Source organism: Thiomicrorhabdus sp. Kp2 (genome assembly GCF_000478585.1).
GTDB lineage: Bacteria > Pseudomonadota > Gammaproteobacteria > Thiomicrospirales > Thiomicrospiraceae > Thiomicrorhabdus.
In genome coordinates this window covers 2594152-2651822 of record NZ_ARWI01000001.1, presented here as the reverse complement: position 1 = coordinate 2651822, position 57671 = coordinate 2594152, and the positions used below count along the sequence as shown (strand labels likewise).

Annotated in this window: 59 protein-coding genes (2 of these 59 only partly in view); 38 read left to right on the top strand and 21 right to left on the bottom strand. The window is 39.0% G+C overall.

All coding sequences use genetic code 11. The features are described from left to right. Both A379_RS12090 and A379_RS12085 read right to left on the bottom strand, forming a co-directional pair. Positions 1-359: the 5' end (the start) of an aminopeptidase P N-terminal domain-containing protein gene (locus A379_RS12090; protein ID WP_040728349.1), read on the bottom strand. Its footprint begins 958 nt before the window's first position; only the first 359 of its 1317 coding nucleotides appear in the window; it begins with the start codon at positions 357-359; the stop codon falls past the left edge of the window. A gap of 25 nt (positions 360-384) precedes the next feature. Further along, a complete protein-coding gene (locus tag A379_RS12085) occupies positions 385-972 on the bottom strand; it encodes a UPF0149 family protein (protein ID WP_040728347.1) in 588 nt (195 codons plus the stop codon). A gap of 150 nt (positions 973-1122) precedes the next feature. Between A379_RS12085 and A379_RS12080 the strand changes: the two genes are divergently transcribed. Both A379_RS12080 and A379_RS12075 read left to right on the top strand, forming a co-directional pair. Next, complete coding sequence (locus tag A379_RS12080; protein ID WP_040728346.1) at positions 1123-1407, top strand: cell division protein ZapA; 285 nt, start codon at positions 1123-1125, stop codon at positions 1405-1407. 347 nt (positions 1408-1754) lie between these two features. Next, positions 1755-2360, top strand: coding sequence for a 5-formyltetrahydrofolate cyclo-ligase (locus A379_RS12075; RefSeq protein WP_040728344.1), 606 nt, complete (start codon positions 1755-1757; stop codon positions 2358-2360). A 108-nt stretch (positions 2361-2468) separates the two neighbouring features. On the opposite strand, the gene A379_RS12070 is transcribed toward A379_RS12075, so the two are convergent. Both A379_RS12070 and tsaE read right to left on the bottom strand, forming a co-directional pair. Next, a complete protein-coding gene (locus A379_RS12070; RefSeq protein ID WP_040728342.1) occupies positions 2469-4079 on the bottom strand; it encodes an N-acetylmuramoyl-L-alanine amidase in 1611 nt (536 codons plus the stop codon). A 125-nt stretch (positions 4080-4204) separates the two neighbouring features. Beyond that, entirely contained in the window at positions 4205-4693 is a 489-nt protein-coding gene (tsaE, locus tag A379_RS12065; protein WP_051145209.1) for a tRNA (adenosine(37)-N6)-threonylcarbamoyltransferase complex ATPase subunit type 1 TsaE, read from the bottom strand. Positions 4694-4826: 133 nt separating this feature from the next. Between tsaE and queG the strand changes: the two genes are divergently transcribed. Further along, positions 4827-6032, top strand: a complete 1206-nt coding sequence (gene queG / locus A379_RS12060; RefSeq protein WP_051145208.1) for a tRNA epoxyqueuosine(34) reductase QueG — start codon at positions 4827-4829, stop codon at positions 6030-6032. Between the two features lie 95 nt (positions 6033-6127). Here the strand turns inward: queG and A379_RS12055 are convergent, their stop codons facing one another. Next, positions 6128-7492 carry an anti-phage deoxyguanosine triphosphatase gene (locus A379_RS12055; RefSeq protein ID WP_051145207.1) on the bottom strand — a complete coding sequence of 455 codons (1365 nt, stop codon included), beginning with the start codon at positions 7490-7492 and terminating at the stop codon, positions 6128-6130. A 252-nt stretch (positions 7493-7744) separates the two neighbouring features. Here A379_RS12055 and A379_RS12050 point away from each other — a divergent pair, with 252 nt between their 5' ends. The 14 genes from A379_RS12050 to A379_RS11985 all read left to right on the top strand — a co-directional run bounded on the left by A379_RS12050 (position 7745) and on the right by A379_RS11985 (position 24821). Next, positions 7745-7951, top strand: coding sequence for a hypothetical protein (locus A379_RS12050; RefSeq protein WP_040728340.1), 207 nt, complete (start codon positions 7745-7747; stop codon positions 7949-7951). A gap of 67 nt (positions 7952-8018) precedes the next feature. Beyond that, positions 8019-11000 (top strand): YdbH domain-containing protein, encoded by a 2982-nt coding sequence (locus tag A379_RS12045; RefSeq protein ID WP_040728339.1) that lies wholly within the window; start codon positions 8019-8021, stop codon positions 10998-11000. Positions 11001-11106: 106 nt separating this feature from the next. Further along, entirely contained in the window at positions 11107-11346 is a 240-nt protein-coding gene (locus tag A379_RS12040) for a YnbE family lipoprotein (RefSeq protein WP_081696422.1), read from the top strand. 9 nt (positions 11347-11355) lie between these two features. Next, positions 11356-11709: a YdbL family protein gene (locus A379_RS12035; protein WP_040728335.1), complete on the top strand. Its 354-nt coding sequence runs from the start codon at positions 11356-11358 to the stop codon at positions 11707-11709. A 205-nt stretch (positions 11710-11914) separates the two neighbouring features. Further along, the gene (locus A379_RS12885; protein WP_051145206.1) at positions 11915-14251 is read left to right on the top strand and encodes an AsmA family protein; all 2337 of its coding nucleotides are present in this window, start codon (positions 11915-11917) and stop codon (positions 14249-14251) included. Between the two features lie 18 nt (positions 14252-14269). Next, the gene (locus A379_RS12025; RefSeq protein ID WP_157832377.1) at positions 14270-16606 is read left to right on the top strand and encodes a S8 family serine peptidase; all 2337 of its coding nucleotides are present in this window, start codon (positions 14270-14272) and stop codon (positions 16604-16606) included. A gap of 67 nt (positions 16607-16673) precedes the next feature. Then, on the top strand, positions 16674-17894 hold the full coding sequence (locus tag A379_RS12020; protein WP_040728333.1) for an APC family permease: 1221 nt from the start codon (positions 16674-16676) through the stop codon (positions 17892-17894). Between the two features lie 65 nt (positions 17895-17959). Further along, entirely contained in the window at positions 17960-18736 is a 777-nt protein-coding gene (locus tag A379_RS12015; RefSeq protein WP_040728332.1) for an SDR family NAD(P)-dependent oxidoreductase, read from the top strand. A 109-nt stretch (positions 18737-18845) separates the two neighbouring features. Next, a complete protein-coding gene (locus A379_RS12010; RefSeq protein ID WP_232744850.1) occupies positions 18846-19346 on the top strand; it encodes a DUF2062 domain-containing protein in 501 nt (166 codons plus the stop codon). A gap of 15 nt (positions 19347-19361) precedes the next feature. Then, positions 19362-19913: a DUF924 family protein gene (locus A379_RS12005; RefSeq protein ID WP_040728329.1), complete on the top strand. Its 552-nt coding sequence runs from the start codon at positions 19362-19364 to the stop codon at positions 19911-19913. A gap of 236 nt (positions 19914-20149) precedes the next feature. Then, positions 20150-21865, top strand: a complete 1716-nt coding sequence (locus A379_RS12000) for a proline--tRNA ligase (RefSeq protein ID WP_040728327.1) — start codon at positions 20150-20152, stop codon at positions 21863-21865. 156 nt (positions 21866-22021) lie between these two features. Beyond that, entirely contained in the window at positions 22022-22675 is a 654-nt protein-coding gene (locus tag A379_RS11995) for a phosphoribosyltransferase (protein ID WP_040728326.1), read from the top strand. Between the two features lie 270 nt (positions 22676-22945). Further along, positions 22946-24481 carry a sensor domain-containing diguanylate cyclase gene (locus A379_RS11990; RefSeq protein ID WP_040728325.1) on the top strand — a complete coding sequence of 512 codons (1536 nt, stop codon included), beginning with the start codon at positions 22946-22948 and terminating at the stop codon, positions 24479-24481. Between the two features lie 100 nt (positions 24482-24581). After that, entirely contained in the window at positions 24582-24821 is a 240-nt protein-coding gene (locus tag A379_RS11985) for a hypothetical protein (protein ID WP_040728321.1), read from the top strand. 58 nt (positions 24822-24879) lie between these two features. On the opposite strand, the gene A379_RS11980 is transcribed toward A379_RS11985, so the two are convergent. From A379_RS11980 to A379_RS11970, 3 genes are all read right to left on the bottom strand, one after another. After that, positions 24880-25206, bottom strand: a complete 327-nt coding sequence (locus A379_RS11980) for a hypothetical protein (RefSeq protein ID WP_040728318.1) — start codon at positions 25204-25206, stop codon at positions 24880-24882. Positions 25207-25407: 201 nt separating this feature from the next. Continuing rightward, positions 25408-25632, bottom strand: a complete 225-nt coding sequence (locus A379_RS11975) for a hypothetical protein (RefSeq protein ID WP_040728317.1) — start codon at positions 25630-25632, stop codon at positions 25408-25410. Positions 25633-25694: 62 nt separating this feature from the next. Further along, positions 25695-26534 carry a DUF2189 domain-containing protein gene (locus A379_RS11970; protein WP_040728315.1) on the bottom strand — a complete coding sequence of 280 codons (840 nt, stop codon included), beginning with the start codon at positions 26532-26534 and terminating at the stop codon, positions 25695-25697. Positions 26535-26872: 338 nt separating this feature from the next. Between A379_RS11970 and ylqF the strand changes: the two genes are divergently transcribed. Together ylqF and A379_RS11960 are read left to right on the top strand one after the other, a co-directional pair. Next, the gene (gene ylqF / locus A379_RS11965; protein WP_040728314.1) at positions 26873-27817 is read left to right on the top strand and encodes a ribosome biogenesis GTPase YlqF; all 945 of its coding nucleotides are present in this window, start codon (positions 26873-26875) and stop codon (positions 27815-27817) included. A 17-nt stretch (positions 27818-27834) separates the two neighbouring features. Continuing rightward, a complete protein-coding gene (locus A379_RS11960) occupies positions 27835-28686 on the top strand; it encodes a 23S rRNA (adenine(2030)-N(6))-methyltransferase RlmJ (protein ID WP_040728313.1) in 852 nt (283 codons plus the stop codon). Between the two features lie 44 nt (positions 28687-28730). Here the strand turns inward: A379_RS11960 and A379_RS11955 are convergent, their stop codons facing one another. From A379_RS11955 to A379_RS11920, 8 genes are all read right to left on the bottom strand, one after another. After that, positions 28731-29555 (bottom strand): PilZ domain-containing protein, encoded by an 825-nt coding sequence (locus A379_RS11955; RefSeq protein ID WP_040728312.1) that lies wholly within the window; start codon positions 29553-29555, stop codon positions 28731-28733. Between the two features lie 82 nt (positions 29556-29637). After that, positions 29638-29898, bottom strand: a complete 261-nt coding sequence (locus A379_RS11950; protein ID WP_040728311.1) for a hypothetical protein — start codon at positions 29896-29898, stop codon at positions 29638-29640. A 51-nt stretch (positions 29899-29949) separates the two neighbouring features. Continuing rightward, the gene (locus A379_RS11945; protein ID WP_232744849.1) at positions 29950-30462 is read right to left on the bottom strand and encodes an efflux RND transporter periplasmic adaptor subunit; all 513 of its coding nucleotides are present in this window, start codon (positions 30460-30462) and stop codon (positions 29950-29952) included. A 54-nt stretch (positions 30463-30516) separates the two neighbouring features. Next, the gene (locus A379_RS11940; RefSeq protein ID WP_157832376.1) at positions 30517-31896 is read right to left on the bottom strand and encodes a TolC family protein; all 1380 of its coding nucleotides are present in this window, start codon (positions 31894-31896) and stop codon (positions 30517-30519) included. Positions 31897-32038: 142 nt separating this feature from the next. Beyond that, the gene (locus A379_RS11935) at positions 32039-32590 is read right to left on the bottom strand and encodes a thioredoxin fold domain-containing protein (protein ID WP_051145204.1); all 552 of its coding nucleotides are present in this window, start codon (positions 32588-32590) and stop codon (positions 32039-32041) included. A 66-nt stretch (positions 32591-32656) separates the two neighbouring features. Continuing rightward, positions 32657-33190, bottom strand: coding sequence for a TlpA disulfide reductase family protein (locus A379_RS11930; protein WP_051145203.1), 534 nt, complete (start codon positions 33188-33190; stop codon positions 32657-32659). Positions 33191-33222: 32 nt separating this feature from the next. Beyond that, complete coding sequence (gene hda, locus A379_RS11925; protein WP_040728309.1) at positions 33223-33930, bottom strand: DnaA regulatory inactivator Hda; 708 nt, start codon at positions 33928-33930, stop codon at positions 33223-33225. 11 nt (positions 33931-33941) lie between these two features. Continuing rightward, the gene (locus A379_RS11920) at positions 33942-35096 is read right to left on the bottom strand and encodes a DUF2066 domain-containing protein (RefSeq protein ID WP_040728308.1); all 1155 of its coding nucleotides are present in this window, start codon (positions 35094-35096) and stop codon (positions 33942-33944) included. A 199-nt stretch (positions 35097-35295) separates the two neighbouring features. On the opposite strand from A379_RS11920, the gene purM reads away from it, so the two are divergent. The 6 genes from purM (at position 35296) to A379_RS11890 (ending at position 40183) form a co-directional block, all read left to right on the top strand. Then, entirely contained in the window at positions 35296-36345 is a 1050-nt protein-coding gene (purM, locus tag A379_RS11915) for a phosphoribosylformylglycinamidine cyclo-ligase (protein WP_040728306.1), read from the top strand. A 198-nt stretch (positions 36346-36543) separates the two neighbouring features. After that, entirely contained in the window at positions 36544-37212 is a 669-nt protein-coding gene (gene purN / locus A379_RS11910) for a phosphoribosylglycinamide formyltransferase (protein ID WP_051145202.1), read from the top strand. A 49-nt stretch (positions 37213-37261) separates the two neighbouring features. Next, positions 37262-38029: a DUF3108 domain-containing protein gene (locus A379_RS11905; RefSeq protein WP_040728305.1), complete on the top strand. Its 768-nt coding sequence runs from the start codon at positions 37262-37264 to the stop codon at positions 38027-38029. Between the two features lie 10 nt (positions 38030-38039). Further along, positions 38040-38663 (top strand): dCTP deaminase, encoded by a 624-nt coding sequence (dcd, locus tag A379_RS11900; protein ID WP_040728304.1) that lies wholly within the window; start codon positions 38040-38042, stop codon positions 38661-38663. 177 nt (positions 38664-38840) lie between these two features. Further along, positions 38841-39248, top strand: coding sequence for a hypothetical protein (locus A379_RS11895; RefSeq protein ID WP_040728303.1), 408 nt, complete (start codon positions 38841-38843; stop codon positions 39246-39248). Positions 39249-39442: 194 nt separating this feature from the next. Further along, on the top strand, positions 39443-40183 hold the full coding sequence (locus tag A379_RS11890) for a DUF4395 domain-containing protein (RefSeq protein WP_040728302.1): 741 nt from the start codon (positions 39443-39445) through the stop codon (positions 40181-40183). Positions 40184-40310: 127 nt separating this feature from the next. Here the strand turns inward: A379_RS11890 and arfB are convergent, their stop codons facing one another. Continuing rightward, on the bottom strand, positions 40311-40724 hold the full coding sequence (gene arfB, locus A379_RS11885; protein WP_040728301.1) for an alternative ribosome rescue aminoacyl-tRNA hydrolase ArfB: 414 nt from the start codon (positions 40722-40724) through the stop codon (positions 40311-40313). A gap of 140 nt (positions 40725-40864) precedes the next feature. Beyond that, positions 40865-42394 (bottom strand): threonine ammonia-lyase, biosynthetic, encoded by a 1530-nt coding sequence (gene ilvA, locus A379_RS11880; RefSeq protein ID WP_040728300.1) that lies wholly within the window; start codon positions 42392-42394, stop codon positions 40865-40867. Positions 42395-42824: 430 nt separating this feature from the next. Here ilvA and A379_RS11875 point away from each other — a divergent pair, with 430 nt between their 5' ends. From A379_RS11875 to A379_RS11830, 10 genes are all read left to right on the top strand, one after another. Then, positions 42825-44894, top strand: a complete 2070-nt coding sequence (locus A379_RS11875; protein ID WP_051145201.1) for a TonB-dependent receptor domain-containing protein — start codon at positions 42825-42827, stop codon at positions 44892-44894. A gap of 86 nt (positions 44895-44980) precedes the next feature. Continuing rightward, entirely contained in the window at positions 44981-45580 is a 600-nt protein-coding gene (locus A379_RS11870; protein ID WP_040728299.1) for an SCO family protein, read from the top strand. 55 nt (positions 45581-45635) lie between these two features. Further along, on the top strand, positions 45636-46187 hold the full coding sequence (locus A379_RS11865) for a copper chaperone PCu(A)C (RefSeq protein ID WP_040728297.1): 552 nt from the start codon (positions 45636-45638) through the stop codon (positions 46185-46187). Between the two features lie 78 nt (positions 46188-46265). After that, entirely contained in the window at positions 46266-46763 is a 498-nt protein-coding gene (locus A379_RS11860; protein WP_106381703.1) for a hypothetical protein, read from the top strand. A gap of 198 nt (positions 46764-46961) precedes the next feature. Further along, positions 46962-47627: a ribose-5-phosphate isomerase RpiA gene (gene rpiA, locus A379_RS11855; RefSeq protein WP_040728296.1), complete on the top strand. Its 666-nt coding sequence runs from the start codon at positions 46962-46964 to the stop codon at positions 47625-47627. Positions 47628-47799: 172 nt separating this feature from the next. Further along, positions 47800-48303, top strand: coding sequence for a peroxiredoxin (locus A379_RS11850; protein ID WP_040728295.1), 504 nt, complete (start codon positions 47800-47802; stop codon positions 48301-48303). A 79-nt stretch (positions 48304-48382) separates the two neighbouring features. Next, on the top strand, positions 48383-49015 hold the full coding sequence (gene thiE, locus A379_RS11845; RefSeq protein WP_040728294.1) for a thiamine phosphate synthase: 633 nt from the start codon (positions 48383-48385) through the stop codon (positions 49013-49015). A gap of 131 nt (positions 49016-49146) precedes the next feature. Then, complete coding sequence (hemL, locus tag A379_RS11840) at positions 49147-50427, top strand: glutamate-1-semialdehyde 2,1-aminomutase (protein WP_040728291.1); 1281 nt, start codon at positions 49147-49149, stop codon at positions 50425-50427. Between the two features lie 93 nt (positions 50428-50520). Then, on the top strand, positions 50521-51048 hold the full coding sequence (locus tag A379_RS11835; RefSeq protein ID WP_040728290.1) for an elongation factor P hydroxylase: 528 nt from the start codon (positions 50521-50523) through the stop codon (positions 51046-51048). A gap of 12 nt (positions 51049-51060) precedes the next feature. After that, complete coding sequence (locus tag A379_RS11830) at positions 51061-51381, top strand: hypothetical protein (protein WP_040728289.1); 321 nt, start codon at positions 51061-51063, stop codon at positions 51379-51381. 38 nt (positions 51382-51419) lie between these two features. Here A379_RS11830 and A379_RS11825 read toward each other — a convergent pair whose 3' ends face one another. After that, complete coding sequence (locus tag A379_RS11825) at positions 51420-52304, bottom strand: PhnD/SsuA/transferrin family substrate-binding protein (protein ID WP_051145200.1); 885 nt, start codon at positions 52302-52304, stop codon at positions 51420-51422. 283 nt (positions 52305-52587) lie between these two features. On the opposite strand from A379_RS11825, the gene A379_RS11820 reads away from it, so the two are divergent. The 3 genes from A379_RS11820 (at position 52588) to A379_RS11810 (ending at position 56566) form a co-directional block, all read left to right on the top strand. Then, the gene (locus A379_RS11820; protein ID WP_040728288.1) at positions 52588-53667 is read left to right on the top strand and encodes a porin; all 1080 of its coding nucleotides are present in this window, start codon (positions 52588-52590) and stop codon (positions 53665-53667) included. Between the two features lie 135 nt (positions 53668-53802). Further along, positions 53803-55206 carry a sensor histidine kinase gene (locus A379_RS11815; RefSeq protein WP_040728287.1) on the top strand — a complete coding sequence of 468 codons (1404 nt, stop codon included), beginning with the start codon at positions 53803-53805 and terminating at the stop codon, positions 55204-55206. Then, positions 55199-56566: a sigma-54 dependent transcriptional regulator gene (locus tag A379_RS11810; RefSeq protein WP_040728286.1), complete on the top strand. Its 1368-nt coding sequence runs from the start codon at positions 55199-55201 to the stop codon at positions 56564-56566. The genes A379_RS11815 and A379_RS11810 overlap by 8 nt, the downstream gene beginning before the upstream one ends. Positions 56567-56681: 115 nt before the next feature. Here A379_RS11810 and A379_RS11805 read toward each other — a convergent pair whose 3' ends face one another. Both A379_RS11805 and A379_RS11800 read right to left on the bottom strand, forming a co-directional pair. Next, positions 56682-57608 (bottom strand): IS3 family transposase, encoded by a 927-nt coding sequence (locus tag A379_RS11805; protein ID WP_106381680.1) that lies wholly within the window; start codon positions 57606-57608, stop codon positions 56682-56684. Beyond that, positions 57518-57671, bottom strand: the end of a protein-coding gene (locus A379_RS11800) for a helix-turn-helix domain-containing protein (protein ID WP_040725716.1). It continues 359 nt past the right edge of the window; 154 of the gene's 513 nt are visible here — the last part of the coding sequence; the start codon falls outside the window, past its right edge; its stop codon occupies positions 57518-57520. Before A379_RS11800 ends, A379_RS11805 begins: the two co-directional genes overlap by 91 nt.

Here is a 57671-nt window from a genome sequence, read left to right as displayed (position 1 = left end):
TTTTCTAATAAAACAACCGCTTGCTCTTCTAATTCATCAATCGACCAGGCCTGGTCAGTTAACAAAGCATTACACGCGGCATCTACTCCCAAACGTCTTCCTTGCCAAGTTTCTTGCTCTGGATCTTTAGGGCGTAAAAAGAGCACACTTTGTGTTGCCTCTTGCTTAACCAGAAACAACACAGAATCAGGCTCAGTAAACCCCGTTAAGTAGAAAAAATCGCTTTCGGCTCTAAAAGGAAATTCGACATCACGATTGCGTATTTGTTCTTCTCCAGAAGCAATAATAGCCACGCTATTATTTGGCATTTTTTCTAAAAGACGTTCTCGATTCTGTTGATAAAAATGATTTTGATCCATAAACTCCATGTCCTGATTTGCTAATTTAATGCAGAGTATCTGTTTCAGGCGTTGCGTCCATAATTGGAGGTGCCTGTGTTGGATTTAACTCTTCATTAATCGTTAAAATACCAACACGCACAAACTCAACTAATTCCATAAAGTCTGACTCTTCAGCATCCGTTAGTTGCTCTGAATCACTCAAACTGCCAATATCTATACGAGAAATTTGACCAAAGTCTTCAATCAACTCGCGTACTTCCTTTGGAATCTCATTTTCTGATTCATTCAATGCGCCAATCAATCCTAACCCGTAAAGAATACCTTCACACAACTGCCCCAACATGGCAGCTCTAAACACGAGAGATTCTGTATCTTCAGGAATACATAAGTTCAGTTCAAAACCTGAACCATTCATGCCTTTATTGGTCTCTTGGAAAACATCGTCCAACACCTTTAAAAAAGACTCTTTTACCGACTTAATCTGCGCCTCTTCAATGAGCTTTTTAATCCATACAGCCTCTTGTATATCACTATCTCCGCACAACAGGCCTATAAGCATACCTTGAATAAATGCTGGTGACTCGAGTTCGGGAAAAGGTGCAATCACCTCATTGACTTGTTCAAAATCCATTACAACTATCTCTTGTTAAACTTGAATGATTGGGGAATAATATCAAATTAAAGTGGTTACCGTTTAATCAAATACTGAAAGCAAATGGATTTTAAAGCGCCCTTTTACCATCAAAAGAACCCCTTCTAAACTAAAGACCAGGAGTGTCCAGTGCTAACATTAACCTTAATGAATCATACTTTTGAAATTCCATGCGAAGCCCACGAGCGTGAAAAGTTAATTGAAGCCGCCACCCTACTTGAAGATAAACTTGACCAACTGCCTGGTTTAAAAGGCGAAAGTAAGGTGCTAATGGTGGCGCTTAACCTCTGTTTTGACTATTTGCAACTAAAAGAAGATACCACTCAGTACAGTTTAAGATTGGAAGATCAACTTGATACGGTTATTAACCAAGTTGCCAGCGAGTCGAAGCAAGAAACACCAACCAACGTATAACTCAGCTAACCTTATGTGGTGGCTACCGTAAGAAATGCTAAGTAAGCTCGCTTAGCATTGATTATTTTTGCCCTTTTAAATAAAAAAAACTAATCAAAAATCACTCACTCCTCAAGCATTCAGCTCATTCTATTTGATATAATACTTTCACGGCATATGGTTACCAAACATAAACCCCGTTCCGATAATTACAATATTGGGGTCAGATGCTAAAAATGGTGTGCATCTCGTTAGCTTGCTAACCCGAGAAGCCTAAATTTTTTGAGGAGACTGCCACCTGGACTTTACGGTCTAGGGATTTTAGTTTGGTGGCTATGTGCTTTTTTCTTTTTTGAGACCCCATTTTTATGAGACCTCTTGATTCAACAAGCCTACGTAAACACCTCAGAAATAATCGAAAAAACTTAACGGTACTTGAGCAAACAGAACACTCTGAACTCGCATTCCAACACGTAAAACACCTTCTTGAATCCAATTCCTATTTTAGAACCCCAAAAAAGATTGCCCTTTTCTTATCGCAAGATGGCGAACTATCCACTCAAAAAACAATTCAACACCTTTGGGAAAATACCAACCACCAGGTTTATCTCCCTGTATTGGAAACCCGGGATGAATGGCATATGGCCTTTGTTCAATACACAAATCACAGTGAAATGATAGCCAACCAATTTGGTATCCAAGAGCCATCAGCCCCACTAAATAAACACTTATCTGGCGAAGCGATGAATTGGGTGTTTATGCCATTAGTTGGCTTTGATAAACAAGGCAACCGTTTAGGAATGGGGGGGGGTTATTACGATCGAACATTTGAGTTTAAACTGCATCAAAAACAATCCTCGACCAAACTCATTGGTTGGGCGCATGAATGCCAAAGGGTTGAAACCCTTCCCGCTGAACCATGGGATGTTCCACTAGATGGAATTTTGACAGAAAAGGGCTTTAAACTATTTTAGAAATAGGCTGTATCCCCTAGCCATCGCTCTTTATTTACCTACAAAAAAGCGCCTTTCGGCGCTACTTTCAAGTCAAACTCATCACTCAATCTTATCAAGCAATCAAACCTAAATACCTGCGAGTAATTTCTCTGATACTGGGATTTTAAGTTTCTTGCCTACATATAATGAATTCGCATTTTTAATACCATTCAATTTTTTCAATGTTTTTGTGCTGACTTCATAGTTTGCTGCAATTTGTGAGAGCGTATCTCCCTTTTGTACTTTGTATTGAACGTAAAGTGTTTCACCCCAACTTGGTTTTTTACCATACTGATCAACATACTTATTTAACCCATCGGCAATGGCATTTGCCATTTTCAATTGAAACTTTTTACTCATTAAATTTCTAGCTTCATGCGGATTCGAAATAAAAGCTGTTTCAATCAGTAACGAAGGCATATCAATTGACTTTAATACTGCAAAACCCGCTGATTGAACCGAATGCTTGTGCATTTTCACAGTTTTTTGCATCTCTTTTAAAACCGTTACCGCTAATTTTCTACTGGCTTTAATGTTTGCATCTCTAGACAAGTCACTTAATGCAAATGCCACATCGTCATCTAAGCCATTTAAGCTAACGTCCTGTAACGAGGCGTTTTCACTTCTTGCCAATAGTTTTGCCATCGTGCTACTCGCACCACGTTCAGACAAAATATAAACCGAGCCGCCTCTAACAGAGTGGTCGTGAAAAGCGTCAGCATGAATTGAGATAAATAAATCGGCGTTTTTTTGTTTAGCAATTTGTACACGTTTAGAAAGCGGAATAAAAACATCTTTATCTCGTGTTAATACCGCATGCATCCCAGGTTGGCGGTCAATAATTTTCTTTAACTCTTTTGCCATAGTTAAGGTAGCATCTTTTTCATAGATACGGTTATGACCGATTGCTCCAGTGTCTTTTCCACCGTGTCCAGCGTCAATGGCAACCACAAACTCATGTGATTTGGCAAAAACAGCACTCTCTTTATTCAATAAGCTCTCAGTTTTTTTATTAACGCTCGGTTTCGTTGCTTTAATCATTTTTTGATTATTATCAACACTTGCCATTTTGACTAACGGAGCCGTTATTTTGGGAGGTGTATTAACTTCTTTTTTAATTGATGTACTACTGGCTGAATGTGCAGTTAATACCGCTTGCTGAGTGACTTTAGTCTTGGTGTTATCCAATGCTTCAGACTTTGATTTGCTTAAAACTGTATTTTTTGATAATGCGGGTTTAACGTTGTTTTTTGTTGCTTTAGCTAAGGACTTATTGGTTTTTGTAATAATTTTTTTGTCCGTTAAATCGACAACTAAACGTGCTTTTTTTGAGTTTTCATCTAATAAAAACGCTTTATATTCGGGCGTTTTATGTAAATCTAAAACCACTCGAACACGTTTACTGTTTTTAGATACACGAATTTTAAAAAGGCGACTATCAGTGATATGTTTGTTTTTGAAAGACAAGTAATTCGCCGTATTATAAAAATCAACAACAAGGCGAGATGGGTTGGTGAGCTCCGACACTTTATAGGTTTGAGTATCTTTTAAGTCAAACACTACACGTGTTTTATCTGATGTCTGCCCAATACGCATTGAAGATAATACTCCACCTGCCACAGCGTTTTGCATCCATAAAAAAAGAAATGCACCCAAAACCAATGAGATTGTTTTTTTGGTCAATTCTAGCGATTTCATGTTCTTAGCCCAACCTTTTTACTTTTTTACTTTCGCAGACTCTCTTCAAAAGCCCCTTACCTAGAGGGGTATAACAAAAACCATGCCATAAAATATGTCAATTTTTTGTTATCTCAAAACCAAGATTAGTTCTCGTTTTGTGACATCAATTGCTCTACAAGTAAGTTGCCTTTTTCTGAAATGCCCTCAAGAACAACTTTTCGACCTTCATCTGCATAAAAAAACTCAAATTTAACGTCTGCCTTGGGCAAAATAGGGGCGCCTTTTTGAGGCCATTCAACTAATGCAACGTAATTTTTCTTAAGCAAATCTCTTATGGCTAAATACTCTAACTCTTCTGGATCGCAAAGTCTATATAAATCAAGGTGATGTATCGTATTTGTAGAAAAATTGTAACTTTCAACAATAGTATAGGTTGGGCTTTTAACTTTTTGACCTGGTAAAAAATACTGCACAAAGGCTCGTGAAAAAAAAGACTTTCCAGTACCTAAATCACCATGTAAATAGAAAATCATACCATCGTCAAAGGCTTTATCTTGTTCAACCAAACTGGCCACTATCCTAGCAAACTCAATACTTTCAGACTCATCGAGCAAGTTTACTTCTGTCATCATTAGCAATATTTACCTATTTTAAAAATTAAAGATTAAGGAGATAGACTCGTATTCGTAAACGCACTATTAAGCAGATATTTATGTCTCAGTTGTGGTGCAATTACAACATTGTTAATTTGATACACTATTGTCCATGAAAGAAGCCATAATCCGCCCCAACTTGCCAAATAACAGACCCGAATATCTCGCCACCCAAATAAAAGATTGGGGCAAAGAACTTGGGTTTGCGGATATTGGTATTTCTGATATCCAGCTATCGGCTTACGAAGCCAACTATTTTAACTGGATAGGTGAAAACTTTCATGGCGAAATGGATTATATGGAGCGTCACGGCACAAAAAGAACACGCCCAAATGAGTTAGAACCAGGCACAATAAGTATTATCAGTGTTCGAATGAACTACTTTGACTCGAACTCTAATCACGCCACTCAACAACTTCACTCCAGTGAAAGCGCCTATATCTCTCGGTATGCGTTGGGTAAAGATTATCATAAACTAATGCGTAAACGACTACAGGTCCTCGCCAATAAAATTACTGAGGTCACTGAACATTTTAGTTACCGTGCCTTTTCTGACAGCGCCCCCGTCTTGGAACGCCCTATTGCTGAAAAAGCGGGGTTAGGATTTATTGGTAAAAACAGCCTTATTATTCACCCAAGGGCTGGCTCATGGTTTTTTCTTGGTGAGATTTACACCAATTTAAACCTCCCTGCTGACAAACCTTTTACTAAGCAAGGTTGTGGGCCTTGCACCGCCTGTATTCAAGAGTGCCCAACACAAGCGATTGTTGATAATGCCGTGGTCGATGCTCGTCGCTGCATCTCCTATTTAACCATTGAATTCAAAGGTTCAATCCCTATTGAATTACGCTCTCTTATGGGCAATCGAATTTACGGTTGCGATGATTGCCAACTGGTTTGCCCGTGGAATAAATTCACTGAAGCCACTGCAGAAGAGGCTTTTAAAGCGAACCATGAACTAGATTCTGCCACACTTCTTGAGTTATGGTCTTGGAGTGAGGCACTGTTTTTAAAACGTTTTGAGGGCTCGCCAATACGCCGAATAGGTTATGAGCAATGGAATCGTAATCTAGCGGTTTCAATAGGCAATATAAAAGGTGACACTCTAACGGTCGATAAGGCGAGTAAAGCCTTACAGCAAAAATTTGGCAAAATCAGCGCCCTGGTTGATGAACACATAGAGTGGGCACAGAATGAATTAATGAATCAAACCTCTAGTTTAGAAGTTACCAGGCCTGGTAACTTTGAAAACAGACTTAAAAAAGAATCCATTAAACCTTTTGTCGCTAAAAAGTACTATTTACCTAAGTTCAAATAAAAACACCTAATTCAAAGCAAACATTAAAAACCGTTATACAAAATAGTTATGCAAAATAGCATTAAGCTACCAGGCCTGGTAACGCTATACTAAAACTATAATCGGTCAAAAATAGAACCTTGTGTCGGTGTAAACAACTTAGCATAAAGCCTAGACGCATAAGTGTTTGTCATACCAGCAATATAGTCCGATATGATTCGTTGTTGTGCTTGCTCATTTTCTGCCCTTTTATATTTTTCATAAGCATTTGATGGCAATAAAGCACTGGGATTGGCTCTTAATGATTTAAACAGTTCTAGAACAATCAACTGCCCTTTGTATTCCATCTGCTTTACTTCAGGAATGGTAATCACATTTTTAAAGACAAACGTTTTTAACAGTTCTAAAACAGCCGTTTCTCCCTCTTTTAATCGCGCTTGATATCGCAATAATGGGTGTTCAAAATCTGGATTCTCATCCATATAAATCGATTCAACCATAATACCCACCATCTTGCTCACTGCATGCTTACGCCCTTTTGACGAGTTACTAAAAAGCAAATCGGTCATTTTACTATCCCACAAAGCGTACTCTTTAAATACTGGGTTTTCCATCACCTCAGCTTGCCATAAGTCACGGGCGACCATTTTCATAGCCACCGCATCTTCTAGGTCGTGTATGCCATAGGCAATATCATCTGCCAATTCCATAATGGTTGTATCTAAGGCTTTATATTGGGTTTGACGGTGACAACCTTTACAGTCTGCCAACTGGGTAAAACGTAACCTGTCTTCGGTAGAAAAAGGAGCTAAGACCCAATCGAACAACGCTTTCTCTTCTAAATACAAACTTTTAGGCGGAGACCAACGATTCATTTGTAGGGTTCTAAAGTCGTCCACTTGTGGTTCACGTAGCTGTGCTTGATAGGTTGTATTGGCGGAAATCACATCATTATAGATAGCAGGATATTTCATTACCCCCAATGCCGTTCTGCGAGACAAATCCAAACCATTGTGTGCGGTATACTCACCCAACTGAGCCAAAATCCTTAACGTTTGTGCATTACCCTCAAAGCCACCGTAATGACGCATCATATAATTTAAAGCCACCTCTCCTCCATGCCCATAAGGAGGGTGACCAAGATCATGCGCTAAACAGATTGCTTCAATCAAATAAAACGAAGGTAACCACTCCATATAATCTGCATCTTTACCATGATCGTTCATACCTACGGTAATAAGCTGTTCGACTAGGCCAGAACCAATCTGTGCCACTTCCATCGAATGCGTCAAACGCGTTCGATAAAAGTCAGACTCACTTAACCCAAATATCTGGGTTTTAGCTTGTAAACGTCTAAAGGAGGCTGAGTGAATGACCCTAGCTCGATCACGTTGATAAACGATACGGGCAGGTCTGGATGGCAATGATTGCAAACAATCTGAATAGCGTTGAGTCCACTGCTGAGTTTCGATTGAATCCATAGCGATTTTTATTCCTTCTTAAATGAATGACTGCTCATTCAAAACGCACAAAACGATCTATTAATGATGCTTATCATACTGAATAAAAACCTGTTTTCCTATTGATATAGAAATGATTACACTGTCTATCTAACAACGTGTAATCAAAAATAGACGTTTTTTACTTTTATGGTTATGCTGATGTCTTAAATGATATTGTATTTTAAAGGCTTTAATCTACAACCATATCCTAATTCAACTTATGGAGATCTTATGAACATTTCATCTCTTATCCACCCTAAAAGCAGCCTAATAACAGGCGTTTGTATAGTTCTTGTGGCTATATCGATAACGGCTTGCAGCAAAACTGAAGAGGAACTTTGTATCGATAAACAAAGCCATCTTTGGGACAATAAAACCAATGATAAGAGTGCCAATAAAGCCTATTGGGATGCCGTTGCAAAATGCAAAAAAGACTAAACAGGTCCATAATGATTTTCTTGGGGCAATTTGCTTCCAGTGAGTTCTATTGAATGTGTCATACCCAATGATTAAATATCAGACTATTTCAAAGTTTATGGCGATAAGCGCCCTCTTGCCAATTGTGTTTTTTGCGATTCTAATCTCAGTCGCACTGTACTTGATCAATCAACAACTCACTGAGCAAAAAATCAGCGATTACTCGTGGCAGTTTGATACCATTCAGGATGGATCCTTGCGCTTTAATCACGTTGACTTTATCTTTAATAACCAACTCGATATTCACCTAGAAAACATTCATTTTTCTGAAGCCGATTCCTCAGTCAAAAAAGAGCGGTTCCCCTTTTTTTCTGCAAACAAAGTCAGTATTGGTTTGGTTAAGATTGTTATTTTAAATAAGCCACAAAACCCAATTAAAAACGACAGTAACCCTACTTTACAGGCAACGCTTAAAGCGTTAACAACGCAACTACAAACAATTCAAAACAGACCTGAATGGCTAGCCTTTTTACCTCAAAAGGTTGAGATTGCCTCCTTTATGATTCAAGCACCCTGCTCAGACAAACCATGCTCTGTTAAAGGTTCTGCAGGTTTACAGCTACTCAACACCCAAACAGACATTCAGGCAGAAGGTCATTTCAAGCTCCATGATAAAGAGATTGTTAGCCCACATATACAAAGTCAGTTTTTAGTCAAGATACCTAGCCACACCAAAGAGCTAAAAGCTCCCGCCTCAAATACCCTAGTAGAATATTCGCTTGAAAGCGAGATCAAAACGGATACTAGCACAACCAGTCTGATGCAATTTTCACAAACAGGAAAGATAACGAATCAACAAGAATTATCCGTATCCAGTCATTTTGCAGGTTTACTGCCTAGCAATAAACAAAATACGCCAGATGAAGTCTGGCAAAACCTTCAAAACATTTATCAAAATTGGAGCGGTCATTCATTAGGGCTTGATTCTATTCGTGATTATTTACCTCTAAACACCTCTAATAAAGATGAGTCTCAAGCCGTTAAACTACCCTCCAATTTAGACTTTGAAATTGTACTCAACGCCGTCATTCAATTGAATTCACTTGAGAATATTAACGACAAAACAACCGTAACTGAATTATTGAAAACCATTGAATTTTCGGGCGATAGCAAAGCCCAGTTTAACGCGCCTTTTCCAATCCCTTCTCTTGGTTCAATTCAAGGCACAATCAATGCGGCACTCGCACTTAAAAAGGGGGAAGTTCAATCCTATCATTTAGCAGCCAATGGCCATTTTCAAAGAAGCCTAGTCATTTCATTACTTGATCATCAAAAAACAGAACAGTTTAAAGATTTTACATTTTCAGCAAGCACTACCCAAAAACAACAAACAGACATTAATAAGCTAAAAAAACTCCCCTTTACACTCTCAATAAAATCAAACCCTCCCACTACGCTGCAAGCTGAAGGGATGATTCAATTGGGTGAAATACCAAACTTAAATATAAATAAAGGAAGCCTGATTTTTTCAAAGCTCAACCTTGCACTGACGCATGAACAGTTACTCAAAGCGCAAACTGGAGAGCTTCTTTTTACTGGTGAACTAAAAAGCTCTGCAATCCATTTAGATATACCGAAACTTAATGTGATTGGCAACTACCAAGACAAGAACCAAAATTTGGCGTTAGATAACACCCAAATCGGTATAAAAAACCTCTCGCTAAAAAGCGAAGGACTTCATGTTTTTTTGGATAAACTTGAAGCATCGGCACAATCAATTCACCTTAAAACCGACTTGGGTTATTCGTCTAAAGATAACCAAAAAATATTCGTTAAAAAGATGGATGCGATCTTAACCAAGTCAAAGCTTGAGCCCAAAACAGCTTCAAACAAAGCTCATTCAAAGCAATTCACCTCACAATATATTGTAAAAACAGCTTTACTTGAACAACAAAATATTCAGCCTCTCTCTTGGACTTTACGAGGTAAAATCAAATCTGAGCTTCTACCAACATTGAGTTCAATCAATCAACTCAATCTACAAGGTAGCGTTTCAAACCAAGCAGGCCTGGTTGTTTTTCATAATGCCTTTTATAAACCCACTCACTTATATGCCGACTGGGAACTCCCCAATATCTATTTTTTAGCAGGCAATCCTTTGCAAAAGACTTTTAAAGATTGGCCTAAACTGCTTACTTTAGGCAGTGGTCAGCTAAAAGCCAAAGGCAATAGTCAACTAAACCTATCGGCTCAGAATAATAAAACAAGCTTGCTCAACACACTAAATACAAAAGCCGAAATTACTCTGCAAGGCATAAGCGGTATTTACAATGAAACCACGCTAAATCAGATAGATAGCCATTTAAACTTGAGTCTAAAACGAGGCGTTTTAAACAGTGAGATTAATAAATTAAATTTAGTACAAGTGAATCATGGTCTGATTTTTGGCCCTGTCGTGTTCTCTGGAAACTATCAAACCTCAATAGATTCTTTATTAAAAGGCAAACTCAAATTAACCCAATTTAATGCTCAGCTCTTTAATGGCCAGGCCTGGTTAGACAGTCAAACCTTTGATTTAAGTCAACGCATTAATAGTCAGCTCCATCTTTCTCACATTGACCTTAAAGCATTATTAGAACAATACCCATCTGCAGAGATTCAAGGCAGTGGGATTATTGACGGCAATCTTCCCTTTAGTATTGATTTGATTAAACCGCCGTTTTTTACGCTTGATAAAGGCATAATCCAAGCAGATTCTTCAGGAGGCAAAATACAGTACCATGCCGCTTCAGGTCTGAAGCAAACTCACCAGAGTATGAAATTGGTATTCAGTGTACTCGAAGACTTTCACTACTCGGTTCTAGACAGCAATGTCAGCTATGGCGCGGACAAAAAACTACACCTTAAATTGCATTTAAAAGGCCAAAACCCTAGCGTTGAAAATGGTAGGCAAGTGAATTTTAATATTCAACTAGAAGAAGACTTACCCGCTTTAATTACAACGATGCAATTAAGTAATCAAGTGAGTGAAACCATCAAAAAACGTATTCAAGAAAAGCTACAACAATAAAATGCGGCATAAAGTGAACCCACTATAAATATCACTCACAAGGCACTAGTTCATAACGATTAATCTGCTAAACTAATTTAAGTTCATTACATAGACGGAATTCACGATGCACTCACCCACAAAACAATCACTTTTATCTCCCTATACCCAAAAGGGATTAATTGTCGTATTCCTTATAGAAGTATTTGCGATTACCTCAATAACAGCCTGTACGCCTTCAGTGCAGGTTGCGTTACCCAATGAACCCATTAACATAAATTTAAATGTCAAGATACAACATGAAATTCTGATTAAAATTGATAAACAACTCGACAATATGTTCAGCAGTTCTAGCGGCTTATTTTAGGAGAAGAATATGACTTTTTATAAATCCATCCAAATATTACTGCTGAGTTTTCTCTTAGCGCTTTCTAGCAATGTATGGTCAATGAACTTGTCAACCGCCATGAATCAACTCGGTTCAGCCAAGTCTCAAGGCCTGGTTGGTGAACAAACCAATGGTTATTTAGGTGTAGTTAAAAACCAAAACAATGCGCAAGATATTGTGCAGTTAATTAACAATGCTCGTAAAGAGCAATATCAAAAGCTGGCTCAAAACCACAAGGTTCCTTTAAGTGAAATTGAACTGTTAGCTGGTAAAAAAGCAATCGAAAAAACGCCCTCTGGCTTATTCATTCAAATAAATGGGCAATGGATAAAAAAACCCTAACCCAAAACATAGAAGCCTTGATGAAATTTAATCGAGGCTTCTATTCCAATTTATTTCACCTCCAACAACAAACAATCATTTCATTAAGTTTTAATACATTTGTACTGAGTTTTCTTAAAATCCATGAACTAAAGATTGATTCACCTATCTCATCTGTTAAGATTTGTATTATTAAATACTCGTAAAAATACGATGGAGTCACAACATGAAAGCGTTTGGTTTAATTCTTAAAATTTTGGCTGGTTTTATAGCTGTAATTATCATTGCTGTAGCCGTAATAGTGGCAACGGTTGATCCAAATGACTACCATGATGAAATCACCACCTTAGTTAAAAAAGAGACTGGACGCGACTTCAAAGTCGAAAGCATGAGTCTTTCACTGTTTCCACACTTAGGAATTAACTTAGAATCCGCCTCTTTAAGTAATGCCGAAGGTTTTAGCCAGACACCTTTCGTTAGCATCGAAAAAGTACAATTAGGCGCCGCAATCCTTCCGTTACTGAGCCAAAATTTAGAAGTCGACACTTTAACCCTGCATGGCCTTAAATTAAACCTAGAAAAAAATGCAGACGGCAAAACCAACTGGGATGATCTCACAAAGCCAAAAGAAGATAAATCAGAAGAAATCGACGCTGAAATTTCTGGCCATCCTATGGATAAATTGGCATCGCTTAACTTTGGTGGTATTGATATTCAAGATGGTTCAATGACTTGGAATGACGAACAAAATCAACAAAAAGTAACCTTAGAAAATCTTAATTTCAGTAGTGGTGCCATCACCTTTGGTGAATTTTTCAGTATCGCGCTTTCTGGCGACAGTAAAGTCAGCAACCCAGAGATTGCTAGCAAACTGGCGATAAACCTAGAAGCTAAACTAGAAAAAGACGGTCAATACGCTATTCGTAACTTGGTGGTGAGTAACACCACCTCTGGGAAAGGAATCCCTGTTGAAAAAGCCACAACCAAAGTTCAACTACCGAGTTTTTCGCTCGAAAACAATATGCTCTCTTTAACCTCTCTTGCTATTGATTATGATGTTATTGGCGGTAAAGAGTTCCCATTACAAACCATAAAAGGCCAATTAAACCTATCTGATTTAACAGGGAATATTGAAAACCAGTCCTTTAAAGCAAAACAAATTTCATTAGATTCAGATGTCACGGGTGAAGCGATTCCCAATGGGAGTGCAAGCATTACACTAAATACCTCCGCAGATATTGATTTAAAAGCACAAACGGCCAAGTTACCAAAATTTTCATTAAAGCTATTAGACTTAACAGCCAATGGCGATGTGAGTGCTACACAAATCACTAGTGATGCTATCGTCAACGCTAATCTAAATATTGCTGAGACAAACTTACGTAATCTACTACAGCAATTAAAAGTAACATTGCCAGAGATGAGCGACAGTAAAACTCTAACCAAGTTTGCCGCTTCTTTAGGTGTGCAGTTTGCATCTAAGACACAAGCACTTAAAGTCAATAAACTTAAACTTAATTTAGATGATAGCGAACTGACAGGTAACGCTTCTGTTAGCCAATTTGACGCCCCCAATATCGCTTACGATTTAGCGTTAAATAAAATCAATGTCAGTCGTTATTTACCGCCTAAAAAAGAGCAACCTGAAACAACACCAGAAACACAAGGTGAAGCCGATGCCAAAATGGAGCTACCTGTTGAGTTACTTCGCAAATTAACCATTAACGGCACCATTAAAGTTGGCAGTGCAACCTATGACAAACTGAACCCAAAAAATATTGTGATGGCCACCAAAGCGGCTAAAGGCAATTTAACGGTTAACCCGTTAAAAGCCGATATTTTCAAAACGCAAGCCGTGGTTATAGCAGGCCTGGATGTAAGAGGGAAAACACCTAAATACAGCGTAAAAACCAATACCAAAAACCTACCAATTGGTGAAGTGCTTATGGCTTTTGCTGATACCGATAAATTGAGTGGTACAGGCACACTGAATGCAGATGTAACCACGTCAGGTGAAAGAGTCTCCGAGTTTAAAAAGAACCTTAATGGTAAAGCAAACGTCAACTTAGTAGATGGCGCAATCAAAGGCTTTAACCTTGCTCAGTCTATTCGAGATGCGCAAGCTAAAATCAGTGGTAAGCCAAGCAAAACACAAGATAAAGAAGCTAAAACAGACTTTAGCTCTCTTGTGGCTGATGTCACCATCAAAGATGGCATAGTCAATACCAACACGCTCTCAGCCCAAGCGCCTTTTATGCGTGTTAATGGCTCTGGTACGGTTGATTTAGGTAAAGACCAACTTAACTACCTGGTTAAAACCAAAATTGTTGCCTCTGATAAAGGTCAAGGCGGTGAAGACTTGAAAGACCTTAACGGTTTAACCATTCCTGTTAAATTAAAAGGCGATTTAACCAGTCCAAGTGTCTCTTTAGACTTAGCCTCTTTACTTGAAGAAAAAGCCAAAGCTGAAATTGAAAAGAAAAAGGACGAAGTCGTAAAAGATGTTCAGAAAAAAGTCGAAGATAAACTAAAAGACTCTCTACTTAAAGGCTTTAAGTTCTAAATGAAGGCGTTTTTAGAAATGGCCAGAAACCCAATGAGCCTTTCCTTAAATAAAGAATGCATTACATGCCTATCCAAACAGAAACTATCTAAAACATTGATTGCTCTTTTTATCACCACAAGCCTAACCGCTTGCGGTGGAGGCGGAGGCGGTGGAACTACTACAACCCCAGTTATTCCAGTAAATAATTCACTAATACCCGTAACTTACCCCCCTTTTCCTGTCTCAACAATATCTGGAACCAAAGAGCAGCAAACAGTGATTAATGCACAGGCTGCTTGGGACTTAGGTTATAAAGGCCAAGGCATAACCATTGGTGTTGTTGATTCGGGCGTTAATCCTAATCATATTGAGTTTTATGATGATAATGGAAACACTAGAATCAACTGGAGTGATGGCAAAAGTATAGAATACATTCTTTCATCAGACTCTATTGTTTATACAAATGATTATCGCGACATTGATTCCCCCGACTATCACGGAACACATGTTTCATCCATTGCTTTAGGTCGTGAATACGGAGTCGCTCCTGAAGCAACGCTGTTACCAGTAAATGTCTTTCTAGACAATTCTACCGCCTATAATATTGCCATTCATGAAGGCGCCAACTACATTGCTTCCAAAGCTCCTATTGTCAATGCCTCTATTAGTGGAATGGTTAATTTAACCACCACAGGTGGTGCCAATAGTGAACTAAACGCTTATTTAAATACGCTTCAAAGTTACGATGTAGCATTAGTCAATGCGGCTGGTAATGGTGGAATTGATGGTATAGGTGATCCAGTAGGCGCAGAACATTTTATTAATTATTCCACAGCGCAAAACTTAGCGATTCAAGCGGGTATCGAAAACCAAGTTTTATCTGCTATTGCTTTAAACGATTCTGGAAGTATAGCTAGCTTTTCAAACTACCCTGGAAGCTGTAGTGATGTAACAGGTTCACCTGACATCGCTTGTGACAGCACAGTGATGTCAGCGATACAAAATACGTTTATTTCAGTTCCTGGAGTGAGCATTGAAGCAGCTTATGGCGGTGATACAACAAGCACGGTTGAATATAGTGGAACGTCAATGGCCACCCCAGTTGTCAGCGGCAGTTTGGCAGTATTATTATCGGGCTGGAATCAACTTACTATTCAACAAGCTGTCGATATTTTAAAAACTTCGGCAAATAATACTGGCGTCTATAGCGACCCAGCCACTTATGGCGTCGGCCTGTTAGACTTACAAGCCGCTATGACGCCACTAGGCACGTTAAAATCAAGTTCATCAACCACCACGTCTTATAATTTAGGAGAGTCTAGCGTCACTATTCCCTCTTCATTAAGTGGTTTATCGAGCTTATCGGCACTTAAATCTGTGGCCTATTTTGATGATTATAATCGTGATTTTTTAGTGGATATCACTCCCGCTATTCAAATCGAAAAAACGCCTATTTCCTGGAATCGGTTTTGGGCTAACTCTCAACCTGGGCTCAATACAGAAACTAACTTTGCCAATCTGACAATCTCCGCTAACTTTGATTACCATAAGGCCAATAGCCTAAAAAACTTTGCTCTCTATAATGATAAAAGCTCCATTTTGTACGCCCAAAACAGTTCTTCAAACTTCATACAAAGCCAGTTTGCGCCTTTAACGAAACACTTTTATGCGAATAACCAACAAGATTTTGGAAATACATTCGCCTTTACACAAGCGTTAACAGCGAATCTTTCGATATTCAGTTCTTTGCAAGAAAAAGAAACGCCTACACGAGTTGGAATTAATGAAACCAAGTCGCTGGCCAAATTACAAAGTGTTGGATTAAATTATCAAGTCACACCTCATATCGCCCTAAACCTTACATCTCAATTACGAGATGAACAGGACTCATTATTGGGTATGCAAGGAAGTGGTGCCTTCTCATTTGGTGAGAGTAATCTTAGCCAAATCAATACTTTTGCTTTGCAATACAGTCATAATGGCATGCATATTTTTGGGCAAATCCAAAATGGACAATTGCTTGAATCCAACCTCTCCAATGGCAGTTATATCAATGTCAAAAATGCCGAATTAGGTCAATTAAAACTCGGTATTATGAGAGCAGTCGGAAACAATAGCTCTTGGGGTTTACAGACCTACAACTACAATACCTTATTACATTCAGACATCAACCTAACCTTGCCAACTGGCATGTCTGCTGATGGTACCGTTGAAAGCCAAACAGTGAGTTTTAAGCAAAAACGCAACTTAAACCCAGACACTATTGAACTGTTTGTTCATCTAAAAACTTCTAAACAGTCTCAACTACAACTCAATGCCATTAATAATCCAGATGACTCAGGTGTAGGCATTAGCCTTTATCAAACCTTTTAAAATGAATTAAAGAATGAGCGTAACCCCATTCACTCTGCTAACAAACAACATTTGATTTAGGCTGTAAATGGACAATAACACCACTTTAAAACGCACTTTAAGTTTACCTCAAATGGTTCTCTACGGATTGGGAACAACGGTCGGTGCTGGCATTTATGCTTTAATCGGAGAATTGGCGGGCATCTCTGGTTACCTAGCGCCAACCTCTTTTCTTTTTGCTGCAATTCTTGCTGGGCTAACCGCTCTCTCTTTTGCTGAACTTTCATGTCGTTATCCTCGTGCTGCGGGCGCGGCGCTCTATACACAGCAAGGCTTTCACTCTCATCATCTCACTTTGATTATTGGCCTTTTAGTCATTTTGGCAGGCCTGGTCTCTTCTGCAGCGTTAATTAATGCGTTCTCAGGCTATTTGAACCAACTTATTGCTATAAACAACAGTTCATCTATTATTTTGGTTACCTTGCTGTTAACGTCTATTGCGGTTTATGGTATTGCTCAATCAGTTTTTCTCGCTTCGTTAATCACGCTTATTGAAGTGGGCGGATTAATCTGGATTATTTTCATTAGCCAAGGAGCGATAGCGCAGCTTCCAGAGATTGGCGCACTACTCATACCAGAGTTTAATTTAACCAGTCTAAGTATTATTTTTACAGGAACTCTGATGGCTTTTTATGCCTTTATTGGCTTTGAAGACATGGTTGATGTGGCTGAAGAAGTTCAGGATGTAAAACGTAATTTACCCTTAGCTATCCTGATTACATTAGGCATTACGACTATTCTCTATATGCTGATAATGACCTTGGCAGTACTCTCCATTCCTCCACAAGAACTGGCACAAAGCTCAGCGCCTTTAGCCACCTTATTTACCTTGCATACAGGCAAATCTGCTGAAATCATCTCTTTGATTAGTATCTTAGCGATAATCAATGGTTCACTGATTCAAATCATTATGGCTTCCAGAGTCATTTATGGATTAAGTTACCGACACCAGCTCCCCGCTTTATTGAGCTATATCCACCCTAAAACCCAAACCCCAATAATTGCCACGCTTTTAGCTGGATTAACCGTTATGACTCTTGCTTTAATTGGGCACTTATCTACACTGGCCGAAATCACCTCCTTTCTAATGCTCATCGTCTTTTCAATTGTCAACCTAGCCCTATGGCGTATCAAACAAACAGAACCGATTATAGAAGGCTGTATTAGCCTACCTCGTTATGTAGCATTACTTGCTTTTATAAGCAGCACAAGCTTTGTGATTATTTCAATTTATTCACGTCTGGCATAAAGCCCTTGCGACTAGGTTAAACAGGTCTAAAATAGGTTTATTAAAATTCATTGTTGAGAAATTGCATGACTAATAACCTGAACGAACAAACAGCCCTAATTACTGGCGCCTCTAGCGGGATAGGTAAAGCTACCGCTGAAATCCTTGCTAAACAAGGCATTAAACTGATTTTATTAGCAAGAAGAGAAGCGCTTTTAAAGGAGCTTCAAGCAGACTTATCTCCACTCACCAAATGCCATATTGTCGCTTGCGATATCAATAACCATGGCAAACTGTTACAAGCTTTAGCCGACTTACCCAATGAATTTAAACAGATTGATATTCTTATCAATAATGCAGGATTAGCCTTAGGTTTAAATCCCGCACATGAGACCGACTGGATTGATTGGCAAACCATGATTAACACCAACTGTTTATCTTTAGCGTTTTTAACACGCCAAATCTTACCAGGCCTGGTAAAACGTAATCATGGTCATATTATTAATATCGGTTCTATTGCAGGAAGCTATGCCTATAAGGGCGCTAATGTCTATGGCGCAACCAAGGCCTTTGTGGAACAGTTCTCAAGTAATTTACGTTCTGACTTATTGGGCACAGCCATTCGAGTCACCAACGTAGAACCAGGTATGCTCAATGAAAGTGAATTTTCTTTAGTGCGCTTTAAAGGTAATCAAGAGCAAGCCAATGACGTTTATTCTGGTTTAGAGCCGTTACGCTCTGAAGATATCGCTGAAACGATTCGCTGGATTCTTGCACAACCCGCCCATATCAATATCAACAATATTGAAATCATGCCCATTCATCAAGCACTCGCAGGCCCGACAACCGTAAAAAATCTTTAAAGACTGCAAAAAACCTGAACAACTATCCTAACTAAGTTAATGATTTAACACTCTAAACATAAGTATGTTCTGATATACTCACAAAATGATTAGATACCTTAAACTCAAAATGCATCAAATTGGTAGAGCAACCAAACGCTCTACCTTTTTGAATAAGTATTTTCCAAAATTCAAAGACCGCATCTACTGGGCTGGTGATAGAACCTCCTTTGCACGTGCGGGTTTTATTGGTTCTTTTTGCATGATGCTGCCTGTGCCTTTTCAAATGGTATTAGGTTCGGTTTTTGCCTATTACTTTAGAGCCAATATTCCGCTTGCAACCGCCTTAGCCTGGATTACTAACCCGCTCACCATGTGGCCTATTTGGTATGGCGGTTATGTCTTTGGCACATGGATTTTAGGCACTCCAGACCTGTTTCAAGCCTCTGCACATATCACCATCGGCTCTCAACTTTGGTTTGATGAAGTCTTCCCGCTAATATGGAAACCGTTTTACATTGGCAATATGATTTTAGGCACTGTGATTGGCGCTTTAATGTATACCGCTATTGCGCATTTTCATTGGTCAAGCGTGGTCGCTGTTTTTAAACGTATTACTTTGCAACGTTAAGAGAACGGATCTAGCATGAATAGTAGTTCCCACCAAGAATTACTTGATTTTTGGTTTGCCGATGAGATGCAACCGCACTGGTTCAACTCAACCCCGCAAATAGATGAAGAAATTCGTAAACAGTACGAACCACTTTGGAACAAAGCGAGAGAAGGCCGTCTCAACAATTGGCAAAACGCACCTGATAGCGCTTTAGCCCTAATCATTTTATTAGACCAACTCCCGTTAAATATGTTTCGCGGTCAGGCTAAAGCGTTTAAAACAGAAGCCCAATCTATACAAGTAGCAAAGCATGCCATTAGTCGAGGCTTTGATAAAAAGATTCCTAAATCACAACTCATGTTTATGTATATGCCATTAATGCACAGTGAAAACTTGGCTGACCAAGAACAATCGCTCAAACTTTTTACTCAAGCCAATCTAACCAACAATATTCGCTTTGCTCAACACCATAAAGAATTAATTGAAAAGTTTGGTCGCTTTCCTCATCGGAATACCATTCTTGGTCGAACCAGTACACCAGCAGAGTTGAGTTACCTTGCATCAAAAGAGGCTTTTACTGGATAGAATGAGAAAGCTACTCATAAAAGGACTTCATTAATAACCTCGATATTAAAGGGAAATGCCTTTAATCAAAATAAAAATGATTAGCAACTTACCAGGCCTGGTAAGTTTCAAATATCGTTTTATTAGCTAATAAATATGACATCACATTCATTACATAATCATGTTTCATGAACTCTTTGACATGCTAAAATACGCGCAATTTAATCGTTTTGAAAATTCAAGGTAATTCCCCAATCATGAGAACTTCTAATTTACTTATCTCTACCACACGTGAAACTCCTTCAGATGCAGTGGTTATTAGCCACCAACTCATGCTTAGAGCAGGCATTATTCGCCCTTTAGCAGGTGGACTATATAACTGGCTGCCGCTAGGTGTACGTGTTTTAAGAAAAGTAGAAGCGATTGTTCGCGAAGAGATGAACCGTTCAGGCGCGCAAGAGGTGTTAATGCCAGTGGTTCAACCAATGGAGCTCTGGGAAGAGTCAGGTCGTGCACAAGATTACGGCCCTGAACTATTGCGTTTTATTGACCGTCATGGCAGAGATTTTGCATTGGGGCCAACACACGAAGAAATCATTACCGATTTAGTACGTAAAGAGATTCGCAGTTACAAACAATTACCAGCCAATTTTTACCAAATCCAAACCAAGTTCCGTGATGAAATTCGCCCACGTTTTGGGGTAATGCGTTCACGTGAATTCATTATGAAAGACGCCTACTCTTTTCATATGGATAAAGAGAGTCTGCAAGAAACTTACAATGAGATGTTTGATGCCTATAACCGTATTTTTACACGATTAGGTTTAGATTTCCGTCCAGTTCAAGCCGACACGGGTTCAATCGGTGGTGACGCTTCTCACGAATTCCATGTATTAGCCGAATCAGGTGAAGACGATATTGCTTTCTCAACGGCTTCAGACTTTGCCGCCAATGTGGAACTGGCCGAAGCTTTAGCACCACGTGGTGAACGTGCAGAAGCCTCTGAAGCGTTTACTGAAGTTGAAACGCCAAATAAACATTCAATTGAAGAGGTCTGTGATTTCTTACAGCTTAAGAAAAAGAAAATCGTCAAAACTTTATTAGTAAAAGGGGCAACAAAAGACGCTCCAGTTGTGGCTTTAGTCCTTCGTGGTGACCATGAATTAAATGAAATTAAAGCTGAAAAATTAGAGCTTGTTGCCGAACCATTTGAAATGGCAACCGATGAAGAAATTTTGAATGCAGCAGGTTGTAATGCGGGTTCTATTGGCCCATGTGGTTTAACCATTCCAGTGATTGTTGACCGTACTGCCGCACATATGAGTGACTTTGTATGTGGCGCAAATAAAGATGGTTTTCACGTTACAGGTGTTAACTGGGATCGTGACGCAACCGCCACTTTAGTTGCCGATATTCGTAATGTGGTTAAAGGGGATCCAAGCCCATGCGGTAACGGTAAAATCGAAATCCGTCGTGGTATTGAAGTGGGGCATATATTCCAACTGGGTAATAAATACTCAACTGCATTAAACGCCACAGTTCAAAATGAAAACAGTCGCTCGCAAATCTTAGAGATGGGTTGTTACGGTATTGGTGTAACACGTGTTGTGGCGGCAGCCATTGAACAAAACTACGACGATAAAGGGATTATTTGGCCTGAAGCCCTAGCCCCTTTCCAGGTTTGTATTGTGCCTATGCAAATGCATAAATCTCCGCGAGTCAAAGACGCGGCTGAAGCGATGTATAACGAGCTAACGGCTAAAGGTATCGAAGTATTATTCGATGACCGAAGCGAACGCCCTGGCGTTATGTTCTCGGACATGGATTTAATCGGTATTCCGCATCGCATTGTTATTGGTGAACGTGGTTTAGACAATGGTCAAATCGAATACAAATACCGTCGTGATGAAAAAGCGCAAGATATTGCAGCCGATGGTTTTATGGATTTCTTAATGGCTAAATTAAACGCTTAATTATTTACTATATACAGCCACGGTTTTCATCTCGTGGCTGTTTAATCCCCCCTTCACTTTCAACCCTTAAAACACGTTTCACTTGAAGTTCTTAGCTCACATCTTTATTCTTTAAATAACAAGCATTTTGATAACAGATGAATAGCGAGGCTTTAGATGCACAGCACAATACAATCGCCAATCCCTAACCGCTCTATAGCTGGACAGTGGTTATCCGAATTCATATCAAATGAACCTTTAATCAGTCACCCAGTGGTTCTTGCCCTGCCAAGAGGCGGTGTTCCAGTAGCCTATGAAATTGCAAAGTCTTTACATGCCCCACTCGACCTTATTTTAGTTAGAAAACTAGGTGTACCACAATTCCCTGAACTCGCCATGGGGGCTATTGCGAGTGGTGATATTGAATTTCTGAACCAGACGGTGATACAAAGCTATAGTATCCAACAACCAGAAATTGAAAAAGTAAAAGCCTTTGAAACTCAGGAGCTCAAACGCCGAGAAACCTTATATAAAGGCAATAAACCTCCAGTAGTTCTGAACAATAAAAACATTATTTTAGTAGACGATGGTTTAGCAACAGGCGCGACTATGTTTGCTGCCATCAAAGCGGTTAAAAGCCAAAATCCAAGCTCTATTACGGTTGCAGTACCCGTTGCACCTGCAGACACGCTTAAACAAATTAGCCAACAGGTTGATAAGGTTATCTGCCTTTTACAACCTAATGATTTAGGTTCTATTGGCCAATATTACAGCGATTTTTCTCAGGTGAGTGATGCCGAAGTCAAAGCCCAATTAAACCAGGCCTGGTAACTAATAGGAGAAGAGTCATTTAATGGGTTATGGTTATAGGCTGATTATAGACTGGTTATAGACTGGTTATAGACTGGTTATAGACTGGTTATAGACTGGCTATAGATTACTCATAACTTACACTCCTACAAAACAAGCTATTTCCACCTCTTTAAGTCACACCAAGCCAGAGAACCAAATTTATTTTATACCTGCCTATTTTTATTCCATAACCTTGTAAAAAGCATAAGGTTATAATGGTTTTAATCTGATTTCACAGTATTTAATACCATGACAAACACCCTGCTGTTCTTAACCCGTCCCCTCGTTATTTCACTGTTATGGGTTAGCCTTGTAATCAGCATTTGGTACAGCTTGTCACCTCCTTTTGTGATTGATATTTCATTTATCCCTTGGCACTCTGAACAAATCGTTATTTCACTATTTATTGCCTTAATAACGCTATCACTGCTTAGCCCACTGCAAACAAGAAACATGCAAAAAGAACTGGCACAACAATCTGCACAAAGTCAGCAAGTTATTAAAGCCCTTAAACAAACTCACCAAAAGGAAAACTACCGAATTCAAGCTTTAATGCAAAATGAACAATTTGCCTATTGGGAATGGAATGTAAAAACCAATGACGTGCAATATTCTGCACAATGGAAAAAAATGCTCGGCTTGGAACACGACCTCCAATTAACAAGTCTTCACGACATGCAAAACCGCATTCATCCCAAAGATCAAAAAGCCGTTCAGCAAAAATTTCTCAAGGTGTTAAGCGGTAAAGAACCGCTATTTGAGTGTACCCACCGTATTCAGCATGCCGATGGCCACTACATTTGGGTTCACGATAAGGGACAAGTTTATTTAGGCAGTGATGGCAAGATTGAGCGTATATTCTCCATTCGTGTTGATGTGAGTGAACAAAAATGGATTGAAGACGAATTAGAGGTCGATTCCATTATTATTGAGCACGCACTTGAAGGTATCGCCGTTGCAGGCGAAGATTTTAAAATTAAACGCTGTAATAACGCGCTTTGCCAATCGTTAAATCAAACTCGGCAAGCGTTAGAAGGCTCAAGTTTACTTGAGTTAATTAACGGACTACAAAGCAAAGCAGATGACGCCATAATCACATCTTTAGAATCAAAAGGAGCTTGGCGTGGAGAGTTAAGTCTGTTTGATGAGAATAATGAAATCAGAATGGCAAGCCGCATTAGCATTAAAAAGATTTTTCATGATACAACCCAAACGACTCATTACAGCTTTATCCACTCGGATATTACCGACCTTAAAAAAACGCAAGCCGCTTTAGATAATCTAGCTAATGTGGACAGTGTTACAGGATTAGCCAATCGCCATAAACTTTATAATATTTTAGAAACCGCCCTAAATTCTAAAAGTGAAGTTACCCTGATGTTCTTAGACTTGGATAACTTTAAAAACGTTAACGACACTTTAGGTCACGACATTGGCGATTTATTACTCAAACAAGTTGGTAAAGAGATAGGTAAATTGATCCCAAACAACTCACTACTTGCTCGTGTTGGTGGTGACGAATTTGTTTTTTACTATGAACCACATTTGAGCAATTTATCGTCAACCGAAATAGCCCAACGTATTACAGATCGACTCAAACAACCTTTTGTTATTAAAAATCATCAAGTTCATATTGGGTCAAGTATTGGCATCGCCCACTATCCTCAACAATCTTTTGATCGCCAATCACTCATAAAAGCGTCGGATATGGCCATGTATCAAGCCAAAAGAGCTGGTAAGGGTCAGTTTAGAGAGTTTTCTGAAGAATTGACCCCAAATGAATAACAAAACTATCATTCAATAATAAACGACTTTGCAAGCACCTATGAATTGGGTCATGCTACAATCTTCAACTCATTTTAATTGTTAATTTACCAGGGTAACCATGGATATTTTTCAAAAAATCTTTCTTTATTTAGGCGCACTCATTGCCGCAAGCTTTTTGATTGTTGCCTTAATTGCACTTTCTAATGCAGAGAATGGCCAACTTACCGTAGAAGGTTTGTCTCATTTAGAAGGTCAGTTTGTTTCTTTTTATGAGTTTTTTCGCTGGATCGTCTATGTTTGGATGGCATCGGCCATTTTCTTATTTGCACGATTTTTAATGAGAATGTTTAGAAAATAGTCCAACCTCTATAGAGGTTGGCTTTAGTGAGTGTATATGATTAAGGGGATGTATTCCCTTAGCCCGATAAGTATTCCATTAAGTGAATATACAGTTTCTCTAACACTTTAATATTGTGCAAAGTGGCGTCTGTGTCGCAATCGACATAATTTAGTGCATCTTTATTTAGATACCAAAGTCGTTTACAAGTATGAATCGTTACCCGTAATTCATAAGGCGTTGGATTACCTGGTTCTGCCCACTGACCAGGCATCATATCGACTTCTTTGTCATGAAACTGAAAAAGCTTTCCAGTATTATTTGAGTGGTTTGATGAATTAGAACCTGAATAAATCACTCCAGATTCAACCGACATCTTAGGCATTAGATTTGCAACAGTAGCCATAATAAGGACTCCTTAATAAAAACTAAAGATCCCGAAAATTGTTTAGTTAGCTATTGAATTTAACTTTACCTCATTAACAGTATAACCTAGTAAAAAACTAGGAAATTAAACTTTTTAACTTTTCTATTTATCCCTCTATAAAAAACTCTGCGAACAGATCGCAGAGTGAATAATCAAAATATCAAATATTAGCGGTGCTAATTAAAGCCCACGCACCATTTTTCTACAAGGCTGTTTGCTTTGCACAGAGGCGGTTTCATAAGCAATCTCATAGGCAAGTGCAGCATAAGCATCTTTATAGCTCTTACCACTTTCAATATGCTTAGAATAGGCTTGTTGAACTGGTGTAGCTTGCTTAGTTTCAGCAAAACTCAAGGGTGAATTTAGCATCCCAACAATGGTAAAAAGACCTATTACAATTTTCATAATGACTCTCCTCACAATAAAAAGAGACCTCTACACAATTGAGGTCTCATAGATGATTTGCGTTATGACAAATCAATATCATTTACCGTTTTATTGTCATCGACTTCAATTAAGTCATTAAACGCATGCCAACTGGCATAGCCTAACAATGGCATAACAATAATCATGGCTAGACCCAATGTGACTAATCCCAAAACAATGGATGAAGCAATCACTAATGCCCATACGGCCATTGTTAATTTGTTTTCCATTACGACTTGAAAACTTAATACCATCGCTGATATCACACCTACTTTGGTATCTCTTAATAGCAGCGGAATGGTGACCACACTAATAGCAAATACAAAGGCAGAAACTATCGCCGCCCCCACTAAGAAATAAGCCATAAAACTCATACCTGCATCAGAGGCTAAAAAGCCCATTACCCCTAAGTCAGGGTTAACAATTAGCAAGCTATTTGATTTTACAACTGCCGCAATCAGCGGCGTGATTCGTCCCCAAATGGCAATAATAATACCCAAAGCAAGTGCAAAAAGCGCAAACTCCGTGACGTTTTTTCGCCAAGCGAACATTGAATTGAATAGATTAGGGTATTCACCTTTAGAAATATTGATTGAAATTGCATACAAGCCCGTTGCTAAGAACGGTGTTAACATAATGAAGAATGTTGATAAGTTAAATAACATCAATGGTTCAGCTTTAAAAACGCTATGTACTGCGTAGACTGTAAAAGCTATAACTAAACCATAGAATAAAGATGCAACAGGCGCGTGCGCCATATCCATCCACCCTTTTTTTAACCAAACACCAATTTGTGAGATTGAGACATCTCTAGAAACAATATGTTCTCCACTTTCTGTGTAATGATCATGTGTATTTTGAGCACTAATTAGATGAGCCATGACGCCCTCCTTGTATAGTTGTTTCAAAAAATAATAACCAACCTTTTTACTTGGTTACTATTATTTATACACACAGTTATTTGTAATTTCAAGGTTTTTTATTTTTATGAGCATATACAAAAGCTTTTAACACTGTGAAATTTTTAAACGTTTAAACCTCTAAACGGATTGGTAAAGATTAACTAAGATTAAGAGATACTCTGCGTTTATAATATGGGCATTCAGACTGCCTTTAAAAGGCAATGTCCCATATACTTTGTAACTTATTACACAACTTATTACACAACTTATTACACAACTTAATACATAACTTAATACATAACTTAATAGGCACTAAAATGGCAATACAATGGTACCCAGGTCACATGCACAAAGCTCAAAAAGAGGTGCGTGAAATTTTTAACCAGGTAGATGTATTTATTGAAGTGCTTGATGCTCGCATTCCATTCAGCAGCCAAAACCCGCTTATTGAAGAAATTCGTCAAGATAAACCCACCATTAAAATTTTAAGTAAAACAGATTTAGCTGACCCAGCCATTACCGATATTTGGCAAAAGCACATGGAACAAGAGTCAACCATTAAAACTCTAGCGTTTAATACCCAAAACTCGGACAAACGTGAACAGTTACTGAGCCTAATCAAAAAAATGGTGCCCGAAAAAGCCAATAGTGTAAAAACCATTCACGCTTTAATCATTGGAATTCCCAATGTTGGCAAATCAACCTTAATTAATAGCATTACTGGGCGAACCATTGCTAAAACAGGTAATGAACCTGCGGTAACAAAAAACCAACAACGAATTAAACTTGAAGACAATATTACTCTCATTGATACACCAGGCATGTTATGGCCTAATATTGAAAATGAAAACAGCGGTTATCGATTAGCGATTACAGGCGGCATTAAAGAGACAGCTTTTGAACTGCCAGACATTGCCTCCTACGCTGCTGAATACTTTCTTAAGGCGTATCCTGAAGAGTTAAAAACGCGCTTTAACTTAACAGAACTGCCTGAAACAGACATGGAACTTTTAGAAGCCATCGGTCGTCAACGCGGTTGTCTACGTGGTGGAGGCCGCGTTGATTTAGACAAGGTTTCGCGTATTTTAATTATGGAATACCGTGATCACTCAATTGGAAATCTCTCTTTAGAAACACCTGAAATGATTAAAGAAGAGTGGGTTCAAGTTGAAATTCAACGCAAATTAAAAGAAGAAAAAAAGCAAGCTCGTGAAGAACTCAAAAAAGTACGTCGAGCACGCCATAAAAAGAATAAACGCTAACAGCTGGATAATCATTTATGTTGAGTTATTTACACTCTTTTCACGCAGGCAACTTTGCCGATGTTTTAAAACATAGCATCAGTGCCCACATTCTTAACTACTTAATAGAAAAACCGAAACCCGTTTTTTATTTAGATACCCACTCTGGTACAGCGGCCTTTTCACTTCAAGATAATGAAGCGCAAAAAACTCAGGAATATTTAAATGGTATTGCTAAGTTATGGAATCTAACCGAAAGCGAAAAGGCCAACTTACCAGGCCTGGTAACCGAGTACATTGATTTAATAAAAACCTTTAATGAAACTCAAGCGCTAGAAACCTACCCTGGCTCACCTTGGTTTGCTAAAGAAATTTTACGTGAACACGACCGTATGAGTTTATTTGAACTTCACCCGCGTGAATTTAAAACACTTTTACAAAATATTCGTGGCGACAGACGTATTAAAGCCTTTCAAAAAGATGGGTTTCACGCCTGTATCAGCCAATTACCGCCTAAAGAGCGCCGCGGTTATGTATTGATGGATCCGCCGTATGAAGTAAAACAAGACTACAAAACAGCCACCCAAACACTGATTGAAGCACATAAAAAATTTGCGACTGGTACTTATGCCCTTTGGTATCCAGTAGTTGACCGCTATCGTATAGATGAGATAGAGCAAGACTTTATTAAAAGTGGTATTAAAAATATTCAGTTGTTTGAACTCGGTATTCAAGCAGATAAAGAAAAAGGTATGACATCCAGCGGTATGATTGTGATTAACCCACCCTGGACATTGATGAAACAAGCCAAAGACGCATTACCATTATTAGCTACATTGCTGGCGGGTAAAAATGGGCGCTATCGCTGTGAACAGTTAGTAGCTGAATAACAACGATGAAAAACAACAAATAGTATTTTAACGAAAGTGAACGATTATGTATTTTCGGATAGATAAGATTCGGCTAACTTCATCGCCTCTTCTGCGCTCATTCCTTGATGCATAAAATCATAGGCAATTTGCTGTTGCTCCGTTAAAAAACGAGATTCAAAATCGGCAATAAGCGTTTTCCAAGCCTGTTTATCTACTGGATTATCTGGGGTATGCGCAAGTAATTTAGCCAGCATAGCTAAAGCAACCGTTGTATCACTCATGTGATCGTAATACTTAGTGAAGTGTTGAAATAGGTTTTGAATTTCAGCTACATCTAAGGTTTCATTGTTTACTACTTGCAAAGTATCGGCAATATCTTTAAGCAAACTCGCACCCCATTCTTTACCCATTTGAAGTTGAGAAACGGCTAAATTCAGTGCCATACTGGCTTCCTGATAATCCGCTTCGTCAGCCGATAATTCAGAGCCATCTTCAACAAAATCAAACTCGTTTAAACGAGTATTTTGCATAGAAACCAATGCCGTTCTTTCATCGGTCATCAATGTTCTATGGTGAGCTAACAACTGTGTACTCGTGACTTGTGAAATATGACAACCACACAAAAGTCTTTCACCCTGCTGCCGTTGATGAACAACCTCAATACCTTCTAAGCAATAGATTTCATCATTTTCAGTGTTTTTAACACAAACACTAACAACCTGGCCTGGTAGAAAAAGATCTCCGTCATCAACCCAAAAACTCAAACCAGTAAGATTAACGTCATAGCCTTCAAAAGGTGATGAAAAATCACTGTCTTCTAAATTGGTAACCAGAAAAGTTCGAGAGAATCGAGAGGATTGGCGTTGTTCCAAATCCATTTGAATCATCGTCCACGCTCCCCTTCATTAGAATAGTATAAATAAAATGGTGTAAATACTCGTAACAGCAAAATCGTTAAATGCTGTGCAATTACTTTGATTTAAAGCCTAAAGCTAAACATTCAGATTCAGGCAACCAGCCTAAACAACTACGCACCTTAAGTGATTGATAATTTCTTAGAATCGGTAAAACAGTAATCATACCAAATAAGATTTGATACCAATGCCAACCAATGGCAGAGGGTTGTTGTGCCCACCAAAGGTTATTCACGCCAAAATGTTTAGTTTTAAACACAAGATGAATGGCTAAACGCCAGTATTTTAGGGCATATTGAAAACGTGTTTTTAACATCTTATTCCTTATTATTTACAAACAACCAGGCCTGGTAACTTTTATTAATCATTATTCTGGCTGTAACTCAAGCATAGGGGTATTTTCTTTAAATACCGTCGTGCCAACTGGTGCATATATTTTAACCACTTTGCCATTCACTGGTGCCTTGATATATACATATTTTGACCAGGCCTGGTGAAAAGCGACTTCCGCCTTGGCTTTTTCATAAGCGGCTTTAGCCAAATCGTAGCGTAATTGAGAAGCATCTAAAGTACGTTTTGAGGTCACGGTTCTATCATATAAATCTAAAGCCTGATTTAGCTCAATTTTGGCATCATTCATCGCAAACTTAGCCATATTTTGCTGCGATTTTAATAAGCTTAATTTTGCTTGATAACGACTGCTGTCTAAATCGAGTAATTTTTCGCCTGCTTTAACAGCCTGACCTTCTGTTACATACACTTTAGTCACTTGACCTGAAACTAATGCCCCTACTTTAACCGCTGTACTTTCTGCAAAAGCCATACTACTGGCAAGCAATAATGCACTCACGAATAAACCTTGTTTAAATTGTTTAGTCACTTTTATTTCCTTAGATACAAAATTACTCATCATAATCACCTTACGAGTCGTCTATTATTTGGTTTGAGCGAGCGTGGTTTCAACGGGTGTTAAAGCGATTTTTTCACCTAACAAATAATCTAACTGTAACCACAATAAAGCTTGTTTAAAACGCCACTCCACCATTTTGTAGTTTGCTTCTGATAAACGAACCATCGCATCACCCAAATCGGTAGAGCTCTCATTTTCATAGAGCGCACGGCTATAGTCTAAATACAAGTCAGCGTAATCACCAAAAGCTCGACGTTGCTTTTTATCAGCATCAAGCAACTTTAATTGAAAATAGATTTCGCTTACCTGAGTTCTTAATGACTGTTCTAGTTGCTGCGTTTGTGCTTTTATTTTATTAAGCTCTGCTTGAGACTTTGCCATGGCTGAGTTTTTAGCTCCGCCATCATACAACGGCACATCAACTGAAAGTGTGGCTTTCCAATTTCCTTCACGTATCTCTGGATAGCTCGATAGTTGACCAACCCACGCATCTGCGCGCAAACTTGGCGAAGAGGTTTTTTGGGCATTTTGTGCCATAAACAATTGCGCCTGCTGCGCCTGTTGTAAAGCAACCAATTGTGGGTTTTTTTGCATGACTTGTTTTTGTAAGTCCTGTAAACTCAACTCTTTTACAGAACGTGAATTAAAAGAGTTAAGTGCAGGAAAGCTGAGTTCATCTGGTCGTGCATCAGGCAGACCTAGAACATTAGCCAACTCAATTCGAGTTTGTAACTGCATCTGTTCCGCTTTCATTCGTTTAACTAATGCCGCTTCATAGCGTTGTTCTGATTCTAACAAATCAACATCAGAGAGCTGTCCTATGGCATGCCTATCTTTGACTTTATCAAAGCTCACATACTCTATGGCCATGCCTTCATTATCAATACGATATTGAAAATCGGCTAGCAAAACATTGAAATAGGCCTTAACCACATTTAAACGCTGTTTGTTTTCATACATCTCCAGCAACACAGACTGTTGTGCTAATCGTGTTTGATCAGCTTGTAACAAGGTTTCTGAACGATCAAAATCGTATAAGACCTTACCGACATGCAAAGCCAATAAATTATGAGGTTGACTCTCTTCGGCATAATCTCTTCGCCCCAAACGACCTTCTATATTGGCCTGCCAACCATTATCAACTTGATTGCCATCTAAGTTTGCTTTAGCCAAATCAATATTTGCCAACTGCATGCTAATCTCAGGAGAGGTATGGGCAAAAGAGGCCAATAAGGTAGTTAAATCTAATGGATTTGGTAAGTTTGGTTTTTGTATTTCTTGAACAACGGCTTGTTCAGGTGTTTTTTCAGTGGGTATTTCAGCTTTAGAAATAGCCGAATAGCTAACAGTCGCACTTAAAAACAGCGCAATAACTGGAAACAATTTGGCTCTTTTATTAGACAAGAATGGCTTTATATCAATAGAATGTGTGATCAAGGATTTGACCTCTTATTGGATTATTAGCAAGTAATTATCAGGCTCAATGTAATAGCCGCCAACTAAAGAAGATTCGTCATCGACCATTACAAATAAGCAGTTGTTTAGATTATTCTCTATTCGCTTTCTTGCGAGCACGCTTGTAGGCCGTGAATGACTCTTTTTTGTAACTGCCATCAATAACGTACTCAGCTAACCATTTAAACTCTTCTTTGGTGCGAGTAGGTCCAGTATATTTCACTACGGGCTTTCCTTCCAAATCAAAAATCATCATCACAGGTGTGGCGCGTACACGATATTTTTTCTCTGCAATATTTTGAGCGGTATCTTTGGTTCCATCAAAGTCAGTAATTTCGTTGCTGCCTTCAATGTCATGCATTAAGTTAGTAAAGTTATCTTTATAGAGTTTAATGACATCAGGCTCGGTCATAATCGTTGTTCTCATACGATGGCAAAACGGACATTCATCCATATGATAAAAGATAAACACCCCTTTTTTACCATCTTCCTTAGCCACTTCTAGCTCTTCTTGATAGTTACCAAACGTCTCCGAAAAAAACGCATCCTCAGCTGACCAGGCCTGGTAACTTGTAAAAAGCATAAAACTACTTAAACACAAGACAAATAGATTTTTAATATTTAAAACGGAACTCTTAAACATAATTTTCTCTCTTAACAATGAAATCAAATCTATCTTTAATTAACTAAAGTTAACTAAAACATGAGATTATTTTTTGGCTTCTTCAGTTTTCTTATCTTGAATGGTGGTATATCTTTCCATAAAGGTTTCTAACATATTTTGGTCTACCATACCTACTCTTGCTGCAACCACATCACCCGCTGGCGTAACCATATAGGTGGTAGGCAATCCTTTTAAGTCACCAAACGGCGTAGTTCGGCCATCAACTTTACCTTTAAAGCGAACTACTGGGTAGTTAATCATCTGTGACTCTGCAAAATTTTTCACTTTTTGAGGGTCATTTGCTTCGTAGTTAACACCAATAACAACGGCATCTTTATCTTTATGTGCTTCATGAAACAATACTAAATCAGGAATTTCAACCAAACATGGCGGGCACCATGTTGCCCATAAATTAATAATAACCCACTTTCCTTTGTAGTCCGAAAGATACGTCTTATTACCATCTAAGTCAATAAATTCAACATCTTCAGGTTGCTCTTTTGCATAAGATGCATTCATCCCAACTAAAAAACTCATTATCACTAAAATTAAACTGAATACTGTTTTTTGAAATTTCATTCTTTTAAATCCTTAATAGGCGCAAGCCATAACTAAACTTGTTTTAAAACTTGTTTTACAAAAGGAAGCGTTAACCTTCTTTTCTCAACCAGGGTCGCTTGTTCCAGCAACTTTAAAACGGCCAAAAGCTCTTGCAGGTCACTAGAAAACTGCTTAACCAGAAAATTCCCTACCTCATTAGGTAATTCAAACCCCATTTTGGCACTGTGTCTTTGCAAAGCTTCAATCACCTCAGCTTTTTCTTCAAGCCCCTGCATCGCAATAGGCAATACATTCATTAACGCCTTAGCTAACTCCTGAGTACAAATATCCCAATCATTAATGGCTTTCTCTCCAGAAAGGATTATTGTATGACCCTGCACACTTGATTTAGTAATTAAATTCGCTAACGCCACTTCCCACTTAGCATTACCAATAAGATGATTCATATCATCTAGGCAAACCAACGGCGTTTGCTCAAGACCATGTAATACATCAGGAATAAGCGGTAAGCCATCATCACTCATGGGTAAATAGACGCTAGCGCTCTCTTTCTCAGTGACAAATCGACAGGCCGCTTGCAAAAGGTGTGTTTTACCCACACCACCTTTTCCATATAAATAGAAAGCATTGCCACTATTTTTGAGTAGTGCGGCCTGTAGCGCATTTAAGGCAACCGCAATGGATTCTTTTTCTGTGACAAAGGTTTGAAAACACGCATCATCTCTAAGCCCTATTTTTAGTGGCATTTGTACAAACATTAACGAACCTTTTACATATCCGACTGACTAGCAGGCTCGGTTTTATTTTGAAATTGTGGCTTAAAGTTTTGATAGTGCGCGTTTACTTCAAGTTCTTGCTTGTCAGCAGAGATACTCAAAAACTGCACTTTATTCCAACGTTTAAACCAATCTAATACGGTTTGTAAATCGCCTTGGTATTCAATATCAAATTGCGCTTTACCTGCTGAAAGAGTGACCAGGTCAGCTTTTCTAATCATTGGTTGCTGCTCTTTTAAGTCTTGCTCAAGTTGATTTACCTGATCACCAAAGGTAATTTGATTCACATTAACCAAAATATGATTTTTACGTATATTTCTAACGGCGGCTAACTTAACATATTGTTGCATGATAGATTCAAACATCTGCTCCATTAATGCTTGTCGATTGGAACCCATCACAATATTTTTAGCCAATGTTTTACCCGAAAGGCTAAATAAATACCAAGCCAGCTCATACTCACCTTGGGTTTTAGCCAATAATTTAAAACTCAATAAATTTTGCTGACTCTGACTCAACAGCACTTCTTGAATTCTTGTGTAGCTACTTTCAGGATTTACAGGATAGACCCAATTGGTATTTTCATCAGGAATCGAAACCGGCAAACCTAACATCTTTGGATAATCCCTAAAATCGACATCAACTCGGTAGTCTAAAATTTCGGTATTTAATTTCACCAGGCGACCTTGTTGAACAAAAGACCCCATAACAAGCGTTTTTGGACGCTGCGAATACGCCCAAAGTTTAATGTGGTGGGCAGAAAAAGAGGCTTTGAGTCGATCGGCATCAAAGTTCATTTCAATATCTTGACCAACCGTTACCCCATCTTCCTGTCGGGCTTTGATGTTGTAACTCGCTAACCAATCATTTGCAGTATTAATATAATTCTGTCCAATTTTCGAATCTATGAGACGGGTTTGTCCAGTTAAACGCATCAGTAACAACCGCATCCCTTTTTGGGCTTGCCTAGCAACCAATGAAAGGTTTTGAGCCTCTTTACCTTGAGGTATTTTGGCCACATTTAAGGCCTCATCATAAGGTAAGGTAACCGTAAAAAAGGTTTGTGGCATAACAACCGAACTTGCAAAAGAACCAAACGGTAAAACCAACAAACTTAAAATTACTAATAATAGGTGAAAACTTCTCATATCTGACCCACAAAATTTCGTTACAATATCATAATATTTTTTCGTAAAGTCAGTACAGACTTTTGCCTGACATGGTCAGCTTTTTTCAAGGCTTGAGAGTCATAAATACACTCAATTCGCAAAATTACGAAATTGTACTGATAATACAGCCTTCAGTACCTTAACTCATTTTAAACCGTTAGATTATAGATTCGAGATTATGACAACAAATACACAATCCATTAGTTATAAAGATGCTGGTGTTGATATTGATGCGGGTAACGCATTAGTTGAAGCCATCAAACCCATTGCAAAAGCCACAACTCGTCCAGAAGTTCCTGCTTCTTTAGGTGGCTTTGGTGCACTATTTGAATTGGATATGAGTAAGTACAAAAATCCAATTTTAGTTTCAGGTACGGATGGTGTGGGTACAAAACTGCGTTTAGCCATTGATAGCGGTAAACATGACAAAGTGGGTATCGACTTAGTTGCCATGTGTGTTAACGACTTGATTGTTCAAGGTGCAGAGCCTCTTTTCTTCTTAGATTATTATGCAACGGGTAAGTTAGACCTTCCAGTGGCGACTGACGTAGTTAAAGGCATTGGTGAAGGTTGCCTTCAGTCTGGTTGCGCATTAATCGGTGGTGAAACCGCTGAGATGCCTGGCATGTACCCTGATGGCGATTATGACCTTGCTGGATTCTGTGTAGGTATTGTTGAAAAAGCTGATTTGATTGATGGCACTAAAGTTAAAGCGGGTGATGTAATGCTTGGTTTAGCATCAACTGGCCCACACTCAAACGGTTACTCTTTAATTCGTAAAATCTTAGAAGTCAGCAATGCTGATTTACAAATGGATATGGACGGTCAACCACTGATTGATGCGCTAATGGCACCAACTAAGATTTACGTTAAATCATTATTAGAGCTAATGAAGTCGGTTGATATTCATGCGGTATCTCATATCACAGGTGGTGGTTTATTAGAAAACCTACCTCGTGTTATGCCTGCTAACACTATGGCCAATATTGACACTAACAGCTGGAAACGCCCTGCGGTATTTGATTGGATTCAAGCAAATGGCAACGTTGAATTTGAAGAGATGCACCGTACATTGAACTGCGGTATTGGTTTGGTCATTGTGGTTGATGCCGCAGTGCAAGAAAAAGCGATTGAAATTCTAACTAAAGCTGGTGAAACCGTATCGGTAATTGGTCAGATTGAAACCTCAGAACAAACTGAACCTACAGTTCAATTAGTTCAAGGTTAATCAATCGATATTCCCTATCATTTAAGAGCTTAGTTTAGTCTTAACAAAACTAAGCTCTTAAAGATAAGGTTAATCTTTAAAAAAGTTATAGCTATCTATATGACTCGTTTAAAGATTAACTTTTCTCAAAGCATCACTCTTTTTTTAATTTCAAATGATTAAATTCAACCCCCTCATTTAGAAACACAGCCAATCAATATGCAATCAATGAACACTCTATCACCCAAAAAAATTGCCATACTCATCTCGGGTAGTGGCTCCAATCTTCAAGCCATCATTGACCATCAAAAAGAGCATGCTGAGTTGTATGAGATTGCTTTAGTGATTTCTAACCGACCTGACGCCTATGGCGTTACTCGCGCTCAAAACGCAGGCATTCAGACCTTAGTGATTGATCATAAAAAGTTTGAATCTCGTGAAAGTTTTGATGCAGTTTTACAAAAAGCCATTGACTCAATCAATATTGACTTAATTGTGCTGGCTGGTTTTATGCGAATTTTGACCACTGGCTTTACCCAACATTTTTTAGGCAAAATGCTTAATATTCACCCTTCATTACTGCCTAAATATACAGGCCTAAACACCCATCAACGTGCATTAGAGGCGGGTGATAAAAAACACGGCCTGAGCATCCACTTTGTAACGGCTGAACTGGATGGTGGGCCAGTCATTTTACAAGCTGAAGTACCTATTGAAACAAACGATACAGAAGAGAGCTTAGCGAATAAAGTTCACACACAAGAGCATATTGCTTACCCTCTTGTGGTGGAATGGTTCGTCACTGGCAAACTAGCGTTAAAAAACAACCAGGCCTGGTTAAATCAAAGCTGCCTTCATACTCCTATCTTGTTAAACAACCTAAACTAAGGGTATGCTAAAGAACATGCTCAGCTTACTTCTCATTAAGAGGTCTTACATGTTCAACATATCTTTCAAACATAAGCGTTTAATTAAAAAAACCAAACTTAAACACGCTTTTTATAGCGCAATCCTTTTGGGTCTATTTTCAATCAATCCATCTTATTCAGCGGAACTATCTGATTTTAAGGCAACTTATGACGTTGACGCACTCGGTTTAACGTTGGGTCAAGCAAAACACCAGTTCACCTGCCAAAACTCAAACTGTGTTTTAAAAAGTGACGCTAAACCTTCTGGTTTTGCTGCTGCATTTTTTAAAGACTCTTCTCATGAAACCATTCATCTAAAACAAACCAAAGACAATTTAACTTGGCAAAGCTACCACAAACTCGGTATTAGCTACAAAGATGACAAAGCAAAAGAGAAACACCAAAATTTTGTGTTTAATGCGGATAAAAACAGTGTTGTCTACCCTGAAAAAAACCGTGAATGGCCTATGCAACCAAAACTTTTTGACAGTATATCCATCGCCTACGCAATCCAGCATGCCGTCATCAATCAACAACCCATTGACAGTTTCACGTTACAAGATGGCAATTTTCAAGACAAACTTAACCTTAAATCAACCGATAAACATAACTTTGTTGCGTTGGATTTTGCTGATGATAATATTGATGCCGTAAAATATCGCTTTACCAGCCAACATGTTGAAATTGAGTTGTGGTTATTGCCAAAATATAATTATTTTCCAGGTAAAATACGCATTGTAAATAAAGAAGAAAAAACCATCACTCTGACATTAGCAGAGCCCCCTAAATTTTTGTGAATACAGCATTATGAAATTAAGTGATAGAGACATCATCCAACACCTTAAGGTTGGTAAAATTGCCATTAGCCCAGAGCCTGGACCAGATAAAATCAAAGGTATCAGTGTTGATTTACGGTTAGATAACCGCTTTAGAGTGTTTAATGACCACACCGCACCTTACATTGATTTAAGCGGCCCAAAAGATGAAGTACAAAAAATTATGGATACGGTGATGGGCGATGAAATTTTAATCGCTGAAGACCAAGCCTTCTTTTTGCACCCAGGCGAACTCGCTTTAGCAGCAACGCTAGAATCGATTACCATCCCTGATGACTTGGTTGGCTGGTTAGATGGTCGTTCAAGCCTGGCACGTCTTGGCTTAATGGTTCATGTTACTGCACACCGAATTGATCCAGGCTGGCATGGACAAATTGTATTAGAAATTTTTAACAGCGGTAAATTGCCATTAGCACTGCGCCCAGGCATGGACATTTGCGCTATTAACTTTGAAACCCTTTCCAGTGCCGCAACCAAACCCTACAATAAACGTGCAGATGCAAAATATAAAAACCAGACAGGCCCAACATCTAGCCGCATTAATGAAGACCAAAAATTAAATGACCGCCAGCTAGAACTTTTAAACGAACATTAACACTCAAGCTGATGCGTTAATATTGCCAAAATCCTTTTTCAGATAGATTTTGGCCAGTCTCTACGGTCATAAACCCTTCAGAATCTTTCTACTTACTATCTATATAATACAAACTAAAGCTGAGATTTCCCGAGTGGATTAAGACTAGCAACCCTTAACTTAAAAGAGATGACTAATATGAAAACCTTACTTCAATCCTTTGTTATTCTTATCAGCGTTGGCTTTACATCGATCTCTTATGCAGAACAGATGTCAAATATAAATGGCATGAACATGCAACAGATGATGGCACAAATGCAAAAAATGCAACAATGCTTACTTCAAGTTGATGAAGCTGAATTACGTCAATACGAGGCAAGGATTAACCAGCTTGAACCTGAGTTAAAATCACTTTGCCAGCAAGGTAAGCGTGATGAAGCGCAAAATAAAGCCATTGCCTTTGGTAAAGAAGTCGCCAACTCATCGTCTATAAAAATCATTAAAGAGTGTACTAAAAACATGCAAACAAATGGTTTTATGCCGCCTATGCCTGACTTTGATGACTTAGGTGATCGCCACATTTGTGATGAACGTGATAAGCATTAGAAATAATTTTTATCGCAATACTACCTACAAGCCCTTCAAAACATATTAGATAAATCTTATTTACTTACTGATTAAATTTACTGAATTGACCCCGAGTGAAAGAAAACAGATACTCTGAGGTCTAACTTATAAGGTCGCCATTAAAGTGATTTTTTTGGCCTAATTTATCACCGTAGTTAAATAAGGAGCAACGGATGCTCGATATGTTTAAAAATTTATGGTTTAGAGACACTAATGAACAAGCCATCTATATCAATGAAGTGGCTATGCGTATTCGCGCAGGCATGTTACTGCTGATTCCTCTTTATATGGGTCTTACACTTTACGATGTTGTTTACACAAGTAGTTGGGTTGTTGATGGCAATACTGCGGTAGATACTTACGATACCAACTGGGATGACCAAATTATTTACCAGGTTGAGGCGGTAAAACGGACTTATGACTACACCGTGCAAACCTGGTTACTCTTTTATGGCTTGTTTGAAATGATAGCGGGCATGTTTGTCTTAACTTCTCGCCTGTCTCCAACCATCTATTTAGCGACTTTTTTAGCTCGTAACGTTCCTCCAGTCTGGAAACCTCTCGTTCCAAAACGTTTTGCCTGGACGATAGGTGCGTCTTTAATTACCGTTTGTTTAATGTTTTTTAATCCAGATACAGTAGCTGGTTGGATTAATAGTGTGGCGGGACAAACACTTGTTTCGGAAACTGAAAACTTTATCCCTTATTGGGTGCCTGTAAACCTCGTTTGGGTCTGTATTGCATTTATGTGGCTAGAGGCTATTTTAGGTTTTTGTGTGGGCTGTAAAGTTCACTCATTATTAGTATGGATGGGCGTTATCAAAGAAGAGTGTTACGAATGTAACAATATTGACTGGGATGAAATCGCTCGTAAACATAAAGAAAAACAGGTCGCTGAAAGCTCATCAAGCTAATCTAAACTTCTACACCTAAACACTAAACAACCAGGCCTGGCTAATTCTTTTTTACCAGGCCTGGTTTGCCCTGTGATTAACTCAATTATGTAAACACAGGACAACTTCAAAAGTACTATTCCAACCTTTAATAATCTATTTTACCGCGCAAACTTTTAATCTGACCTCGCTTAGCCTTTCCTTCCAAACGCCTTTTTTGAGAACCTTTTGTTGGCTTTGTTGCAAGCCTGGCTTTGGCCACAACCATAACGGACTGTATAAGCTCTCGCAATCGTTTAAAAGCATCGTCTCTGTTTTTTTCTTGAGTGCGAAACTTCTGAGCCTTGATAACCAAAACGCCCTCTTTACTGATACGTTTATCTTTAAGTGCTAACAATCGAGTTTTATAAGGTTCAGGCAAGGAGGATTGCACAATATCAAAACGTAGATGAATGGCAGACGACACCTTATTGACATTTTGACCCCCAGCCCCTTGAGAACGAATGGCTGTAAGCTCAACTTCATCATCTGCAATTGAAATATTATTTGAGATAGTAATCATAAAAAGACAGCTTATTCATTTTAAAATTCAATCACAAAGACACTAAGACGAGGGTCTAAGTGTTTTTAATAAAGTTTAGTTTTAAATAAACTTCGTGTCTTCGTAACTTCGTGGTCAATTAAAATAACTAAAAAAATCTATTAATCATTTGTTGGTCGTAAAAAAAGTTGATAACCAAGGTTATCTTGTTCATTAACAAAGGGATAACCTAAACTTTCTAAATACGCTTCAAAATCAGCATGTTGCTCGGGTGGAACTTGCACCCCAACCAAAACTCGCCCATAAGCTGAGCCATGATTACGATAATGAAATAAACTGATATTCCACTCTTCACTCATATGAATCAAGAAATTCAATAAGGCTCCTGGACGCTCAGGAAATTGAAAACGATACAGCAATTCGTTTTGCACACCATTAGCATGACCACCGACCATAAAACGCAGATGCAATTTAGCCATCTCATTATCTGACATATCTTGTACAGAATAATTAGCTGCTTTTAATTCTGCCAGAATGGCTTCTTTTTCAGCATAACCACCCTCAGTACGTACCCCCACAAATACCACAGCGTGATTACTGTCTGAGTAACGATAATTAAACTCAGTAATGGCGCGACGTTTACCCAACAGCTCGCAAAACTCTTTAAAACTCCCAGGAGTTTCATCAATGGTGACCGCAAAGATCGCTTCTCGTTTCTCACCCAATTCCGTTCTTTCAGAAATATGGCGTAAACGATCAAAATTCATATTAGCGCCACTGACGGTAGCGGCCATATTCAAACCCGACACCTGGTATTTCTCAACAAACTTTTTAGCCCCCGCAACCGCTAAAGCCCCCGCTGGTTCAGCAATGGCACGGGTATCTTCAAAAATATCTTTTACCGCGGCACAAATTTCATCTGTTTTAACGGTAATCATCTCATCGACGCAAGTCTGAGCAATTCTAAATGGAATCTCTCCCACTTGAGCTACCGCAACCCCATCGGCAAAAATGCCGACTTCATCTAAAACCACTCTTTTATTCGCTTTAAGCGCCTCAGTCATACAAGCCGCATCTTCAGGTTCAACCCCAATGATTCGAGTCTTAGGTGAAACCTGTTTAATGACCGAAGCAATTCCAGCAATTAAACCACCGCCGCCAACGCAAACAAAAATGACATCAAGCGGTTTACTAAACTGCCTAAGCATCTCTAAAGCAACCGTACCCTGGCCTGCAATCACATCTAAATCATCATAAGGGTGAATATAAGTAAGCTGCTTCTCTTCAACCAATTTTTTAGCATAAGCAGAAGCTTGATCATAAGAGTCGCCAACCAAAACCACATTACCGCCCATATCACGAACCGCATTCACTTTAATAGGTGGCGTAGTTTCTGGCATAACAATGGTTGCTTCAACACCCAATTTTGATGCCGCCAACGCAACCCCTTGAGCGTGATTTCCAGCTGAAGCGGCAATCACCCCCGCTTTTTTCTCCTCATCAGAAAGTTGCACCATTCGGTTATAAGCGCCACGCAGTTTAAAGGAAAAAACAGGCTGTAAATCTTCGCGCTTTAAATAAATCTTATTTTGTAAACGTTTAGATAAAAGTGGCGCTAGCTCTAGCGGTGTTTCTCTCGCCACATCATAAACAGGTGCGGTTAAGACTCTTTTAAGGATTTCTTCTGGCATTCACATTCCTAACGGTTTATACCCAGTGCCTTAATTTGGATGGACAAAAAGTAAAAACGCTTTAAACATTATCAATAAATTGTCCTCATTATAGCATCCAAACACATTAAAAATTGGCGCTTATCAAGCGATAATTTAGCCTGTAAACAACCGTTTTCCATATAAAAGATAACTCTGTTGTCGAACTCTTTTATTAGGAAAATTAATCAAGCATCACTAATAATTTATATAACCATTTAACCCATTCTTAACTCTAATCAATAATCCAAACTCTCTTAAGACTTTCTTTAATGTTTAGTCAATCTACATGGTAAACTTTCAGTAATTTCTTAACAGTATTTATTTTCTCCATACTTACAATACATCCAAATTTAAATCCCTATCACTTAATAAATAAAACTCGATAGATACACGTTCTTAAGGGTCAACCATGTTCACACGTAAAAAAATCCACATTGCCATCTTATCTGCTTGTTTAGTGCCAACTTACACTTTAGCGACTGATTTAGCGCCTGTTGAAGTTACAGCAACCAAAGATACTGCACAACAAATTACTACAGACGCAACAACATTACTCAATTCAGGTAACTCCGAGACAGGAACAACCTTACGCCAAATTTCTGGTGTAGATGCTTCTCGAATGGGTGGTCACGGTGTGGATTTAGTAATTCGCGGACAAAGTGCATCACAGTTAAATGTACTGATTGACGGGGCTAAAATCGAAGGTGGTTGCCCTAACCGCATGGACCCTCCAACGGCCTATGCTGAAATGAGCAGTTTTGATGAAGTAACCGTGGTCAAAGGTGTTAACTCGGTAACTTATGGCTCAGGTGGAACTGGTGGTACCGTGCTGTTTGAGCGTAAGGCACCAACCTTTGAAGAAGGCAAACCTTATAACGGTGAAATCAATATTGGTGGCACCAACAATGGTGTAACCAAAGATATGAATGCCACGATTTCTGCTGGTGGTGACAAAGGTTATATCGTTTTACAGGGTTCAAAAAAATCAGCCGATAACTATACCGATGGTAATGGCAATGAAGTTGAATCGAGTTATGAAAGCCAACAGGGTCATATCGACTTAGGTTGGACGCCGAATGAAAACCATGAACTGCGTTTATCCTATGAAAACACACTAGTTGAAGATGCTTTATTTGCAGGTGCTTCGATGGATTCCCCTAAATCAGACGGTACAACCACCAGCCTAAGATACAAAGGCGCCAATATTTCAGAAAACATTCAAAATATTGAAGTTGATATCTACAGCTCTGATGTTGACCATGAAATGGACAACTATACTTTAAGAGAAAATACACCTGGAATGAAGTCTCTAAACATAACCAATGTTAAAACGCAGGGAGCAAAAATTCAGTTAACAAGCATGGTTGGGCACACACAATTAGATTATGGTATTCAGTTTGAAGGCGTCGATAAAATTTCCACATTATCTAATGCTGCAAGTGGTCAAAGTATGTGGTACATGTGGCCAGACGTAAAAAGTGAAACCAAAAGTATTTTTGCAGAGTCCACCTCGTTCTTTAGAGACAATCAAAAAGTTATCTTAGGTTTAAGGTATGACGCCTACAATGCCGATGCTAATGCCGCCGATTTAGATGGTCATTCAGGAGGCGGTACTACCAATATAGCAAGTGAATTATATAACGCAACGTACAGTAATAATTCAACTGACACAAATACTGAACAAGGTAACCTAAATGGCCTTTTAAGATATGAACGTACTCTTGAAAATGAAATTAATTTATTTGCGGGCTTAAGCCGCACTCACCGCTATGCTGATGCAACTGAGTTATTTATTGCGAAAGGCGGCACTAAGAATGGAAATGATATTTCATGGGTCGGTAACCCAGACCTGAATCCTGAACAGCATAACCAACTTGACATTGGAATCTCACAAAAAAGTTCAAGTTCTAATTGGTCTGTATCAGCTTACTACGATGTAGTGAATGATTATATTTTGAAAGACTTAGGTAAAAATCAAACCGCTTATCTTAAGGCACACTCAGGAGGGGTTGATAACCGTACAGTTTATCTAAACAAGGATGCCACCATTGTTGGTTTAGAAATGTCGGGTAATATGAAAGCAACACAAAATATTACGCTTGGTGGTAATGCCAGTCTAGCTAATGGAACCAATGAAACTGACAACCGCAATCTAAGCAATATCGCACCGCTTTCAGGTAGTGTTTATGCTCAATATGCAGGCTCTAACTGGGATGCAGGTTCACGTTTTAATTTCGCAACCAATCAAGATTCTGTAAACACTGACTTTAATGAGCTTGAAACAGCAGGCTGGAGTACATTAGATTTATTTGGTAACTACAAAATCAATAAAAACATCAAGCTTTCAGCTGGTGTAGATAATCTCTTTGACCACGCTTACTACACCTATTTCAATCGCACAGATGCGACAACAGGTGCAACCTATAAAGTCTACGAACCAGGCCGTGTAGTTTGGGCTAAACTGAATGCTAAATTTTAATTTTCTGAATTAAATATCGTTTTACACCAAAAGCCATTTATTGATTCAATAAATGGCTTTATTGTTTTTTACACAAAGAGATTTACATGAATACTAAAGTCATTCTATTTATCGTTACCTTGAGTGCCATTCTTGGAACAGCGTGGATTGTTCAACCTTTTAATAAAGTGAACAATCAAACTCAAATCATCACTGCAGATAAACCCATTGGTGGTGACTTTGCTCTTCAGGGTATTAATGGAAAAACCCAGTTAAGTGATTACCAAGGTAAGCTTGTATTACTCTATTTTGGTTACACCTATTGTCCTGATATTTGCCCAACCAATCTAGGCAACCTATCTATGGCTTATCAACAGTTATCAGATAAAGAAAAAGCGGCGTTACAAATTATTTTTGTTTCAGTTGATCCAGAACGAGATACGCCTAGCCGTTTGCAGGAATATGTAAATTACTTTGATGCCAATATGATTGGCTTAACCAGTGATGCACAAACCATCGCTAAAATTGCTAAAAATTATGGTGTTGTTTATGCCAAAGTAGATGACCCTAATAACGGTACCAATTATGCCGTTGACCACTCTGCCTTTACTTATGTGGTTGACCAAGAGGGTAAATTACAAAACCAATTACCACACGCCACATCACCTGATATGTTTATTAAAATCATTCAGCAATATGTGAAATAACAGATTTAATAACTAACTATTTATTTGAAACCAAGCTTCATTTACAGGAATAAAAATGAAAAAAACACTCAGCATTCTTTCTTTAAGCCTTTTAACTTCACTTTCAAGCTTGCCAGTATTTGCAAACCAAGCTGAAGACGCAACGGTAAACGCTCCATTTGCTCGCGAAGTCCCTCCAGGAGCTCCAGCAAGTGCTAGTTTTATGACAATTGAAAACAAGTCGGGCGTACCACTTAAAATTATCTCGGCTGAATCGGATGTATCTAAGGTTGTAGAACTTCACACTCACACCAATGACAATGGTGTAATGCGTATGCGAAAAATTCCAGCGATTGATGTTCCTGCTTCGGGTAAAACCGAATTAAAACCAGGTGGTTTACACATTATGCTAATTGGCCCGCATAAACCATTAAAAATGGGGCAAGAAATCACCGTAAAATTAAACTTTGAAGATGGTAGTTCTAAAATGGTAACCATGCCAGTTAAATCAATGAAAGGCATGATGATGAAACATAAAATGCCAATGACTGACGATAACAATCATCAAATGGAACATGAAATGAAGCATGAACAAATGATGGAGCATTCACACGAGCACATGCATTAAATTGTTATTTCCTGTTAAAATCTGTCGTCGATAGAAATTCACAATCCAAAAATGGATGACCAATAATAGAAGAGCTGTATGAAAAACAATATTAAACAAGCCACTATGGCAATCGGGCTTATTTTCACATTAGCAATCGCCAATTCAGCGATTGCACAAACAGAAGCGGCTAAACGCGTACTTGAGCGTGAAGGTTCTTTATCAAAATCAGGCACTTTAGAACTGTGTGTTAACTATTCAACCTTAACAAGCGATGCTGAACGCCAAGAGCATATTAAAGAGCTTGACCTTCGTTCTCAGCTTAGTCAAAAAGACCATGACTTTATGGGACAGAAAAAAGTCGTTACCAGTATGACGATGTGCGGTATGTATATGAATCTAGGCAAGCCTCTTGCCGAGAAATCTCGCCAGATTCGTCCAATGACCTTTAAAACAGTACACATTTACCCTGATATGTACTACGTTTCACAGTCTGGGATGATTGTTGAAGTTTACCCGCGCACAGAAGGCTCTATGCCACCTGCACTGGTTCAAGAAAAACCAAAAGTTGAGCCATCGCCTACTTTAAAGCCGTAATAGTGTCTTTTCACTAAACTCAATCATCAGGCTTGTCTTACCAGGCCTGGTGATTTTCCCTCTCCTATTCGCTCAATAGATTCTGTCAACATTCAAAACAATCCGTAATATCTCCTATACAAGTCTCCGTTAATTGATTAAAATTACCAGTTACAAAAAAATAAAATAATAATAGTAATAGCAAAGAAGAGGTCTCCCATGACACAAGATGAACTTAAACAAAAAGTAGCACAAGCGGCAATTGAATACGTTGTTCCAGACACGATTATTGGTGTGGGAACAGGTTCAACGGCTAACTTTTTCATTGATGAGTTGGCTAAAATCAAAGGTAGCATTGAAGGTGCGGTTGCAAGTTCAGAAGCCACTGCGGAACGCTTAAAAGGTCACGGAATTCCTGTGTTTGATTTAAACAGTGTTGCAGAGATGTCTGTTTACATTGATGGTGCTGATGAAGCCGATCCAAGTCTTCACCTGGTAAAAGGTGGTGGTGGTGCACTTACTCGTGAAAAAATTGTATTAGCGGTTGCAGACAAATTTATCTGTATTGCTGATGACAGTAAAAAAGTCGATGTTTTAGGTAAATTCCCACTGCCTGTGGAAGTGATTCCAATGGCGCGCAGTTATGTGGCGCGTGAAATTGTTAAACGCTTTGGTGGTGAGCCAGTATTGCGTGATGGTTTTACAACCGATAACGGCAATATCATTATAGACATTCACGGCCTAGAAATTGTTGACCCTGTTGCCATGGAAAATGAATTAAACAGCATTGTTGGCGTAGTCACTAATGGTTTGTTTGCAGCTCGTAAAGCGGATATTTTCCTTTGTGGTACAGCAAACGGCGTTGAGACTATCACCGCAAAATAATGAAAAAAGTCTGACAATCATTTGTAGGATATTGTCAATACGCAATGACAACGTATGATTACATCAAGACAGCAAAAAGGGTCATCTTTACAATGACCCTTTTTTATTGAGCTACTTTATTGAACCACCCTCCTTTAGGGTGTGATAATTAGAGAATATTTAGAGAAATATTATGGAAAATATCGGCAGTAAAATTTTTGGACTCTTTGTTGTAGGTTTACTTTCTACTCTACTTTATCTCACTGTATTTTCAGATGGCCTCGGACAGGCGCCTAATGTAACGGTTACAGGTACGCAGGGGCAAACTATTCAGCTGAACAAGCCAATGAAACCTGTTTTAGTCAACTTTTGGGCAACCTCTTGCCCAGGCTGTATTAAAGAGATGCCTGACTTAGCCAAAATGAAACAAACTTTGGGCGATCGCTTTGAACTGGTTGCTATCTCTATGGACTACGATCCCGCCAAACAAGTTGAAAAATTCATTAAAGCCAACCCTTATCCGTTTACCTTTGTGATGGACACTGATGGTCAATTAGCCAAAGCCTTTGGCGATGTTTTGCTAACCCCTACCAGTTTTTTAATTGCGCCTAACGGAAAAATTGTTTATCAACAAGTAGGTGAAGTGCAATTTGAAATGGTCACTGAACGCATTAAACAGATGAGCCCGCAGTTATAAATTGGTAATCGCTCAACGCCACTCCTTATTCACTTGAGTAAGGAGAACCCTTCTCTCCTTCCTAAAAAATCAAACCCTTATGACAGAGTCTTCTTTCAAGCCTATTTCTGGTTTATATGTAATTACCGATACCCAATTAATGAACAGTCAAAATATCATTAAAAAGGTAGAACAAGCCCTTAAAGGCGGGGCTAAAATCGTTCAGTTTAGGGACAAGGTTAACGACCAACTAACAAAAATCGAACTTGCCAGCCAACTTAAATCCCTTTGTCAAAGCTACCAGGCCTGGTTCATTATCAATGATGATATTCAATTAGCTAAACAGGTGAATGCGGATGGCGTACATATTGGCAAAGACGATGACGATATTACTCTTGCGCGTCAGGAACTCGGGAAAGACGCCATTATTGGTGTGAGTTGTTATAACGACTTAGCACGAGCCAAAGCCATGCAAACATTGGGTGCCGACTATGTCGCCTTTGGGCGTTTCTTTGCATCCAAAACCAAACCCAATGCACCACAGGCTGATTTAAGCACCTTAACACTCGCAAAAAAACAGCTCAATATTCCCATCGTAGCCATTGGTGGTATCAATATAAACAATGCAAACTCGCTCATCAAAGCGGGTGCAGATTCGGTTGCGGTGATTCAAGGCATATTTGCCCACAAAGAGATTGAAAACCAAAGCAGAGCCATTCAAAATCTATTCTAATGTGCGTTTATAACCCCGCTTATCTTTAGAGGTAAATCAGGCTATAATACCGACACATTTTAGCGAACCTATTTTTGCTGTTAAGAGTCGATAACATCGCATTTCAACAAGCTATACCAAAAGGAATCTCCATGAGTAAGTCACATGATCTATTTGAAGCCGCCCAAAAACATATTCCAGGTGGCGTAAACTCACCCGTTAGAGCGTTTAAAGGCGTTGGTGGAGATCCTGTTTTTTTTAAAGAAGCCAAGGGGGCTTATTTAATCGACGCCGATGACAGACAGTACATTGACTATGTCGGCTCTTGGGGGCCTGCAATCCTTGGCCACGCCAATCCAGAAGTGGTTAAAGTGGTTCAACAACAAGCCGAAAAAGGCTTAAGTTTTGGTGCGCCAACAGAGATTGAAACCACCATGGCCGATTTAGTTTGCGACCTTATCCCATCAATGGATATGGTGCGTATGGTGAGTTCAGGTACTGAAGCCACCATGACCGCGATTCGTTTGGCTCGTGGTTATACTGGTCGCGATAAAATCGTTAAATTTGAAGGGTGTTACCACGGTCATTCAGACTCTTTATTAGTAAAAGCTGGGTCTGGTGCTCTAACCTTGGGAGTACCCTCTTCACCAGGCGTTCCAGCCGCTCTAGCCGAAGAGACTCTGACACTTACCCACAATGACTCTGACGAAGTACGTAAAGTCTTTGCCGAGATCGGTGATCAAATCGCTTGTATTATTGTAGAACCTGTTGCAGGTAATATGAACTGCATTCCGCCAGAAGAAGGTTTTTTACAAACCCTTCGTGAAGTGTGTGATGAATCGGGTGCGGTACTGATTTTTGATGAAGTCATGTGTGGTTTCCGTGTTGGCCTACAGGGTGCGCAAGGTTTATATAATGTGCAGCCAGACTTAACCACTTACGGTAAAGTCATTGGTGGCGGTATGCCTGTTGGAGCCTTTGGTGGTAAACGTGAAGTCATGCAACACATCGCCCCTCTTGGCCCAGTTTACCAAGCAGGTACTTTATCAGGTAACCCATTAGCGATGGCGGCAGGTTTAAAAACCTTACAAATGATTCAAGAAGACGGTTTCTTTGAAAACCTCACTGCTAAAACCGCAAAACTGCTCGCTGGCATGCAAGCGGCCGCAGATGAAAACAATATTCCATTCACCACTAACCAAGTGGGTGGCATGTTCGGTTTCTTCTTTACCGAAGAGAAAAACATCAGCCGTTTTGCACAAGTTTGTAAAGGCGATATGGATCGTTTCAGAGCCTTCTATCACGGCATGTTAAATGAAGGTATTTACCTTGCTCCTTCTGCTTTTGAGGCTGGGTTTATCTCATCTCAACATACTGATGAAGATGTTGAAAAAACCATTGAAGCGGCTCGAAAAGTCATGGCGTGTTTATAAATACATTTGATTCTACCAGGCCTGGTAAAAACCTATTTACCAGGCCTGGTATTTATTAAACCCCTTCTGTTTATTCTTTAAAAACACTCAAATATGCAACATTCACCACAAACGCTTGTAGCGCTATTCAACCAAACATTTATACCTAGCTATAACACCGAGTTAATTTGCTGTGAAGAAGAGCCAATCTATCGCCCTGCTGATGCACTGCATCCGCATCATAGAATTATTTTCGCGCACGGTTTTTTTGCCAGTGCACTGCATGAGATTTCGCACTGGTGTGTGGCAGGTAAAGAACGCCGTTTGCTCGAAGATTTTGGCTACTGGTATGAACCTGACGGCCGCTCAGCAGAACGTCAAGCAGAGTTTGAAAAGGTAGAAGTTAAACCTCAGGCTTTAGAGTGGATATTTTCGGTTTCGGCTGGGTTTCAATTTCACTTTAGCGCCGATAACATTGCACTAAATAATCAACCCTCTCAAAAGTTTCAAGAAGCGGTTTATAATCAAGTGCAATGCTATTTACAAAACGGCTTACCTAACCGAGCCAAAATGTGGTCAAACGCACTGATAGCACATTACCGAAAAAATGAGAAACTGCATAAAACGGAGTTCTCACTCTAATTTGGATAATTTATGAAAAAGAAAAGTGGTTTATTATTGCTTCTGTCCTGGCTGGCAGGCCTGGTAGGTTTAATTTTAGGTCTCGCCTTAGAGCCATTATGGTTTGCTCGTTTTGGCAGTTTAATTGTATTGTTTGCGGTAATGAGTGAATACTCTCTACTGCATGGCGAATTAAAAATCCTCTATGATAGTTTGGAAAGCAATACAACCATAAGAGAAATTGACGATATTACACCCTCGCGCTGGCATCAAAAGAAGGTACGTCTAACGCATATCACACTAGTAGCGGGTACACTAATCTGGGGCTTTGGCGATTTACTCATATTAATTTAGGCTTTTAGCTTTTTAGCCTTTCTTATCTAGCTATCCAATTACTGCTCAAACAGTGCAACCGTTTTACGAACCTCTTCATACACCCCTTCGTCATAAGGAAAGAATGAACCGCCAGGCGCAAACATAGTAATCATCTCTTGGCCTTCAAAACTTGGGTTTAAGAGTAACTTCTTTATTTTGTTCACAAGCACGGAATCAACTTGTGGTCCCGCAACCAATACAATAGGCGCTAATAACTTTGAGGTGTAAATGACTTTTACAGGATATTTAAGTGCTTGCATACGATCTGCAATACCTAAGGTAGTGGCCGCCGCATCAAAATCACCATAAGCAACCGATAAAACAGCCCTTTCATGCCTACCTAAAAAACTGTATAGCTGTAAATCAGCCAAACGTACCCCATTTTCTTTTAAGGCTTCTCTAATCACAAAATGCCCCGCATAAGAGTAATAAGAACCAAAAGCAAAGCTGTGGTTTTTTAAATCTTGCAAGCTATTCATTTGGCTATCTTTGTGAACAACTACCGCACCTTGGTAGGGTTTTTCTGTAGCAATTGCCTGTACTTTTCTGCCAGAGTCATCAACATAGTTGTCTCGAGCTTTAATAAAACTACTTGGCCCCAAGTACGCAAAATCAACCTTACCTGTTGCTATCTGCCTAATTTGATCTTCGTAACTGGTTGCTACATACAAAGAGACTTTTTGTCCAAGGGTTTGGCTTAGGTAATTAAGTATTGGTTGAAAGTGTAGTTGCACTTTGGAAGGTATGTCATAAGGATGAACAGCTAAAACCAACCCCTCAGTCTTAGGGTTAGCGGCTTGTTCACTGGTAATAACTTCTGGTTTACTCTGTTCTAAATCGGAATCACATCCAAGCAGATTAAGCATCCCAAACAGGGATAAATACACTAAAAACAGTTTCATTCTACGCCCTCAAAATAGTGTGATTAGTCTACCGTTTATTGAGCCCAATTACATCTCAATCACCATTAACTAATATGTATTGCAAAATGCAATACTTTTTGCGTTAAGCACAAACCTTTAAAACAATAAACCATTATATTTCAACAAGTTAATTATGGCACGCTTTTTCCTATTAGTAGTAAGGGATTTGAATGAGATTCAATGTAAATAAAATTTGAACACACCCCAAAAACATAAAAATTTAATCCCAAAATTTAGCTTTTAAGAAATAAATGAGGAAACTATGAACAACAAAATCTTATTAAAACTCACACCAATCGCACTTGCATGTGCGGCCATTTCTCAAGTTCAGGCAGAAGACACCATGAAATTTTATGGTCAGGCCAATATTTCTTTCGACAGCTCCAGTGTAGACTATGGAACAAATACCACAATGGTTGGGCGCACTGAGGGTGGTGAATTTAAAAGTAATGCCTCTCGTTTTGGTATGAAAGGAAGCCTAGATACAACCCTTGAAAATATTTCTTTAATTTATCAACTCGAAGCCGAATACAAAACCGTTGGTGAAAATGGTGATGAGAGTGGCGATGCTAATAGCATTTATGCCCGTGAAGCCTATGCTGGTTTAAAAAATAAGAAGTTTGGTCAGATTCGTATGGGACGTTTAACAACGGGCTATAAATCAAGCTATACCGCAATTGACCCTTGGACGGATCACGTTTTACAAGCTCGTCAAAGTGGGCAACAGGGTGCCTCAAACCTAGACGCTAACTACTTTAATAGCACAGCAGAATATGTTTCACCTAAGATGAATGGCTTTGAAGTAAATGCTCACTATTCAGTATTATCAGACGGCAGCACAACAACTGATATACACAACTCAGGAAAACTTAAAGGCCTTACAGGTGGTAGCGCAAGTGGTTTTGGTGTGAAATATACCAATGGTGGTTTACGTTTAACGGCAGATACCATCACGCTTGACAGTGACAATGACCCAACAAGTGCTACAAGTGCTCAAAATGGTTCTTCAAATCAATTTACAGCCCAATATAAGTTTGGTTCAGGCACAACGTTAGCGGGTTTATATGAAGATGCAACTGGAGTAAACCTGGGTAAAAACGTATTTATGATTGCCTCACAAAAAGTGGGTAAAAATGGTCTACTAACGGCTAGTTACGGGCTAAACGAAGCAGGTAAAGACAATGCCTACAGCAAAACAGATGATGCAACGACCATTGGTTTAGGCGGCAAATATATGCTCACTAAAAAATCAGCCATTATTGCGGGCTGGAGCCAACACGAGCGTGGCGATGATAATGCCACTACATTCACTCTTGGTATTGATGCAAAGTTTGGATACTAAAAACTAAATAATTAATCTATTCTCTTTAAGACCTTTGTTTTTAGCCAGTTTTTTAACTGGCTTTTTTATATGTTTAAGGCATACCGCGATTACCGATATAATAACCAAAATGGAATTCATTAAAGACACCCTATTATGACGCTAAGTCAACTTCGCCCCAAAACACTTGCAGGCATTCTTAATTTTTACTTAGGGATTGGCCTGGTAGTCATCACACTCGCGCTGAGTGTATCGGGTTATTACTTTATCTCTCATATTTTACAAGAATCATTAAAAAGTAAAGCGCTCGCTTTAGCTGAGCAAGTCTCTACACTCACCTTAGATGCCGTTATGTTACAGGAGTACAGCATTATTGAGAGAATGAGCCATGACTTGGTCAATAAGAACCCCGATTTACTTAAAATTAAAATTACCAATCAGCACAACCAAGTGCTTTCAGAAGTAACCCACGCAGAAATAATCGAATCCCCAGGCCTGGAAATTAATAAACCTTTAACTTTCTTTAACCGACCTGCGGGTAATATTTCATTACACTTTAGTACAACCTCTATCAACCAATCCTTATTACAATTGTCGATATTGGCGGCGCTTGCCTTCTTATTCATGCTTGCTAGTTTGTTTTTTGCTGTTCAACGACTGCTCTCTAAACATGTGATTAACCCAATACAAGACTTGTGTTTAGAGCTGAACTCCACCCAAAAAATATTTTATGAAACGCTCGACCTAAAACAAGATTTACCCGATGAACTGAGCCTGCTAAACAATGCCGTGTATAAACTTCAACAAGCTTTACAGCAACACATTAAATCACTTGCTACCGCACATGAATTTAGTGCCAAAGCGACTCAAAACCTCTGTCAAAGTCAAAAACTCATTACCACAGGCCAAATGGCAGCGGGTTTAGCACATAATTTAAACACCCCCTTAGCCAATATCATCGGTTACTCACAAATGGCCATTCAACAAACAGAAGATAACGCCCTCATAGAACGTTTACAAATTATTGAACGCCAGGCAAAAAACTGTTCTGATGCGGTTAAAAACCTACTCGATTCTGCCAAAAAGCCTGAACTAATCATTCAATCGATTGATTTAGTGAGCTTTATTGACAACTTACTACAAACCATGACCCCCATCGCTCGGCAAAAATCCAATATGCGTTTGCAATTTAACCACCCCACTTCTGCCTTGAGTAAAATTGACCCTAGCTCTTTTGAACAGATTATCTTTAATTTAATATCCAATAGCATGGAAGCCAATGCCACAGAGATGATTTTTACTTTAATGGCCGATGAAGAGAGCCCAGGCTGGAAACTTCAGGTAGAAGATAATGGTGAAGGTATTGATAAAGAAACCCAACAAAAAGTTTTTAAAGCGTTCTTTTCAACTAAAACGGCCAATGCACAATCCAACTCAGGTACGGGATTAGGTTTATACCTAAACAGAACGCTTCTTCAACAAATGCATGGGGAGATAACCATCCAAAAAAGCGACCAAAACGGCACAACATTTTTATTGCAGGTACCAATAGATGCTTAATTACTCAATTTTAATTATTGAAGACGATATAGACATGGCCAAGCTTCTGGGTGAATTAGCTGAATCACAAGGCTTTGCTACCACCATTTGCCATACCTTAACTGAAGGGTTGCACCAGCTTCACCAAATTAACCCAGAAGTTGTTTTAACCGATTTAAAATTACCCGATGGGGATGGTTTACAAATCGTTCAAGCGGTTAAAGAGCATAATAACACGACCAAAGTGGTGATGATTACGGGTTATGCCAGCGTTCAAGATGCCACTGAAGCGTTTAAATTTGGACTATTTGACCTGATTACCAAACCATTTGATACCAGTCTTATTCAAAACCTGTTGTCACGTTTACAGAATATGATTCAGCATCAAACTCGTATGCTGCAAATGGAAACCCGACTGCAACAGCTCGAAAAATCCAGTCAAGAACCTATTTATAAATCGCTAGCCATGCAAGAGATTATAAAAGAGGTTCAACAAGCCGCACCGCTCGATGTATCGCTGCTTATTTATGGTGAAACAGGCGTGGGAAAAGGTGTGCTTTCAAAATATGTTCATAGTATTGGTACCAATCCTAAAGGCCCCTATTTTGAACTTAACTGCGCTGCACTGCCAGAAAACCTGGTTGAATCTGAGCTATTTGGTTATGAAAAAGGCGCCTTTACTGGTGCAAGCAACCGCAAAGCAGGCCTGCTGGAATTAGCCAATGGCGGTACTTTATTATTGGATGAAATCAATAGCATTCGACTAGATGTTCAAGCAAAATTACTGCATTTTTTACAAGATCAAACCATTGTTCGTGTAGGTGGAAACAAGGCGATTAAAATCAATGTAAGGCTACTCTTTGCAACCAACCAGCCTTTAAAACCGCTTGTTGAACAAGGCTTATTTAGAGAGGATTTATTCTATAGAATCAATGTCTTCCCAATACAAATTCCGCCATTACGTCACCGTAAAGAAGATCTTCCCGCTTTAGCAGAATCCTTTGTAAAAATGTATGCAAAACGTTTCAATAAACAGATTTATAGTATTTCACCTAAGGTTTTTGACGCCCTTAGTCATTATGACTGGCCTGGTAATATACGTGAGTTAGAGAACATTATTCAACGCAGCGTGGTGTTAACCAAAGGCGATACCATTGAGATTTCTCACCTGCCGAGTGAACTTCACCAATATAAAGTGGGTTCGCTCGAAAATTCGAGCATCACTCTGCCTGAAGAAGCGAGTTTAGCTGAAATAGAAAACCTATGGATTGACCATGTTTTAAATGCTTGCCAAGGTAATAAATCAAAAGCGGCACAAAAGCTAGGCATTGATGCCTCTACTTTATATAGAAAACTGCAACAACAAGCCGCTGAAAAATAAACCGTAAAAAGTAATAAAAAGCAGACAAGAACAACAAGAATAGAAGTAGATAAAAACAAAAAAACCTACCAGGCCTCAAGCCGATGAAGTGACCCCAAAAAGTTGGACATTTTAGTTAAACGGCACTTAAGGCCTGATTTCGATATTCTATCGGAGTCAGGCCTTTTAGTTTCACCTTGATTCGTTTTGTATTGTAATACTCAATATAGTCTTTAATTTCTTCCATTAGATGCTCAGCGCTATTGAACTTCTTACGATGATACATCTCGGTTTTGAGGATTCCAAAAAAGTTCTCAGCAACCGCATTATCTAAACAGTTCCCTTTTCTTGACATGCTCTGAGTTAATCCATTCTCTTTTAGTAACTTCTGTACATCACTATGCTGATACTGCCAGCCTTGATCACTGTGGAATATCGGTTTGACTTTGCCTGTTAACTTATTGACTGCTTCTTTTAGCATGTCGGTCACCAGTGGTAGCCGTGCACTCTTGGCCACTCGATAACTAATCACTTCTTGGTTAAACAGGTCAATCACTGGGGATAAGTAAACTCGCTGTTCTCCGACTTTAAACTCCGTGACATCGGTGACCCATTTTTTATCCGGTGCATCAACACGGAAGTTTCTTTGAAGCACATTTTCGGCAATTCGGCCTACTTGACCTCTATAGGATCGGTAACGCTTTGGCCTGACGAATGACTTCAAGTTCAGTTCTTGCATTAAACGTTGAACGGCCTTCTTGTTTAAAAAGTGACCTAAGCGTCTTAACGCATAGGTCATGCGTCGATACCCATAACGACCTTTATGCTCATTACAGAGTTGTTGAATCGCTCTTTTAACGTCCGCATAACGATCAGGCAGCGCATTGCGCGCCTGATGGTAATAAAACACACTGCGCGCAAGCCCTGCGGCCTTGAGAAGATGTTTAAGTGGATAGAACTTTCTAAGCTGATCTATGAGCCCTGCTTTTTCTTGGTTTGGCGTTCTTTTTCCTGAAGCAGGGCATCGAGCTTTTTTAAATAAGCATTCTCCGCTCGACGGTATTCGAGTTCTTCTCGTAACTCTTCTAGGCTCATTTGTTCGGTTGGTTTAATGGTTTCTTGCTTT

Excerpts from the sequence above, each read along its gene's own strand:
- A379_RS12085 (WP_040728347.1), bottom strand. The coding sequence starts at position 972 with ATGGATTTTGAACAAGTCAATGAGGTGATTGCACCTTTTCCCGAACTC.
- A379_RS12075 (WP_040728344.1), top strand. The coding sequence starts at position 1,755 with ATGAGACCTCTTGATTCAACAAGCCTACGTAAACACCTCAGAAATAAT.
- A379_RS12070 (WP_040728342.1), bottom strand. The coding sequence starts at position 4,079 with ATGAAATCGCTAGAATTGACCAAAAAAACAATCTCATTGGTTTTGGGT.
- tsaE (WP_051145209.1), bottom strand. The coding sequence starts at position 4,693 with ATGATGACAGAAGTAAACTTGCTCGATGAGTCTGAAAGTATTGAGTTT.
- queG (WP_051145208.1), top strand. The coding sequence starts at position 4,827 with ATGAAAGAAGCCATAATCCGCCCCAACTTGCCAAATAACAGACCCGAA.
- A379_RS12055 (WP_051145207.1), bottom strand. The coding sequence starts at position 7,492 with ATGGATTCAATCGAAACTCAGCAGTGGACTCAACGCTATTCAGATTGT.
- A379_RS12050 (WP_040728340.1), top strand. The coding sequence starts at position 7,745 with ATGAACATTTCATCTCTTATCCACCCTAAAAGCAGCCTAATAACAGGC.
- A379_RS12045 (WP_040728339.1), top strand. The coding sequence starts at position 8,019 with ATGATTAAATATCAGACTATTTCAAAGTTTATGGCGATAAGCGCCCTC.
- A379_RS12040 (WP_081696422.1), top strand. The coding sequence starts at position 11,107 with ATGCACTCACCCACAAAACAATCACTTTTATCTCCCTATACCCAAAAG.
- A379_RS12035 (WP_040728335.1), top strand. The coding sequence starts at position 11,356 with ATGACTTTTTATAAATCCATCCAAATATTACTGCTGAGTTTTCTCTTA.
- A379_RS12885 (WP_051145206.1), top strand. The coding sequence starts at position 11,915 with ATGAAAGCGTTTGGTTTAATTCTTAAAATTTTGGCTGGTTTTATAGCT.
- A379_RS12025 (WP_157832377.1), top strand. The coding sequence starts at position 14,270 with ATGGCCAGAAACCCAATGAGCCTTTCCTTAAATAAAGAATGCATTACA.
- A379_RS12020 (WP_040728333.1), top strand. The coding sequence starts at position 16,674 with ATGGACAATAACACCACTTTAAAACGCACTTTAAGTTTACCTCAAATG.
- A379_RS12015 (WP_040728332.1), top strand. The coding sequence starts at position 17,960 with ATGACTAATAACCTGAACGAACAAACAGCCCTAATTACTGGCGCCTCT.
- A379_RS12010 (WP_232744850.1), top strand. The coding sequence starts at position 18,846 with ATGCATCAAATTGGTAGAGCAACCAAACGCTCTACCTTTTTGAATAAG.
- A379_RS12005 (WP_040728329.1), top strand. The coding sequence starts at position 19,362 with ATGAATAGTAGTTCCCACCAAGAATTACTTGATTTTTGGTTTGCCGAT.
- A379_RS12000 (WP_040728327.1), top strand. The coding sequence starts at position 20,150 with ATGAGAACTTCTAATTTACTTATCTCTACCACACGTGAAACTCCTTCA.
- A379_RS11995 (WP_040728326.1), top strand. The coding sequence starts at position 22,022 with ATGCACAGCACAATACAATCGCCAATCCCTAACCGCTCTATAGCTGGA.
- A379_RS11990 (WP_040728325.1), top strand. The coding sequence starts at position 22,946 with ATGACAAACACCCTGCTGTTCTTAACCCGTCCCCTCGTTATTTCACTG.
- A379_RS11985 (WP_040728321.1), top strand. The coding sequence starts at position 24,582 with ATGGATATTTTTCAAAAAATCTTTCTTTATTTAGGCGCACTCATTGCC.
- A379_RS11980 (WP_040728318.1), bottom strand. The coding sequence starts at position 25,206 with ATGGCTACTGTTGCAAATCTAATGCCTAAGATGTCGGTTGAATCTGGA.
- A379_RS11975 (WP_040728317.1), bottom strand. The coding sequence starts at position 25,632 with ATGAAAATTGTAATAGGTCTTTTTACCATTGTTGGGATGCTAAATTCA.
- A379_RS11970 (WP_040728315.1), bottom strand. The coding sequence starts at position 26,534 with ATGGCTCATCTAATTAGTGCTCAAAATACACATGATCATTACACAGAA.
- ylqF (WP_040728314.1), top strand. The coding sequence starts at position 26,873 with ATGGCAATACAATGGTACCCAGGTCACATGCACAAAGCTCAAAAAGAG.
- A379_RS11960 (WP_040728313.1), top strand. The coding sequence starts at position 27,835 with ATGTTGAGTTATTTACACTCTTTTCACGCAGGCAACTTTGCCGATGTT.
- A379_RS11955 (WP_040728312.1), bottom strand. The coding sequence starts at position 29,555 with ATGATTCAAATGGATTTGGAACAACGCCAATCCTCTCGATTCTCTCGA.
- A379_RS11950 (WP_040728311.1), bottom strand. The coding sequence starts at position 29,898 with ATGTTAAAAACACGTTTTCAATATGCCCTAAAATACTGGCGTTTAGCC.
- A379_RS11935 (WP_051145204.1), bottom strand. The coding sequence starts at position 32,590 with ATGTTTAAGAGTTCCGTTTTAAATATTAAAAATCTATTTGTCTTGTGT.
- A379_RS11930 (WP_051145203.1), bottom strand. The coding sequence starts at position 33,190 with ATGAAATTTCAAAAAACAGTATTCAGTTTAATTTTAGTGATAATGAGT.
- hda (WP_040728309.1), bottom strand. The coding sequence starts at position 33,930 with ATGTTTGTACAAATGCCACTAAAAATAGGGCTTAGAGATGATGCGTGT.
- A379_RS11920 (WP_040728308.1), bottom strand. The coding sequence starts at position 35,096 with ATGAGAAGTTTTCACCTATTATTAGTAATTTTAAGTTTGTTGGTTTTA.
- purM (WP_040728306.1), top strand. The coding sequence starts at position 35,296 with ATGACAACAAATACACAATCCATTAGTTATAAAGATGCTGGTGTTGAT.
- purN (WP_051145202.1), top strand. The coding sequence starts at position 36,544 with ATGCAATCAATGAACACTCTATCACCCAAAAAAATTGCCATACTCATC.
- A379_RS11905 (WP_040728305.1), top strand. The coding sequence starts at position 37,262 with ATGTTCAACATATCTTTCAAACATAAGCGTTTAATTAAAAAAACCAAA.
- dcd (WP_040728304.1), top strand. The coding sequence starts at position 38,040 with ATGAAATTAAGTGATAGAGACATCATCCAACACCTTAAGGTTGGTAAA.
- A379_RS11895 (WP_040728303.1), top strand. The coding sequence starts at position 38,841 with ATGAAAACCTTACTTCAATCCTTTGTTATTCTTATCAGCGTTGGCTTT.
- A379_RS11890 (WP_040728302.1), top strand. The coding sequence starts at position 39,443 with ATGCTCGATATGTTTAAAAATTTATGGTTTAGAGACACTAATGAACAA.
- arfB (WP_040728301.1), bottom strand. The coding sequence starts at position 40,724 with ATGATTACTATCTCAAATAATATTTCAATTGCAGATGATGAAGTTGAG.
- ilvA (WP_040728300.1), bottom strand. The coding sequence starts at position 42,394 with ATGCCAGAAGAAATCCTTAAAAGAGTCTTAACCGCACCTGTTTATGAT.
- A379_RS11875 (WP_051145201.1), top strand. The coding sequence starts at position 42,825 with ATGTTCACACGTAAAAAAATCCACATTGCCATCTTATCTGCTTGTTTA.
- A379_RS11870 (WP_040728299.1), top strand. The coding sequence starts at position 44,981 with ATGAATACTAAAGTCATTCTATTTATCGTTACCTTGAGTGCCATTCTT.
- A379_RS11865 (WP_040728297.1), top strand. The coding sequence starts at position 45,636 with ATGAAAAAAACACTCAGCATTCTTTCTTTAAGCCTTTTAACTTCACTT.
- A379_RS11860 (WP_106381703.1), top strand. The coding sequence starts at position 46,266 with ATGAAAAACAATATTAAACAAGCCACTATGGCAATCGGGCTTATTTTC.
- rpiA (WP_040728296.1), top strand. The coding sequence starts at position 46,962 with ATGACACAAGATGAACTTAAACAAAAAGTAGCACAAGCGGCAATTGAA.
- A379_RS11850 (WP_040728295.1), top strand. The coding sequence starts at position 47,800 with ATGGAAAATATCGGCAGTAAAATTTTTGGACTCTTTGTTGTAGGTTTA.
- thiE (WP_040728294.1), top strand. The coding sequence starts at position 48,383 with ATGACAGAGTCTTCTTTCAAGCCTATTTCTGGTTTATATGTAATTACC.
- hemL (WP_040728291.1), top strand. The coding sequence starts at position 49,147 with ATGAGTAAGTCACATGATCTATTTGAAGCCGCCCAAAAACATATTCCA.
- A379_RS11835 (WP_040728290.1), top strand. The coding sequence starts at position 50,521 with ATGCAACATTCACCACAAACGCTTGTAGCGCTATTCAACCAAACATTT.
- A379_RS11830 (WP_040728289.1), top strand. The coding sequence starts at position 51,061 with ATGAAAAAGAAAAGTGGTTTATTATTGCTTCTGTCCTGGCTGGCAGGC.
- A379_RS11825 (WP_051145200.1), bottom strand. The coding sequence starts at position 52,304 with ATGAAACTGTTTTTAGTGTATTTATCCCTGTTTGGGATGCTTAATCTG.
- A379_RS11820 (WP_040728288.1), top strand. The coding sequence starts at position 52,588 with ATGAACAACAAAATCTTATTAAAACTCACACCAATCGCACTTGCATGT.
- A379_RS11815 (WP_040728287.1), top strand. The coding sequence starts at position 53,803 with ATGACGCTAAGTCAACTTCGCCCCAAAACACTTGCAGGCATTCTTAAT.
- A379_RS11810 (WP_040728286.1), top strand. The coding sequence starts at position 55,199 with ATGCTTAATTACTCAATTTTAATTATTGAAGACGATATAGACATGGCC.